Here is a 57,671-nt window from a genome sequence, read left to right as displayed (position 1 = left end):
CTATCATGCGTCAAATTGAGCAAATCGCCCTTAAAGAACGTCAAGGTGAAGTACAAGCTGAAGTCCCGACAGACATCGCTGCATTCTTATTAAATGAAAAGCGCGATAGCTTGGTTTATCTTGAGCAAGACAGTGGCACGCGTATCACTATTTTGCCACACGCGCATTTGGAATCACCAAACTTCAAGCTTCATTTCAACCGCGATGGCTTTGCTCCATCGAGCTATGAGCGTATCACTGATACTCAGCAGCAAGAGCACAGTGACCTTGGCTACAACGTTGACTGGCAGACTGCTGAAAAAGAACGTCCTGAACAGCAGCCTACTCGCCAGCCTCGTAAAACTGCAGGTGATAAGCAGAGCCGCTCAAACACGCAGTCGAATGCAGCCACGCAAACGCAGAACGATACAGTAAATCATAGCAATGATCGTCGTAATCATAAAAATACCAATGACGTGTCGCCTGCACCTGCACCGCAAGCCAATAAAACCGCTAGTGTTGCCGCTCCAATAGAGCCGCAAACCCAGAGTGTTGAAGCTACTGCTCAACCAAAAGCCGTTGCGTGGTTATCAAACCTATTTGCTCAAGCACCGCAAGCTACTACGACGCCTAGTGTCAGTAGCCGAGATGCCGCTGAAGCAATCGAAGCGCTAGTAAACACGGGCGCGCAAAGCTTAGGCTCGTTTGGACAAGTTGATAGCAATGCATTGAATAGTGCCGCTGCAACTGGCGAGCAGCCAACTCAACAAAGCAACAGCCAGAAAAACGACAGTCAACAGTCAGATAACAATGCTAATCGTCAACAGGCGCGTCGCAATGACAGCGATACTGACGACAGTAGCAATGAAGACAGAAGAAGACGTAAGCCGCGTAAGTCTAGATCTTCTAAACCGCGTCAAAGAAAAGAGACAACTGACGAGACTGCTGGCAACGTAAACAGTAGCTCAGAAAATACTGGCTCAAACAGTGTTAACTCAAACAATGCTGATGACAAATCGTCTGATACTCAAGACCAAAGACAGCAAGACAAGCGTCAGAACGATAACAGACGTACGAACGATCGCAATCGTAATAACCGCCAAGATAGCAATCAACAGAACAGCAATCGTAACGCAAGCGAGCGCAGTGATGCTGATAACGAAAACAGCTCTAAAGCAGATGAGCAAACTCGGACTAAGCGTAAATCGCATAGCCAACGCGGCTCACGCGGTAAGCTAGAGCGCGGTGAGACATTAACGGCTGACAGCGTTAAGCACAGCAAACAGCAGAACGCTAGAAACAACGATGCTGCCAATAGCAAAAATCAGCATAGCGCACGTCGCAATCAAGACCCTAACGAGGTCGTGCTACAGGTCAATGAAGCGCCAACTGAGCTAAAAGCCCCTGAAGTGGTTCATCTATCTTTAGATGATAGTAAATCCACACAGGTCAAAGCTCAGCCTAGTGAGAAGCAAAGCGCGACAAATAACGTAGCGAAAGATGAGTGTTCAAACGAAACAGCTGCTCAAAAACCTACTGATAAGCATAGTAGCAATGAGCAGAACACTGATAAGCAAAACACCAGTGCTTCGAATGCTGTTAAGAAAAGCGATAACGAAAAAAGTATGGTGGAAGCAAATGCCAATCAGGTAAATGACGATAAGCGTGCATCTACCGAACAAGCTAAGGTGCAAAACGATATACCTAAGCATGAGCAGGCTGCTGAAGAGAAAAAAGCACCTGTAGCTGTAGAGGCTCAATCGACTTCTACGAGTGACACCGAAAGTAAAGCGGAAGTTCCAACGTCAGTAACTGCTGACGTAGAGGAAGCTAAAGAAACTCAGACTCCAAAACAGCAGGAAACCAAGACTGCTGAAAATGTGAGTAAGAGTGATGAAGCTCAAAATACTCAGGCTGACAGTAATAGTGCAAGCACAAGTAATGTGAGTAACTCAGCACTTGAGCTAACCCATGAAGCACTATTTGGCACACGTTACGTGACTGCTGAGAAATTTGGGCAAGCGAGTAACGATCCACGTGTAGTACTCGCTCAGCAAGCTGCTCAAGCGGATAAGCCAGCTGCTACTAATGTGCCAGCAATACGTGGCACGGTTGGTGAGTTTATTCGTGCCACGCTACCAGAGGCGCAAACGCGCTTAGCAGAAGAAGGCATTATCAACTGCTTTATCGCGACTATTGCGTTGCATAATGAGCAAGCTCAGAGTACTGATAACAGTCCTAATGCTGCTAGCCAGAGCTTTGACTTTAGCAACTATGGCTATCAACCATTGGCTGCCGACTACCTTGCACGCTTCGAAGCGATGACCCAAGCTGTCAGTCAATTCGCAGCAGCACAAGGTAAGACAGACGTTGAGCCACGTGCTATCACTAAGCGTGCTAGCAATGATCCACGCGGACAACACCCTGATTATCAGGAACCCGCTGTATTGAGCGTACCTGCTGAACAAGTAAGTGATGCGGAACCAGCTATCGTCGAGCAAACCAATAGCGAAGTCGATGCGCATGACGTTGAAGCGACTGCCCTTGCCAATCAGGCTCAAACTGATGATGTCAGTGATGATAGTGAGCAATTGCTAGAAGTCGAGCGTGCTCAGTCAGAAGCTAAGGACGCAGAAGTCGAAATCCCTGCAGAGCAAACTGGCAATGAAGTAGAAGATGCTGCAGAAAACATAGCTGCAGAGACTGAGCAAACGACTGAATCGATAGTAGTAGAAGCTACTAAAGAGACTAGCAAAGATGACAGTCAGGCAGCTAAGTCTAAGACGACTATAGCCAGCTATAAAAACATGATCGAAAATGTGGCTGAGCAATTACTACCACAGACCGGTATGTTCAATCTGACTACGCCAAAAGTACCAAAGGCGCGCAGTCGTAAGCCTAAGACGGATCATAAGAAGCCGACGCAGGCTGAAAAGCTTGCATCTGATGATACAGACAGCGACAGCTAGTCATATAAGCTCAAACGTAAAAGCCCCAAAGCTATTCGTAGCTTTGGGGCTTTTTATTTTAATACAGTCAAACTTACTTGCTAATTCAAACGAAAGACAATAGAAAGCAGATAAGCTTAATGTGCAGAAGACGCTGTGTCGTCTTTACCACGCATTTTGCCAATAGTAGTAACAATAGCTACTACAATAGCACCAACAATTAACCCGACTAGTCCATTTAATAACGAAGCGGTCAATCCTTCAAATACCCCAGTAAGATGGGCAATATCTTCTACACTGTGATGCAAAAAGCCGATACCGTGCACGATAATACCGCCGCCCACCAAGAACATCGCAATCGTGCCCGCTATGGATAAAAACTTCATAAGCTTTGGCGCAGCTGCAAGCATAAACTCGCCAAACTTGCGCTTACTATCACCTGCTTGTGAGTTTTCAATCAAATGCAGACCCGCATCATCAATCTTTACGATGCCTGCAACTAAGCCGTAAATACCGACGGTCACGACAGCAGCCACTATCGAAAGTACGATGCCTTTTTGGACAATATCGCCACCAGCTGCTGTAATTGCGCCTAAAGAGATAACAATAATCTCAGCTGATAAGATAAAGTCTGTGCGTATGGCACCTTTGATTTTATCCTTTTCAAACGCGACCAAATCTACCGACTCATCTGCGTTGGCTTTTAAACGAGCATTTTGCTCTTCATCATGAGGCAACAACTTCGGCCAAAATTTGTGAATGACCTTTTCAGCCCCTTCATAACTCAGGTATAGCCCTCCGATCATCAATAGCGGAGTAATCAACCACGGTATAAAATAACTGATCAATAGCGCCGCTGGTACTAAAATCACCTTGTTCACGGCAGAGCCTTTGGCAACTGCCCAAATGACGGGGAGCTCACGATTTGGCTTAACCCCTGTGACCTGCTCGGCGTTGAGTGCTAAATCATCACCAACTAAGCCCGCGGTTTTTTTGGCAGCGACTTTGGTCATGACGCTCACATCATCCATTAAAACGCTGATGTCATCGAGTAAGGTTAATAAACTGGCACCTGCCATGTGTGCTCCTTAAAGCAAATTTGTTAAAGTAAGTCGTTCTCAAATAGTTTATACAACGCATTTTATATAGATTTTTATAAAAACAATGCGATTAGCCTTAGACTACAAGTTCAAGCAACTATGTTAAATAGCACAAATGTATCTTGTTTTTTGAATTTATGTTGATAGCTATTCTTTAAAGTTGGCTTCGTTGATACTTCTTGGCAGTCTTCCCTTTGCTATTATGTAGCGTAAATATGGTAATATGAAGGCTGTTATTACCTATCTTTTATTATCAATAAGTTATAAAAACTTCTTCAATGTTAGACCTTTAAAACACTGCCAAGACACATTACTATATAGAAAAGTTTATAGCGTTTTTATAACGAACTCATGATTAGGCGCGACGCCTATAGGAAACCCGTATGCCGTTCCCCACTATCAAAAATACCACCTTGCGTAATCCTCTTTCTCGTACCGTTCTATCTCGTTTTATGATGAGTGCGCTGTTAGTTGGTATCGCTGCTGGCTGCTCAAACAATGCCGCTGATGCAACCAGCAATACTAGCGTTGTAAACGCTGCCCAGACAAAAGCCACTACTAATCCCTCAGCTGGTAATGATGCAACCGTGGTGAAGGCATTACAGGCAAATCTAAAGAGTTCTGGTATCGAGGAAACTATTGTCTCGGCTGTACCGACAGATATGGATGGTATTTATTGGGTGACCGCTGAAGGTCTACCTTCTTTCTTTACTGATAAAGCTGGCAAGCATATTATTCAAGGTCAGATCATTGCTGTGGGTGATGCCGCTCCGGTTGATATCAGTGCTGCATTGGTTGCTACGACAGCACAAGAAGCGCTAAAAGCCGTCGATAAAAAAGACATGGTGATTTATCCAGCGAAAGGTGAAACCAAAGCCGTTATTTATGCCTTTACCGACGCAGACTGTGGCTACTGTCGCAAACTACATTCAGAAATGGATGATATCAATGCGCGCGGTATCGAGGTTCGTTATCTGGCATGGCCACGCAGTCAAGAGTCTGTACCAAAGATGGAAGCGATCTGGTGTAGTCAGGATCGTAAAGCTGCGATGGATCAAGCAAAAATCGGTGCCAATGTACAATCCCCTAGCTGTGCCAACCCTGTACAAGAACATATGGCTCTAGGTTCAAGACTTGGTGTACGCGGTACGCCTGCGGTGTTTACCGAAACAGGACAACAAGTAGGTGGCTACTTGCCTGCAGCAGAATTGGCACAAGTAGTAGGCGCTAACTAATAATGTAAGTTACGAACTTAGTGACTCATATTAGTAACTAATATTGGCAATCAAGCATAAATGACATATACATATGCCAAACAAGATTGAAGCTACTGCTTTTTTATAATCGTAAGCTGATATAACCTTGATGATGTTGTCTTTCTAAACTTGGCCTTTATGACATCGCTCTTTATGAGATTGTATAGACGTCACAATGCCTTGTCGGTATGATACGATAAAGCGCGATGCAAAATGAGCAACACCCTTTTTATTTGAGCTTTTTTTATTCAACTATGATGAAGTAGATGGGCAGGCAGCACTAGACAATGCGCACAGACGTTATGTTTGATGTCGCAGACTCATTTGACACTGTCACCGCTTATACTGACTTCATTATATTTAACCTCTTGAGGATACTGTGAGTAATTCCATCAAACTAGCGATACTTGGTCTAGGCACCGTCGGAACGGGCGTGATCAATCTGATCAATGACAATTTAAATGAGCTAAAACGCCGTAGCGGACGCGACATTATTATTACCGAAGTTGGTACGCGTCGTCAGCGTGATGATATTGATACCAATATCATGCAAAACAGCGATCTGATGGCAATTGCCGCAAGCGACAACGTCGATATTGTTATCGAAGTGATTGGTGGGACTACCTTAGCCAAAGACGTCATTATGCAAGCCATTAAAAACGGCAAGCATGTGGTTACGGCAAACAAGGCTCTACTCGCTGAACACGGTAATGAGATCTTTGCTTTCGCTGAAGAAAACAATGTGCACGTTGCTTATGAAGCAGCGGTAGCAGGCGGTATTCCAATTATCAAGGTAATGCGTGAAGCACTTGCCGCCAACAAAATCGACTGGCTCGCGGGTATCATCAACGGTACTGGCAACTTTATCATGACCGAAATGCGTGATAAGGGCCGTCCTTTTGCCGACGTATTAAGCGAAGCGCAAGAGTTAGGTTACGCAGAAGCAGATCCTACTTTTGATGTTGAAGGTATTGATGCCGCTCATAAATTGGCGCTACTCGCCTCTATCGCTTTCGGTATTCCGCTACAGTTTGATAAAGTCTACTGTGAAGGTATTACTGGTATTACCCTGCAAGACGTGAACTATGCCGAAGAGCTTGGCTACCGTATCAAGCATTTAGGGTTTGCAGTACGTCGCGATAGCGAAAACGATGGTGATGCAGGGGTTGAATTACGCGTACATCCAACACTTATTCCACAAGATGCGCTATTGGCGAACGTCAATGGTGTAAAAAATGCAGTACTGGTTAACTCACATCCACTTGGTCAGACGCTCTATTGCGGCGATGGGGCTGGGGCTGGTGCAACTGCTTCTGCAGTGATGGCCGATGTCATGGATTTGGTTCGTGTGCTGGGTAGCAAAGACCGCGACGACCAGAGCAACACTGGTCATCATGTCCCGCATTTAGCATTTATCCCTGACCAGCTATCAGACACACCTATATTGCGCGCTGATCAGATGGTAACTGGCTATTATTTGCGTGTACATGCTTATGATAGCCCAGGCGTATTGGCAGATATCACGCGCATCCTAAGTGATGCTGGTATCAATATCGATGCAATCTTGCAAAAGCCTGCGCATAAAGTAGGTCAAGTGCCGGTTATTATTCTGACGCTACCTGTGGTCGAGAGTCAGATGAATCTCGCTATCGAAAAAATTGAAAAGTTAGAGACCATTACTGATAAAGTAGTACGCATACGATTAGATGAGCTAGCATAAACCACATATTGAAGAAGACAGATGCTTATAATATAAGCAAAAGCTAGCCAATCGGCATCTGATTTCTTGGTAGATACTTAATCAAAACGCACAACAAGGAATAATAACGATGTCAAATGATGCAATTGTAATCCTAAACGGCGCACGTACACCAATGGGTGGCTTTCAAGGCGCACTAAAAGACATGAGTGCTACCGAGCTGGGCGCCGCCGCTATCAAAGCTGCTGTCGAACGCTCAGGTGTTAGCGCTGACAGTGTCGATGAAGTCATTATGGGTTGTATCTTGACCGCAGGTCTGGGTCAAGGCCCTGCTCGTCAAGCCATGCGCAAAGCAGGTCTACCGGATGCGACTGGTGCTGTCACGATCAATAAACTTTGTGGTTCAGGCCTAAAAGCAGTCATGCAAGCGCATGATGGTATCAAAGCGGGCAGCTTCAACGTCGCTGTTGCAGGTGGCATGGAGTCAATGACCAATGCACCGTATATCATGCCAGGTTCACGTGGCGGCTATCGTATGGGTCATAAAGAAGTCAAAGACCATATGTTCTTAGATGGCCTAGAAGATGCTGATACTGGTAAGCTTATGGGTATGTTTGCTCAAGAAATGGCCGATGAGAAAGGCTATACACGTGAGCAAATGGATGAGTTTGCTATTGAATCATTGAACCGTGCGCTGACTGCTATCAAAGACAACCATTTTAAAAATGAGATCGAGCCTGTTACGTTTGCAACGCGTAAAGGCGAGCAAACTGTTGATACCGATGAGCAACCTGCCCTTGCCAACGCTGATCGCATTCCTACTTTGCGTCCAGCATTTGCTAAAGACGGTACAATTACTGCTGCAAACGCTAGCTCAATCTCAGACGGTGCTGCAGCTGTCGTCGTTATGAAAGAATCTCAAGCGAATGCTGAAGGTCTTGATTATCAAGCTCGCATTGTTGCTACTGCCTCAAACTCACGTCACCCAAGCGAATTTACTATTGCGCCAATTGGTGCCATCGAAAAAGTATTAGCAGGTGCTGGCTGGTCAGTAGATGACGTAGATCTATGGGAAATCAATGAAGCCTTTGCGATGGTTACTATGGCTGCGATGGACGAGCTGAAACTTGACCATGCTAAAGTAAATATCGAAGGCGGTGCATGTGCTCTTGGTCATCCAGTCGGCTGTTCAGGTGCTCGTATTTTGATTACGCTTATCAACTCTCTAAAGCGCACTGGCGGCAAAAAAGGCGTCGCAACGCTATGTATCGGTGGTGGTGAAGCGGTAGCCGTAGCTATTGAACTTGCTTAAATAAAGTAGGTTTAGCTGACTTAAAGTAAGTTAGCTAACTAATACTTAGATAATTATTGTTTATTGAGAAACTGCATTGCTAATGGTAATGCGGTTTTTTTGTGTCTCTTTTCTTTCGATGAATGTTGAATATTACTCTGTGTAAAGTCTCGTTAACTTCTACCCCCTCCTATGTTATGCCACTTACAGCCTATTACACGCAATTACTGCAAGTGCACATTTTGCTACCTTGCTCATATATCTCATCAAAAATCACGGTGTTAGGATAGCTACAAGTTGATAGGGAAACTATTGATTTGGTCTACCGTTAACTGTAGTACATATGGTTTTGCTAAAAACTAATAACAACATCAACCATTACATTATAAAAAATAAACTCGCAAAAAAGGAATACAATAATGAGTCAACTAATCCGTTTAAAAGATATTCAAGCTACTCATCAAGACTTAATTGGTGATGACTATTATGACCCAACGCACAAAACTGCTTACGGTATCAATGAAGAAAAAATCGGTAAAATCGAAGGTGCCTTAGTAGAAGACACTACTGGTCGTATTCGTTACTTAATCGTAGATGCAGGCGGCTGGTTTAGTTCAAAAGAAGTACTGGTACCAGCAGGTTTAGCCCGTATCGTTGGTGATGATGTCTTCTTTGATAGCTTGACCAAAACACAAGTAGAAGCCATGGAAGTATACGATCACGATTATCAATACAGCTATAAAGAGCAGTACGAAAGAGATCGTCAAGCGTTTAACGCCGATACACTCCCTGTAGAAGATCGCGTTGATATTGCAGACCACTCTTATGATGCACCAAATACGCTAGAGCTATTAGAAGAGCGTCTGACAGTCAACAAAGACCGTATCGTTGCTGGTCTAGTAAAAGTAGGTAAGCATGTCGTTACTGAAGAGCGCAATGTCGATGTAGATCTAGAAGAAGAACATGCCAATATCCAACGTACTAGCGTAGATCGCCCAACAGATCGTCGTATTGGTGATCTCGATGCTACTGAAACAGTTGAAGTTGAGCTACAGGCCGAACGTGCTCGCGTCAGCAAAGAAACCTATGTTTCTGAAGAAGTAAATGTTGGCAAGACGACCGATCATCACACTGAAACTGTGGTTGAGACCATTCAACGCGAAGAGCTAGATGTTGATGGTGACGGCAACGTGGTTGACCGTGAAGGTAACTTAGTAGACCGTGATGGTATCACAGCAGAAGATGTACGCCGTGCTCGTGGCATGTAATATGCTAATAAGTCATAGTTTAACGACGTAAATTTCCTATATCGTCAGTTAAATATGATAGTAATAATCAGCTAAACTCATATGTTTGGCCATTAAGATCAGAGCATGTCTCTGGTCTTTTTTGTATTCATAACATGAGCGAATGGTTTATAGTATTAAATGTAGCTAGTTAATATATGTAGTTGGCATATAACGTTTTAGATTGTTGAAAACTCATCATTTTATAATTATAAAGGAACAACAATGACTACTGAAAATGGAAACAGCCTTTACCAAGATGACTTGGATAAAGAACAAAATATCTCAACGAAGCAGACGAATAATACCGTCAATGTTGGACACTTAGAGCTATTAGAAGAGCGTCCTGTAATTAACAAAGAACGCTTAGATGTGGGTAAAGTAACCGTCACCAAGCATTCACGTACTAAGACTGTTGAAGTGCCAATTGAGTTGGTAGAAGAATATATCACCATTCGTACTGATTATCATGACGCAGAAAGCCAAGATTTACTCTCTGGTAACTACGATGAAAAAGATATATTGCGCCACGTCGAGCCTTCTTTGGATAGCAAAGCTGTAGTGACCATTAATGGTAAACAAATAGAGATTGGCGATGAACCGATTGATATTGTGCTATCTCGCCAAGTGGCTACTATTACCAAAGACACCTACGCTATTCAAGACATCGAAATCAATAAGAGCACTCATGTACATACTGACAACATTCAAGTAGAGCTCAGACATGAAGAGTTAGATGTGACTGAAGAGGGTCTGTTGGCTCATGGTTCTGATACAACTCCGTTAAAATAAGCGTTGATAGTTTAACCACTACGAACTTGTATGATTTATAAAGATTATTTCACAACATGAAAAAGCAACGCTATCTTAGCGTTGCTTTTTTGATGCTTATCACTCGTTAAGTATTGAAGACCAACTATGAGGCTTCATTACACTCGAATGTATTAACATTTGACTCATCTGCACCAGCGGTACGCATAACACCAGTTTTACGAGCTTCGTGCCCTACGCGCCATTGTGTGAAGCCCTGACCACCATCAATTGCGGTCGCTACTTCAAACACTTCAGGATTACTACCTTCATTGGTCTGGTTCAACGTTACTGTACCCATATCGGTTGCGACAACAACTTGATTAGCATCTTCTTTATAAGTTGCCTCAACTTTTAGTTCAGGTGTACATAGATATGACATCTGCATCACGCCGCTGTTTACTGAAGCGGTGGTATCACCTTCTACTTCGTTAAGTGAAGCATCTTCAGTATCGACAACGACATCGCTAGGTTCAGCAGGCTCCGCTGACATTGGAACGGACTCTTCTGTATTAGCACCCTCTTCCATGCCCGACTCTGGCTCTGACTTTTGCTGACAAGCACTGACCGTCAAGGCGCCAGCCAACAAACTTGTTAAAACTACTGAGCTGCGTACTTTTTTTAAGAATTCTACACTCATGACACTCTCCCAAATAAATATGTTAAACACTATAGCGTGTCCATAAATTCACGCCTATGCTGAATTTGTAAGTAATCAATACAAAGTGTTTGTTGGTCTTAGTCTAGCAAGTTTTAAGTTTGCATAAGTTATCTAACAGATATAAAAAAGCCCCTATCTACTTAAGATAAGGGCTTTTTCAAATAAAGGCTGTCTCTAATAGCAGTTCAATACATAGCTAATAACTTGCTATGATTAAAGACTAGATTTTACCATGACACTGCTTGTACTTAAGACCTGAGCCACAAGGACACGCTGCATTACGACTGATGTTCATACCTGCATATGGGTTTGGTTCATTAGCATTACTACCGTTACCTGCTATAGCAGCACCAACGCCAGCTGCCGCAGCACCGCTGTTTAGACTACGGTTTTGTGGTTGCGGCTGAGCAGCTGAACCACTCGCATTGCTATCCAAGTTATCTACATCGTCATGCTCGAACTGCATTTGCATATGGGCAGCGTTCTCACGTTGCTGAATTTCTAATGCTTCCAGTTCTTCCTTGGTTGGGATATGTACACGTGACAAGTCTTGTACAGTCTCAGACTTAATCGCACCAAGCATCATTTGGAACAATTCAAACGACTCACGCTTGTATTCTTGCTCAGGGTTTTTCTGTGCATAACCCCGCAGATGAATCCCTTTACGTAGCTGATCCATCTGCGTTAAGTGCTCTTTCCAATGCTTATCTAGACTCTGTAGCATGAAATGACGCTCAAGCTGAGCGGCGTCTTTTTCACCCATCTGCTCACGGCGACTGTGATAACGATCTATCGCCGTTTGAACGATTTTCTCACGCAGCCCTTCTTCATCCAGACGGCGATCTTCATCTAACCAATCATTAATCGGCATCGAGATTTTGAATTCGTCTTCTAACTCATCTTCTAAGCCGTCAATATTCCACTGATCATCAATAGAGCCAGGTGGAATAAACTGATTGATCATCGCGTTATACACTTCATGATGCATCACTTCGATGGCTTCTAATAAGTCCATCTCTGCTAATAAATCATCACGCTGACCATAGATAACTTTACGCTGCTCATTGGCAACATCATCGTATTTCAATAGGTTTTTACGGGCATCAAAATCGCGACTCTCAACTTTGCCTTGTGCGTTTTCGATCGATTTAGAGACCATTTTATGTTCGATGGCTTCATCTTCTTTGAGACCCATCGCACGCATCATATTGACCACACGATCACCTGCGAAGATACGCATAAGATCATCTTCGAGCGATAAGAAAAAGCGTGACATACCAGGGTCACCTTGACGACCAGCACGACCTCGTAACTGGTTATCGATACGGCGTGACTCATGGCGCTCAGAGCCGATGATATGTAAACCACCAGCTGCTACGACTTGGTCATGTTTGACTTGCCATTGAGACTTTAGACGCTGCATCTCTTCCGGGCTCACCGCATCGATATCTTCGATAAACGACTGCCAGTTACCACCAAGGATAATATCCGTACCACGCCCCGCCATGTTGGTGGCGATCGTGACTGACTTTGGACTACCTGCCTGTGCAATAATTTCTGCTTCACGCTCATGCTGCTTGGCGTTTAGAACGTTATGCTTAACGCCTTCTTGGTCAAGCAAGTAAGACAATTCTTCACTGGCCTCAATCGTCGCGGTACCAACCAGTACTGGCGCGCCTTTGGCTTGAATTTCTTTAATTTCGCGAATGATGCCTTTGTATTTGCCTAACTTGGTTAAGAAAATCTGGTCATCCATATCGATACGAGCAATCGGCTCATGTGTTGGAATCACGATGACATCTAGATCGTAAGTAGATTTGAACTCGGCAGCTTCAGTATCAGCGGTACCCGTCATACCAGACAATTTGTCATATAGACGGAAGTAGTTCTGGAATGTGGTGGTTGCAAGCGTTTGGTTCTCTGCTTGGATCTCAACGTTTTCTTTCGCCTCGACTGCTTGATGCAAGCCTTCTGACCAGCGACGACCAGGCATGGTACGGCCTGTATTTTCATCAACGATGACCACTTCGCCTTCATCCACGATATAGTGAACGTTTTTGACAAATACGTGATGCGCACGGATGGCAGCTTGAACGTGAGCCAAAAGTGGCAAACGACTTGGGCTATATAAGCTTTCGTTTTCACCCAGCTCGCCCACTTCGATCAGGAAGCGCTCAATTTTTTCATACCCTTTTTCGCTGATCTCAATCTGGCGATTCTTTTCATCAATCCAGAAATCTTCTTCTTCATTGTTCTTGTTTGCTTCTTCGTCCTTTGAACGTATCAGCACAGGAATAATGGTATTAATGAGCGCATACATGCGTGATGAATCTTCGGCCTGTCCTGAAATAATCAGCGGCGTACGAGCTTCATCAATCAAGATTGAGTCAATCTCATCAATGATACAAAAGTTTAGCGGGCGCTGTTTTTTCTCAGCAAGACTAAACACCATGTTATCGCGCAGATAATCAAAGCCGTATTCGTTATTGGTACCATAGGTAATGTCAGCTTGATAAGCTTCGATTTTTTCTTGTGGCGGCTGCTGTGAGTAAATCACACCAACAGTCATACCCAAAAACCCAAACAACGGACGGTTTAGCTCAGCATCGCGTGCGGCCAAATAATCGTTGACCGTGACCAGATGAACCCCTTTACCGCTGATCGCATTTAGGTACATGGCCAAGGTTCCCATTAGGGTTTTACCTTCACCAGTTTTCATCTCAGCGATTTTACCTTCGTGCAAGGTGATACCACCGATCAGCTGCACGTCATAGTGACGCATGCCATTGACACGTAATGATGCTTCGCGGCAGACAGCAAACGCTTCTGGCAATAATGCATCTAAGCTTTCGCCTTTTTGATGTCTGGCTTTAAATTCTTCAGTTTTTTGTTGTAGTTGCTCATCAGACAGGGCTTGTATTTCAGCCTCTCGTGCGTTGATCTTGCTGACCACTTTACGCATGCGTTTTAATTCGCGGTCATTTTTGGTGCCAACCACACTGCCTATAATCTTTGATAACATAATTTTTTGACCTATGGAATATTCGATAATTAGTGCGCATTAGCCAAAGCTTAGCTCTCTGCCTTGTCATCACCCGACTAAGTACTACCTAATTTAGTATCGCCCAATTAAGTGTGCCGTCATTATATATGGTTATGACGCTGATGGATACAAGGGCAGCGAGTAGATATTTGCCACAGTAAAAACCTAGTAGGACGTGTTAAAATAGCGAATACCTTCTTAAATTCTTTAGCTTTTTCAGCGACTTTATTATTTTTCACATTTTGACTTTTATACGCTTGCGATCGCTACGTTTTGGCTCAAAGTTTGTCGTTAAGCCATTTATCTATAAGTAACTGGTTTATTGGTAAAGCCAAAGCTATCTATCAAACTCATACATAAGACAAATGACCCTTTAGCACCCTTATCACAAAATACTCATTACAACCTATTAAAGCACTATAAGAGACTCTGCATGACCGTAAAGCCATCTGGACAAAATCAATCGTCAAATCCTAATTCATCAGAAAAACCCTTATCAAAAAAAGAGAGCTCTGACTGCTTAAGTATAGGCAATGCCGTTTATAACCTAGCAGACCATACGCCGATGATGGTGCAATATCTAACCATGAAAGCCAACTATCCACAAGCATTGCTCTTGTACCGGATGGGTGACTTCTATGAGCTGTTCTTTGACGATGCTAAGCGAGCGGCGCAAATATTAGATATCACATTGACGCGCCGTGGTACGGATAAAGCAGGCAACACGATAGCCATGGCGGGCGTACCGTTTCATGCAGCCGATAGCTATATGGCACGCTTGATCGCGGCTGGGCAAACTGTCGTTGTATGCGAACAAATTGACGAATCGACAACTGGCAACGCTGATAATAAGTCTAATGTCCCTGCGATGGGCGACAAGCAAAAGAAAGACAAAAGCAAATCTGCTACTGGTAGCATCATGCGCCGCGAAGTGGTTAAAACGCTTACCGCAGGCACTATTACTGATGACGCATTGATTGCACCTAATCATACGCCGACTGTGATCGCCATCGATATTGCGACTATGAAAACGCAAGACAATAGCCAGACGTTACAAGCAGCCGTTAGTCAGATGGATTTGGCCGCGGGTACACTGACTACCCAGACACTAATAGCAGATAAAAACGATATCGATAATTTACGAACTCAAATGCTTACTGTATTGGCACGTTTTGCGCCTAGTGAATGCATCATTAGTGAAGCACTTATTGATGGCGTTGGCGACAGCATTGGAAGCAATGATACAGAGTGGCTACTGTGGTTACGACAAAATCTAGACTGCCCTATTATAGAAGTCGCTGCTAATGATTTTCATCGTGAGCATGCTAGTGACACGCTTTGTCAGCAGTTCGAAGTCCAGCGTCTCGATGGGTTAGGCATTCATGAGGCTCCACTTGCGCAAACCAGCTGCGCTGCGCTTGTCCACTATGCACGTCAGACTCAGCAACGCCACGTGCCTCAAGTCAACCAACTCATTGTCGAGTACAGCGATGACTACCTAATTATCGATGCCAATAGCCAACAAAACCTTGAGCTATTTACCCCTGTTAGCAGTAACGGCACTTCTTTGATATCTGTGCTTAATCACTGTCAGACTCCGATGGGTAAACGCTTACTGGTACAGCAAATGAAGCGCCCATTGCGTCAGCATTCACGTATCAATATGCGTCTAAATGCGATAACTTGTTTGCTAAACCCAAAGAGTGACTCAATTGGATCAAACCAAGATGTAAAAGATAGCTTATTGGTTACACGTTTACGAGAAATGCTGAATACCATTGGCGATATTGAGCGAATCAGCAGCCGTATCGGGCTGATGAGTGCTAAGCCGCGTGATTTGCGTAAGCTTGCTGATGGTATTGCTAGTAGCACCCAGCTTAATACTCTACTGATAAATGCCGGTATCAGCCATGAGCAGGCAGGACTACTGCCCATGCTTATGCAGCAATTGCCAGCTCAACTACCTGCTGTTCAATCCGTCGCTGAATTAATCGAGTGTACTATTGTCATTGAGCCGCCCGCCCATATTCGTGACGGTGGTATGCTAGCAGCGGGCTATGATGAGGAATTTGATCGCCTTACCCATTTGCATGACAATATCCAAGTGACATTGGACGAAATGGTAGAGCGTGCCCGTCAAGACAATCAACTACCGAGTCTAAAAGTCGGCTTTAATAAAGTTAGTGGCTTTTATTTTGAACTGCCTAAGATGCAGGCGAAGAATGCCCCTGCGCACTTTATCCGTCGACAAACGCTGAAGAGCAGCGAGCGCTTTATCACTGATGAGCTAAAGGAAGTCGAGACAGAGTATCTAAGTGCCCAGTCCTTAGCGTTGGCTCGTGAAAAGCAGCTGTATCAAGAGCTGCTCACTCAATTAAACCAACATTTAGCTGAACTACAACAGCTTAGCGCGGCTATCGCCCAACTAGATGTGCTAAGCAATTGGGCTCATCTTGCCATGACGTATAACTGGCAGCGCCCAGTTATGGGTCTACATACAAAAGACCAAAGCGAATCGGTGACCAAAAATCAAACCAACATTGATATTCGTCAAGGTCGTCACGTTGTGGTTGAAGCGGCATTGAATCAAACGAATGCGAATAGTAGGAACGGTAATTCGTTAAGTACAAACCACTTTGTCGCCAATGACTGCACATTAGGTAGTGATGAACACCCTGAAAGATTACTTCTGATTACTGGCCCTAATATGGGTGGTAAATCTACCTATATGCGCCAGACCGCGCTGATTGTACTGCTCGCGCATTGCGGCAGCTTTGTGCCAGCTAAGCATGCGCATATCGGCGATATCGACCGCATTTTTACGCGTATTGGTTCAGCTGACGACTTGGCTGGTGGCAAATCGACCTTTATGGTAGAGATGATCGAGACGGCTAATATCTTAAATCAAGCGACCCATAAATCGCTGGTATTAATGGACGAAGTCGGTCGCGGTACTGCTACCACTGATGGTCTTGCCATTGCCCATGCCTGTGTCAATCGCCTAGTCGAGATTGGCTGCCTGACATTATTTGCCACTCACTATTTTGAGCTGACCCAATTAACGAATGGTACTGGTAACCACTATGCTAATATCCGTAATGTCCATGTAGCAGCCAGTGAAGTTGATGGTCAATTATTGTTATTGCACCAAATTAAAGACGGTGCAGCAAGCTCTAGCTTTGGGCTGCATGTCGCAAAAATGGCTGGTATCCCTACTCAAGTGCTAAATGATGCTAAGCGCTACTTATTAGATAACTTAACGGCAGATAATGTAAAGTTAGATAATCTAAAAGCAGAAAATGAACAACCTATTGATGATAAAAATGACTTAGCTAAGTCAGTAAAGGATAAACGTGAACAGGTTTATAATATTGAAACAGACAAGGCAATCATAAGTATTGATGGTAAAAATCCAAGCATAGATATTATTCCAGAACAAAATCAGTTATTTAGCTTGCAAGATGAACTGCACGCCATTGATCCTGATAGCCTGACGCCCAAGCAAGCGCACGATTTACTGTATCATCTAAAGAAAATCATTAGTCATTAAAGGGAATTGTCAAAGCGTAGTAAAGGCGCTAAAATACGTTTTATTTTCCAACTATTCTATGTAGCCCTTATAGTTGATTTAATTTAAAAGAATTACACTGCAGCTGAGCGCAGAGGTATAAATAGTACTTCAGGCGAGGCTGACACAATAATTTTTTTGAAAGAGATTGACTATATCAGCCAATCCAATAACAGGTAGACCTCACTATGACCTTTGTCGTTACAGATAACTGCATTCTTTGCAAATACACCGACTGTGTAGAAGTCTGTCCTGTGGACTGCTTTTATGAAGGCCCAAACTTCCTTGTCATCGATCCTGATGAGTGTATCGACTGCGCACTATGTGAGCCTGAATGTCCAGCCAATGCGATCTTCTCAGAAGATGAAGTACCGAAAGACCAAGAGATGTTCACTCAGTTAAACGAAGAGCTGGCGCAAAAATGGCCAAACATCACTGAGATGAAAGAGCAAATGCCAGAAGCAGCGAAGTGGGATGGTGTGGAAGGTAAGATTCAGTATTTAGAGAGATAATTGTTACTCTAAGATAACTCAATATATCGAGCCAATAAAAAAACCACCTAATAGCGTTATGTTGTTAGGTGGTTTTCTTTGCTTAGAAGATAAGTATTAGACTAATCAAACACACTACAGATTAGCATTGTGGCTACAAGAATTGGGTAGATATACTGCTTCTATATTACTACTACAACTCCAAGAACCTGCACTCGTACGTAACCACTCTACTTTTTTACCCGATAGTTTCGGGTTAACTTGATTCGATACTATTGCAGTAATACTCGTTGTTACCGTCAATGGATTTGTCATCTGTGCCACACCCATATTATTAGGTAAGACTACGCCCACTTGTGAGCCTCCCACTATCAGATTAGAAGCCGATGCTCGTGGATCACACTCATGAGTGGCTAAACCAATAACAGTCCTACCTGTTTGTAAACACTCTTCCACTGTCAAACGTAATTGGCCCAATTCGTTAATTACTCGGGTGGCCTGAGTTTTTCCAATATGAATTTGGTACTGAGGAATCGCAATGGCTGCTAGAACACTGATAATAGATACAACTATCATCAGTTCAATAATTGAGAAACCATACTGACTATTAAGGTAATACTTTTTCTCTAACAACATAATAATAGCCGAATTCATAATTATAGCTTTATGAATGCACAGGCCATGCCAGTCTTGCTCTATAAATTTATAATATTTAGTATTTTACCTGATGTAAAAAATAACTCCTAACTTGAAAGGATAAAAAAAGCCAAGCATATTGCTTGACTTTTTTTACTACAATTTGAACTACATAAGCTCTAAGTGATATACGTATTAATTATACGCCTGGACAGCCAGCTGGAGCATATTTTTTAGGTGCGGTAGTCGCACATGACCATGAGCCATTAGTAGAGTCACGTGTCCATGTAATGGTCTTAGCAGTTCCACCAGTTAGATCGGCAGAAGCACTGCCACTAAATGTTCCGACAATTGTACCGTTTGTAGTTAGTGCAGTTGCGTTAGTCCCTATGTTAGCTCCAGTTGCTGCTGGTGCTGGAGTAGTTAGAGTAAGTATATTAGAAGTAGTCCAACCCAAATTACAGGCATTTTCAGCAGTTTTACCATCATTTAAACAAGTCTCATATGCTGTTTTGACAGCACCTGTTTCGCCCATTGCACGGCTAACTTGTGACTTAGCGATATAGTTCTGATACTGAGGGATAGCGATCGCAGCTAAAATACCGATAATCGCAACAACGATCATTAGTTCGATTAAGGTAAAACCTTTTTGAGCAGTGTTCATATGAACTCCTTTTGGGGTATATAAAGATAGTTGCCTGTTATTAATACAGTCGCATCTTATCTTTAGGTATATAATAAATTTCTTTCTTAGTATAACTGTTGCAGGTAGCGTGCCAAAATTATGATATTATTGTTTTTATAACTAGAAATGAGCTTTTATTCTTGAAACCAGCATTAATGAAACAATTATTGTTTAAACCATTCTAAAACTTATGACAAATGTTTCTAGTAAACTACTAAAAATTGTCATTTAACATTACAACGGTAAGTATACAGTAACTTTTACTGACGTTTTTTGTCACTACTTCATAATAGTGACGGTTTTAGTAGTCACAAAAAATGTTACTGATTCCACTCATCGCCTGTACCGCAAATACTATCTCGACACTTCACGTTCTGATAACTCAACGTCAGTGTGCCATCGTTGATGACCTGAGTATTGGCTTGAGGTGTTGCTGTAATGACCCACTCGGATGTCAGTGGATTCGGGCTAAAGGTAATAACATAGAGTGTCGGTCCCTGCCTAGGAAAGTTACCGCCTAATCCTGTAATCAATGCATTACTATAAGTGCCTTGTGCCAGCTTGCGACTTTCGAGCTGCGATGCTATGTTCTGCATTTCGCTCATAGCATCTGTGCGCTTGGTCTTTATGACATATTGCTGATAATTAGGAAAGGCGATGGCTGCGAGAATAACAATGATAGCAACGACTATCATTATCTCTACGAGTGTAAAGCCTGACTGACTGGTAGAGGCTGATAGTGATTGTTTACAATATTTGTTCATTACCACTCCTCTTGACCTGTCTCGCAGTCAGCATGGGTCTCATCGAAAGTACTCTTGCTAGTGTTTTTACAACGTAGACCTGCACTATTCATCATCATCCTACTGGCGTAAGTGGTTATACCTGAACCTTTGGGCTCGGCAATCATCTTCCATGTGCGCCCTGTAGCATTTACTGCTGTATTTACTAATGAATTAGCGGGAGTATCGCCATCGACGAGCGTAATCTTGTATCGATAATTACTGGCATCACTACCATCTGGCACATAGATAGTCTTGTTTGTTGCAGGGCTATCTGCATAACCATGAGTCACTGTATTATTAGAGCTATCTATGATTCGTGGTTGGAACCCTTGATAAGTTAACGACTTGGCTCGCCAGCGCTCTAGCTCTATCTCTAACTGTAGCATTTTTGCTTGTACGTCATTTTCAGCATTGCGCACAGCATACTGACGATAGCTTGGTATCGCTATCGCGGCCAATATAGATAGAATAATGAGTACAACTAACATTTCTATGAGCGTAAAACCATGCATATCGTTACGCACTGTCGCATGTTCTGCCTTCTTTATATGCAACTTAGTCATGTTTACTGTCTCATTATCAATGTAGGTAAAGTTATTTTTCATTATTAAATACTGATATTAAACAGTTAGAACATCACAGTTACTGTTTTTTTCGTTCATACCAAGCTTTTGGTTGCAAGGTATAGCGTTCATTGAATAAAAACTCAACAGCGGATCCATCACCATTATTTTGGGTGGCACTGTTGCTTTCACCAGGATAAAGATCTTTAATATTACTGTTATCTTTAAATCCATCTGTACCATATTTTGCACGTTTAGCAGCATCTATTCGATCGGCGATTGTTGTCGTACCAATCAGTACTTTTATATCTGTATTATCTGCGTTATAGGCACCAATAGCCAACTCCTGAATACCTTGACCTGCAGGTGTAAAGCCGCCTGTACCAGTTATTGAGGTTTCATCCATACATACGCCATAAGGTAAACAGTATAGTTGACGTTCAGAGCCGCCCATTATTTTCGCTGAACAGCTTGCTGTATTTCCGTATACTTTGTCAGGGTTATATACAGTGGTATAAAGCAAATTATTAATGACTGTACTTTCGCCCACACCTTTGTTATATCTAACGTTACTGTAACCATCAAAACGAGTTAATGGATAATACCATCCATTTTTGGTTGCTGGAACTGCTGGAGTTGTACCATTTTTAGCTACACCTATCATTGATTTTATAGCATCATTTTTTTTGCTCTCACGCGCTATATCAGTGGTAGCAGCTCCTATAGTAGGTATCGCATTGCCTAAATTTACCAGCTTAGCTTCTGTTAAGTTTGCAACAGCCTTAGTAAATCCACTGTTATACAGATCTTTATTAGTCACATCATTATCGATAATGCCATAAACGCGGTTGGCATAGTCATTGATATTACGCAATGTCGATAGAGGCGCGCTGCGATTACCTGAAATAACATTGACCATAGCAAAGAGCTTACCAGTATCTGGCCCTTTCTCTCTACGATAGAAACTTACGACTGGGCTTTCATAGAAACGGTATGCGAGTTTCTTATCTGTAGGAGCTACATCTAATATGCGTGTCACGCCTTTATTAGTGAAGCTATTTACAGCTGCAAAGCCGAACTGAGCAATGCGTGCATTCTCAAAGTCTGCACGGAATACTTGTCCACCCAAGTCGGCAGCATAGAGGTGATCCATCAGACCATCATTATCCCTATCGAGTACAGCAATGCCGCCAGTGATACTATTAATCATCGTATCTGTTTTGATGTTAACACCTGAAGTGTCTTCGCTACTAGTTGACCATATCAGCTTACCTGTTTTGGCATTAATCATATAGATAGCATTGCCTTTGGCAGGGGCACTAGTAGTGGCTACATAGCCATCAGTTTCATACTGCATGTCGTAACCACCACCGAATATAAGCACGTCTGTTGGCGCAGCATTCTTCTTAGGATCAGAGCCTTTGGTTAGGCGTATTTTTGCAGCAACTGGTTTGCTCCAAATCTGTCCTAAACGAGTAAAACCCGCTGTTGAAGAAACACCTGGAGTAGTCGAGCTAATGCCTTGTGGTGTAATCGTAAATAGCATCTTAGGTTCAGATCTTTTGGTTATATTCATTCCGTAGAATGAATCACCTCCCATACGCAGACCACCATAAGCAAACATACCCTTACCTGATGCTTGATCAACTGTTACCTTTCCTCCTGGTAAATCATAAGCGTAATCAGTTTTGACTAACCAGGGAGCATCCACACCAAAATAAGGTTGACCAATTTTAGATATTTCCTTTTTAGAGTTCTCTACTAGAGCTTCTGGTTGATTTATTAACATTTCTCTAGGAATGATAGCAAACTCTTCTTTACCTGCTTTTGCATCGACTAAATGCAAAGCTCCATCCATAGAACCAAAGAGTAGATAATCCTCTCGAGGATCGACAATACTGCCTTTATCATCTAATTTTGAACCATAAGAAACAGCTTCAGGCTTGGAATGCACAACACCACCTAACAATTTTACTTCATTGGTCGGCTTGGTTAAGCTTAAGTTATTAGTCTCAGTCGTAAGCGGGGTCGTTGGTTGTCCATCATTAGTCAGCACACCACCAAAACCTAAAAAACTCAGCAAACGACGTTGATTTAACTGACTATAAGCAACAGTATCTTTGAGTTTATCGAACCCAAATGGTTTGCCGCTACTATCAACACCAACTTTACGCAACATTGGTGCTTTATCGGTAGCCGTCGTGTAATCCTCGACATAGAGAGTACGCACACTACCCAAACCTGCACTTGGTGCTTGTAATTGAGCATATACACCGCCAGCCGCAATATTATTATTGGCCGCTTTGCCCTCTACTACAAAATTAGCAGTTTGCCATTCATCTTGTGTATTTTCATCTAGATTGCCAGCGATATCTTTATAAAGTTTATTGCTGCCTCTTCCAAACAATGTCCCTTGATCCAAATTATATTTTTTAAGATTACCTTTCCATATACTTGCTGTGGAAACAATATCAGGATCTAGCATAGGTAAATAGGCATAAGGAAGTTGATTTGCCGCTCGGTAAGGGTCCTCTGGAATAGTAATTGTACCTGAAGGTGCTGTATTAATAATCTGTACAAGGCTAGCTGAGAAGTCAACTATGCTGGCAGCAATTTCCTCAGAGTTCTCAGTATAATAGAAGCCTCCATCGCCATAAGTTTTGACTTCACCATCAGCTTTTTGCTCACCTAATTTACATAGATTACGAGTATCATCATTAACATTACCACTATCGCAATCAACGACTGCCTTTACTTCACCATTTACTGTGATGGAGCGTGTCCCTGTCAACCCAGCAAAAGCACTACCAAAGCCAACTGTCGCCGTTTTAATCGGCAATCCTTTTGAGTTGCTAGCATTATTTCGCAATAGGGCAGCATAGCTTGCCATACAGCCCCATGACCTACCGCTGGAATCCCCTTGCAAATTAGTGCAACTGTTGATTGACAATGCTGGACTTGAGCCAGATAAAGAAGTATTCATTAAACTTGTAGCTCTACTAGTGCTACTACCATTTGGCTGACCGTCCGTTAATAGATAAATACCATTACCGCTACACTCTTTATCACTTAAAGGAGATATATAACTATTATCTTTCTTAGAGGTGCTGACAGAGTCATCAAACCCACTATAGTTTCTATAAGTATAACTATAAGTATTTGTACCCATCATGTAGGCACCCGCCTCAGCGAAAGCGTGGGCAGTAGGGGTATTACCTTCTGCCCTTAAATCTATAATCTTCTCAATTAGCTTTACTCGTTGTCCAGCAGTTAGTTCAGCCGTAGGCACCAAAACCACCCCTGACCTACCGTCGCCATCATAACTATAGTTACCCATACCTACGGCATAATCATCCGGAAGCGAGCCGGTATCTTTTACACTACCGCTTTCAAGAACTTCATCCGACAATAGTTCTATAAGTGCTACTTGCAAACGCGCCATGAGGGTACGAGCAATTGTATTGCCACTACCATCTTTACAAGTAGGAAAGGTAATATTTACGTTCTTAAGGAGTGGCGCATTTTTATCTATTACTGTATTACCTTCATCGTTCCTAAATAGTCCGTCAGGCTTACTGGCATCAAGCTTTCGCTGATACACTACCAAACGAATGTCACCAGTATTACTATTGTAATTACGGCAACCACTATTACCACCCATACTCCCTGAAGTATCCAGCATCATAAAAATAGAGGCCGTACCTGGCTTAGCCGCCTTATATATCTCAAGATCACCGATAGGTTTTCTGTCACTCGTCACTGTAGCACTATTGGCAGGCACTAGACTTGTTATGGCGATTGTCACCGCTGCCGTTAGCGCTTTAATAGGCCATGTTTGTCGTTTAGACCTTTGACTCATTAACTGTTTCATGACCTATTCCTTAATATAAATGATAGCAGAGTAGCGATGACGCTATTCAATATGGCAAATAACAAAATATAGTATTTGTTAGCTAGATGGCAAGGTACACAGTAATCCTGCGCCTTCACCAAAATCGACACATTTGGTACGTAACGACTGGTTCTCAACATCGGCCATTTCATAAATGATCTTATTGGGTACACCAGCTTCTGCCATACAACCGCCAATCGTATCTGTATAGTCAGCAGCAGACGCTGTATGCAATCTACTGGTCTGCTTGAAGCAGTCTATATTACCTAGCTTAGTATTTCCGTAAGCGGGTAATACAGCTGTACTGTTGATATCGAACATAAATGCCTTGCTTGATATCAAACTACTTCCTTGCCCTATACTGTAACTACCGAATGCTTCGTTCTCTGCATTTGGTGGTGTTAGCGATACGTTCACCTGCGTCATACTAGTATTACGACTGCTAATATAATCACTTGATTCAGTAGAATCGCAATAGCCCGTACTTGTTAACGAACCATCTGGCGTTATGATTGAAGTTTTATTGACATTGAATAACTGATCACGTGGACGGAAGCAAAAGACATATTCATTCTCGACACTATAATCAGACAAGATAAAATGACCAAAAGGGCCACCACGCGATATCATAGCATCGTAAGCATCTGAATCACTGCTGCCATTAATACTTTGCTCTATATTTTGGTTAGCATTATCTGCTGACTGTAGTAGTAGTGCATTAATTTGGTCACTAGTGGCGAGTTTCAGGTCCGTGCTACTTTGCTTTACCGCAATAACGCCCCCCAATATAATCAAAACCAAGAACAATAGAACTACGATAAGTACTGCACCTTGTTGACTAGATGGTGGCACTATGGAGCGCTGATATCGCTGATAATTTGACATATCGCCTCTTTTTTATGACGTGACATTAGATTTTAGACCAGTAACAGACATGACACGAGCACTTCGCAACGTAATAGTAGATTCATAACTACGACGATAATAATTTTCATTCATACTAACAGTATTTAGCTTCTGTTCCGTTCCTAGCACCACAAACTTTCCTTTATCCTCAGTTGCTAATTCACTTTCAGGATCTTCTATTAACGGAGTAGTACTACGAACAATTACTCCAAGTTTGATAGTGGTGATTGCAGGTTTTTCTGTGAGCGTTAAATAAGTACTAGCTGGTAAATAGCTAAGCTGATTTACATCAGTAATGGTTCCTAACAATACTTTAAACTGCTCTATTGCAGGTATAATAATTTCACCATTACCAGTAAATGCTGTGACTATTACCCCTTCTTCATCAACTCGACCAGCAGAGCAAGCCAATACTAAATCAGTAGCACCACCACCTGCAGCCTTACGTATAAAATAGCGTTCAACCACCCAATCACTGCTACCTGATGCAATCTCTGTTCCTTCACAATCATATAACGATGCTGAAGTTATGTTTTTATATTGAATAGTTAATTGGTCACTTTCAATACCAACTATATTTGATAAGCCTGTCCAACCGTCACTATCAGCACTTACAGTTAAGTATTTTTCATCAGTAGCATTGCTATTACCTAAATTATTTGTAGTTAGCACAATACCACTATGAGGAGTTGTACTCGTAATATTACTTATTGGGTTCCCTAAGTTCGCTAAGCGAATATGGTCATCAACTGCTTGCAGTGCAAATATTGTAGTATCTTGTACCTCAGAGGCGCTTTGCTGCACTACACTCGTACGAGCACTAATAATATAAACTTGTATTACAGCCGCTGAAACTAGTAGGCCTAATACTAAGGAAATAATCAGCTCAATCAGAGTAAAACCTGAAGAGCTATTATTGAAATGGCTTACCTGGTTATTATTCATTAGTATGCCTCCGAGATAAGGCATTGACTGCCGATATGATAGGTACCATTTACCTTTCCACAAGCATCTACCTCTGTATCGTCTAATATTGGCTTAGTACCATTCCATGCGGTAATAATACACATTTGTTGTTGTATAGCATTCGCAGAACTTCCAGGACAGGTAGCAATACTGACAGCAATATTTTCATCAGCTGCCATCTTTTTGATCATAAGCCCATCACGAGCAGCAAGCTCATTAATAGTACAAGATTGTTTTGGTACAATTTTGCCACCTATATTGCTAGTAGTAGTAGATAAGCAATTTTCACCACTAGCTAAAATACTTACTGTTTTACTGACGGTGGTCTTAGTACCATCATTATTAGTTTTAACATATGAGATAACCACTGTATCAGTAGCCGAACTATTTATTACAGCCTGTATAGTTGGAGTTACTTTTGCTCGTTCAGCTAAGGATAACTCAGAAAACTCTGTCGAGAGTATGCTTTCAAAAGGAGGTGCGCTACTATCTTTAATATACGCCTCTGGATAGCCACGCATCACTTCAGCTAAATTGCGAATCACTGTTAAAGATTTGGTTCTAACTAAACTCTCGTCAGTGGCTGTAATTGCACGCATTTGTAGCGCACTAAAGCCCAATATCGCAATAGATAGTAGTAAAACAGCCACTAATACCTCTACTAAACCAACACCTCGTTGAAAACTTGACCCATTCATTGACAGCTACCTCCTACTTGGTCAGTAATATTAGCAACTCTACTCACTGAAATTACTCTTGGTTGCACTGAAGTATTGCTATCACAGACAGTGTAAGTGACTGTAGCAGTGACTCGTTTACTAGGTTCAAAGGTTATGGTTTCTAGTGCTGATACAATTTCACTTTCATCATTATAGTTATAGTTAGCAATAGGATTTGCTTCTGATCCTGAAATGATAATGACTTTAGGATTACTATCATTATCATAGCTTAAAGTAATGTTTTGACGACGGATAATACTTTCAGCTTTGGCTTCTTTCAGTGCATTAACTAAAGTAGCTGTTGTCGACTTCACCCGCTGATTAGCAAGTTGTGTACTAATATTTGGAGCAGCAATACTCACAATAATGGCAAGAACAGCAATGGTTACCATCAATTCAATTAAGGTAAAACCTGAGCTTACGTTCTTCAGCTTAGGTGGTAGAATGTTCAAAGATGCATTCACATCGTGTTCCTATTTAAAACTGCAATTATCTGTCTTTTACTTACGGCGTATTGAGTATGAGTATCTTATGATTTTGTCTTATCACCATGATTCTTCGCATATATTTATTTAATAACATGCAATTTTCATTCCACGATATCTAATAAATACCATCTAGAAATAACTACAGGCGCTTCCTAGCCTCCTTCACTCATATATTAATCCGCCAAAAGATAACTTAGACATTTAGTTCAGAACAACAAATTAGTATACATAACTATAATAATATAGCGTTAAGGAAATATATTAGCAATAATTAGATATTATTGACAAAGATATATTGGGTTTAGGGTTTGCTGCCATGGGCTAATACGTAAGCAGAAATTTGATAACTATTATGGCTGCTATCCGTTGCTGATTTTATTGCTGCAGGTGGAATGAACGCTTGCGCTAATGCTTGTAAGCTTGCACCTGTGGTAGATACATCATCGAATAGTAGTAAGCGTTTTGTAGGAGGCCTTTCGATTAGAGCAAAGGCGTTGTCTAAGTTACTAAGACGTTCGGCACGAGTCAGTCCCTGCTGACTAACTGTATCGTCAATGCGCTTAACGCCTTGCCATAAAGGAATTTGCCAATGTTTAGACAATTGGGCAGATAGAATACTGACAGGATCGAACCCACGTTTGACCAATCTTTGACTTGTTGTTGGCATAGCAACAATCACGCTGTTATTACGATGACAACCATGTGGACGCGGTAATTGACGTATGGTATGTAATAGTAACGGCAGTTTCGTCATATCCTCCTGATGCTTAAATGCTCGGATAGCTTGACGTATTGGATACTCGTAGTAAGTAGAGGCTTGGATAGATAGAGATATACTAGGAGCGATATCTACTTCAAAAGGTCTTGGTAACCAAGTGATATCGTTATGACAGTGAGCACAAAGTAAACCACTGCTCAAATAGCTGTTTGCTTGATTACGGATATTAGTAAGAAAAGAGTGTTTCTTTGAGGCTATCCGTGTAGGTGGCGTATCCGTTATATTATCTAGGCTAGATTGCGCTTGATGATGCAGTAGTTGAGATTGTGGTGTACTACGATAAATACGGCATAGTTGGCAGCGCATATCCATATATTCTGCCAACCACAGTCCAGTTTGATAAGGCGCTAAACGGCGCATAAACTATAATTTGTCATAACTTATAATAAATTTCACCTATATTAGAGCCTTTCTCAAATTAATGTCCCTTCCGAATTAAAGCCCTTTCCAATCGTTCAGTACGATACCGAAGCCGATAGAGGTATTTTCATGATTATAATCAATGATCGACTCACCATATCCTTGGAATAGCTGAACCATACCATTAACGTTCTCTGAGATAGGATAGATATAGTCGATTTGCGCAGCACCTTTATTGGTACCTGGATTGTAGCGCAAGGTACCGCTAATGCTCTGATCAGCCGGCAAATCATATAAGAATTTGATATCACCGTAGCCCATGTAGTCTTCGATATCTGGATTATCGTCATCGCTACTACTTTCGTTATTTACTCGAGCCCATAGGCGCGGTATGACTGAGAGTCTGCCCCACTCTGCGCCCGCCATGAGGTAAGCACGATTCCATGAACGTGATAATGGATCATCTTGTCCATTCGAGTGATGGACAGCACCTGCGCCCAACATACGCAGACGTCCACCAAAAGGCAGATCTGCTGTCACAGGTTGGGTTAAGAATATTTCAGGTTGATAATCGGTAGCACGGAATGGACGCGAGTTGTCTTCGTTATAAACTTGCCAATGTGATTCTTGAGTATAGCCAAACCATAGGTCAGCACTGGTATCAAACAAATCTTCTGCGACTTTTGTTTTTAGGGATAATTGGAATTTTAGCTCAGTCTCACGTATATCATTAGAATCAAAAGGATCTGTTTTTTGCGATGGTGTACTTGGACTTAAATTGGGATCGAAAGTATAAAATAGTGGCAACAGATACGTCGGTCGATATGGTCTGACCGTCCAAGTACCACGCTCACTATTTTTATCTAGGTCATAAGATAGACTGAGTGGCGAGAATTTTTCGATGTCTGTTTGAGTGACACCGACATTTTCTAAAATCTGTGCCTCACTATTCGTTTCAGCATCTACTTCTACGTTGCCATTTGCCTTCAATTTGCTGGCTGCTGTTTGCTGATTGGTCATTAAAATGGTGTCTGCATCTTCAACTGTCGTACCACTCATCGCCGTTTGAGACTCAGCCAATATCACTTTTGGATTACCTGAGACCGTACTTTGAAAGGTTTTTGCCAAATCAATTGGTTGTTTGGTTGAGGTATAGCTTGGCGTTTTACCTTGTTCAGCTACCTTATCAAAACAAGCTAGGCGAGCAGCACTAGACTGGACTTGCGTACATTCAGAAAACAGCTTGGCTTGCTGAGCAATAAATTCTTTGCTAATTATTTTGCTACTTTGTGTACCCACGTCAGAAGATATCGCACTATTACCAAGACCCTGTGATAGGTCAAGATCCTCGTATTCAAATGCAGCTTCGGGTGCTGGCAATTCGTTATAAGTCTGAGAGTCATCAGCAGCTTGTACTTGTATCGCGGTACAACTCAACGCAAGCGCAACTGCAATACGAAGAGGCATATGTGCATTCTGGTAAGACGGCTGTTGGTGACGCTGAGTAATGGTATGGGCAAACATAAGTGTCCTTTATCTAACTAGCATTAGCGCTAGCAGAGTATATGAGGTAATTAATATGGCCATTAGCGTTATCGCTAAAATAGAATTGACTGAGACTATCAGCTAATCGCAGATATTAGGAGCGGAAAAAATGACAATTAGTGCCCCTGCTGCATTGTTTCCTTATTGTAATGAAAATATAAGCACGATACTAGCTTTATCGATAGTTAAAATAACCGCCTATCAATATAATTACTTATATAACAAATACTTAATAAATATTCTATAGTATGAATTTAATGGCATCAAAAAAGCCAGCATACTTTCTTAGTATACTGGCCTTCTTAATATTCTTAAGAATTTTCGAAATATTACACTGGTTTCTTAAGTGTTCATTGTTAAACTTTAGTTGTTCAACGCCGATAATGTTTGCTCAAATTCTGAGCGACCAATCTCACCCACTTGCTGATTTACTAGCTGACCATCAATATAATATAGCAGCGCTGGTGGACCAAAGAGTTGGTAACGAGACAACACGGCTTTTGAGTCTGCTGTTGTTTCAGTTATGTCGAGCTTCACTAATTGCCAACCTTGCATTTGAGCTGGACGATAATGAAACAGGTTCTTGTCCATAATGCGGCACTCAATACACCACTCTGCTGTCAGATCGACAATGACATTCGGATTGGCTGCGACAATAGCATCTAGCTCTGCAAGCGTCGTGATTGTCTTATCAGTGGTGCTATCACTATTCGCTGGTTGACCAGACGTTGACTGTACCATCATCGGTGCTGCACCCAATGACGCTAATGGATGTAAGCTATCGTCATTACCCAATGCAGCGCCGACTATTAGGCAAGCGGCCCAAATACCAGCGATAAGGCTTAATGCTTGGGTCAGCATACGACCTTTGCCTAGCCAACTCCATGCCCATGTTGCCACGACCATAAACCATAACGCCCATACCATCAGCATGACTGGCGATATAAACACGCGCTCAATCAATAGCAGTGCCACAGCAAACAGTAGTAAAGCAAAGCCTTGCTTGACCCAATTCATCCACTCGCCTGCCTTTGGCATAATCTTGCCTTGGGTAGCACCGATTAGAATAAGCGGCGCTGATAAACCAAAACCTAGCATAAATAAAGCGGCAAAGCCGAGCAACGGACTACCAATGGTAGAAACCGCTAATAGTGCCCCAAATAATGGTGCAGAAACACAAGGTGACACGACTAGCGCTGATAAAAACCCAGCGAGCAAACTGCCGCCTGTACTACCAAGCTTACTGTCACCTGCTTGGCTTAAGCCTTGCATCTTTCGACTGATCGCTTGTGGTAATCGCACACTGAAAAGACCTAACATGTATAGTGCGAGAAGTATAAAAACGATAGCAAAGCTAATGAGAATGATCGGGTTCTGCAGCCAACCAATAATACCTAAAGACTCACCGAATACTGCGATAACAGCGCCCAAAATACCATAAGCAGTCGCTACCCCAATCGCGTAACTGGTGGTCAAGATGACACCGCGTTTGACCGTTGGGTTTTGTTCGCGGGCTACAATATTGGCCACAATAGGCAGCATCGGTAGGACGCAAGGCGTCAAAGCCAAGCCTAAGCCTGCTAAAAATAATAGTACTAATGCCAGCCAAGGGTGAGAGGCCAAACCAAAAGGATCGCTATCAACAAAACTATTGTTTGATGCGTTTTCGCTATTGGCCGTCTCGCCTGTTACGCTGCTATTTGCTGCAGAAATCGTATTCGTCGCCGTACTACTATCTAAAGAATCATACTCTACAGTGCTGTCATCAATGAGATCATAGTCAATAGCCCCATCGTCTGTCAGTGCTTGCGCCTCATCAGGCAAAGCATTATCAAGACCTGCTGAACCATTCTCTTCTGACGTCTCAGTAGCATTTATCGCTGAATTGGTCGAGCTCGCACTACTCTCACTATCTGCTGATACCTGCGTCGATGAAGCTGCAATATCGACAGTCGTATTAATCTTTTCAGGTGGATAGCACAGTCCTGCTTTTGCACAGCCTTGCCAGCCGACGACGATAGCGGCACTATCTATATTCTTGCCACTATTGTTCGTCAGTGTGGTGGTAGCGACCATATTTGCTTGATCAAATACCAGTACTTTGCCAAATGTCGGATCATCTATCGAATATGGTGTCTGGCTAAAGGTAAAAGGTGCAGCCGTCACGCCAGCGGGTAGCGTAAGCTTAATTTGCTTTTTATAGACGTAATGTTCAGGAGTGATATCAAAATTAACAGATAACCGCGTACCGGCTTTGACAGGGGTACTATCTGTACTTACCTGAAACGCTTGATCTACTGGCAAAAACTTTGACTTCGACGAGCTTTCACTACTACCGAAAAGGTCGCCTAACCCTGCTGCTTGTACCGTCGATGTCGCTGATAAACCTGTCAGCAATGAGCCACTAGCGATGGCAAGCGCTAAGATATGGGATTTTTTCGAATGGGTAGATACGCTAAATGATGAAGACTTTGGTGATGTCTTGATGGACATGAATGGCTACCTATTATTACCGATATTTTAATCAATCTGCTCGCTATTTATCTGCGTGTCGCAGCAATGTCTATTTTGGTTTTAACTTTTTCTGGTGGGTAGCATAGCCCAGCCGTTGCACACCCTTGCCAACCAATAATAACAGGCGCGTTTTTGGCGCCCTTACCATTACTCGTCGTCAGTGTTGTGGTTGCAATGACGCTTCTTTGCGTAAATACAGGAACCTGACCAAAGGTCGGATCATTGATTGATACTGGTGATTGATTAAAAGCGAACGGCGTGGCACTTATTCCTTTAGGGAAGCTCAACGTAAGCTTATCCTTGTAGACATAATGCCCTGGTGTAATTTCAAAACTAATCGACAACCGCGTGCCTTTGGAAGTCGCTTTGGTATTACTGACCACCTGAAAGGCTTCATCCACTGGTAAGAACTTTGATTTTGCCGAGGAGCTATTTTTAAATAAGTCATTTAACCCTGCTGCTTGTACACTGATCGATGTCATTGACAGAACCGTTACTAATGAAGTGCTTGCAACAGTTAGAACCAATTTATAAAGGTTTTTAGAAAAATATTTATTAGACTGTTGAATCGACATAGATGATTACCTTTAATTGCAGTTTGCGATGACTATTTTGCTGAGCGCATAGATATATTTATAGCACTGGCTATCAAACTTGTAATGAACAGCAGGCGATTTATCTACTGATAAAAAATATCAACCAATAAGAGAATATTGGTTGATATTTATAAATTGTTGAAAGTGCATGGATGAACGAATGTTTCATTCTACAAAGCTATATCAGTATCAGAATTTGTTCACTATACGTCTGTTATTAAGCCTTATAGCTGAGCATAAAGATCCGCATCTTGACCTTCACCACCTTGTTGACCATCAGCACCTAACGAAAATAAATCGTAAGGTCGCCCTTCACTACCTGGTGCAACATATTGCATCTCATTTTCCCAGCCATCAGTTGGATAACCACCTTTGATATACCCACCTTCAGGATAGTTTTTTGCATCAGCTGGCGGTGTCGTAAGCGCCTCTAACCCTTGAGCGGTCGTTGGATAGCGCGAATTATCAACCTTGTACATATCTAGCGCATTTGAGACAGTAGCAAGCGCCGTTTCAGTTGTTTTAACACGGGCCTTATCACTTTGACCGACTACTTTTGGTACCACTAATCCAGCAAGAATGGCTAGGATCACAATAACGACCATAATCTCGATAAGAGTGAATCCTGCTTGACCAGACTTTTTTGTCGCACTGCGCTGCATAGCTGAAGAAGCGGTCTTATGGTCATTTACAACATTCGGATGGAATTGCATATCCTGAATAGCACTTTTTGGCATCATATTTACTTGGAGTTTGTCAGTCATAGTCATCGCTTTGGTCATCACAGTTATGTAAATAGTAAAAGTGGCGTTCTATCGTGGCTCTCATCAATGATATATCAATGAGCTTTGAAACTATTGTCACTATAAACCATGGTTTTATTTTTATCCAGCGCTGCGCCCAGTTTGAATTTGCTATCTTAGCCAAAGTTAAATATTAGCTGACATCAAATGTATGACTATTAAAACGTGCTTACTATAGCGCGGTGCTGGCGTTTGCCATAGCAAAAATAGCGTTCGTTCAACAATATACAACAGTAAGCAAACCTTAAGAAAGCTAGTCCAAGGTTTAGCAAGCAAGTTAGGTGATATGAATAGAGTAAAAGAGAACTAAATAGAGGTTTTGGAGATAGGAAGCTGTCTGTATGTGAATAGCATAATGAATCATAGGCTAGCGACTGAACCTAGCCTGCTAAATCGTTCATATTAACGATAGGTAGCATAACCGCCATTACAATAATCATAACTACTACGCCCATCAACACCAGCATTAAAGGCTCAAGTAATGATAATAAGGTGCTGATAAAATTGGTTGCTTCTGCCTCCTGCATATTGGCGGCACGGCTCAGCATATTTTCAAGCTCGCCTGAGTTTTCTCCGCTTTTTATCATCTGTACCATCATCGGTGGAAAGTAAGTAGATTTCTCTAGTTGACTAGACAAGCTGGAGCCTTCTGTGACCCTATCAGCCGCAGTAATAATCGTTTTTTGGATATGTAAATTGGTCGTGACCGCAGCCCCAATATGTAATGCCTCAATCAGTGGCACCCCTGATCGTACTAGTATCGCAAGGGTACTGGCAAACCGCGCGGCATTCAGACCTTTGGACAATCTAGCTAGTATCGGCAATCTAAGCACCACGCTATCGATAGTTAATTTACCTGCTTGCGTTTGGGCAAAACGGTAGAATAAAAATGCGGTACTTGCCAATACCAATAGTATCAACCACCACCACTGAGTAATGATATTCGATAGCGTGAGAACGATTTGAGTAATTAAAGGCAGTGCTTGCTCAGACTGTTCAAAGACTTTGACAATTTTGGGCACGACGAAGCTCATCAGCCCCATAATTACCGCAATTGCCATTACCATCAGAACAATCGGATAGACCATAGCCCCTTGGATTTTCTTTTGGAGGGCAAAACGGTTTTCGGTGTAGTCTGCTAGTTGGTTGAGGATAAGATCAAGGTGACCAGATTTTTCGCCTGCAGCAATCGTAGCGATATATAACGGCGGAAAGCTAGCGGCTTGTTGCAAAGCACGTGCTAAGCTGAGTCCTTCCAAGACATGTGAGCGCACTGCAAGCATTAAGGATTTGATATGAGTTTTTGGGGATTGCTTAGCAACCGCTGCCAAGGTTTCCTCAAGTGGAATACCCGCTGCCAATAATACAGATAGCTGACGTGTCAGCAATGCCAGCTCGTATGCAGACGGTTTTTTGTAGCGGTTTTTGCTCTGACTCTGTCTGTCATTGACCGGATTGACTTCAACAGGTGTCCATTGCTTATCACGCAGCTGCTGGCGAATTTGCCGCGCAGAGTCCCCTTCTAGCAAGCCTTTTTGGACAACGCCATGGTCGTCAAGCGCTTTGAAATGATAGGCAGGCATGGCAACAGATATCCTAAGAGGCTTACAGGTAGACAGTTATAATTTATGACTTAATAGAAATTTATTAATTTGACATTCAACGCTTAGAGCAGTGGCGTTGAGTCATTACTATCAGGCATTAAACCTTGTAATAATAAGACATCCAAATGCTGCTGCTGTAGCTTTTTATCAAAGTCATTAACCTCAGCGATTAGCATTCTTTCAATACGTTTATCACTCGCAAAAACACTCAAGCGCGCACAAATAACGGCCAACTGATAAATGCGTTTTTTGCAATAACCGTCAAGACCTTGTAATAACCTAACCATATGCGGGGTTTCAAGACTGGCATAATCATAGTCAGCCACGACTTGCTGGCCAAGGGCTGTGACGCCATAAGTAATCGACAAGTGAGCACAATAATAACAGCTGAATAAATAACCAACCACATGACCGATATAATAGCCTCGATCGTAGGTAAAGCTACTCACGCCAAAGTGCCCAAGTACATAGCTGTTGAGGCTACCTTGGTCGCGAATTGGCTTGCCGTGCTTTAACTTACCGACTGTAGCAAAGCACAATGGGTTGCGACCATCTTGAGTCGTCAGCTGCCAACCGGCGGGCTGCTGTGCAGGCATATGAAGCACGATATCTGCAATAATATCATCGACCACATGCAGCTGCTGCCAGAGTCTTTCGAGCGTATCCGTATCCATCAACCCACGTTTATCAAGCTGCTGCGCAAGTAAATATTGCTGATATTCTGCGAATTGTGGCTTCAGGGTTTGTACTAAGTAAGTAGGACGCGTATTGGCAGATGCCATATATAACAGTCGAGTACGCTCATGCTGAACACGATAAAGCGCAACACGCTGCGTAGCGACATTGGTTTCTTGCGCCACAGGTTTTGCAGCTACTGTAAGACTATCGGATGACTCAGATATTACTGCTTCAGTTGCTACCGCCTCGATATCTGACAAGGTAAACATCGTCAATAATGCCGCCTTATCAGGTGTATCTACCGGCTCATTTTTCGGCGCCTCTTTGCCGACATGCGGGTTCTCTACAGCAGTGTTTTTATCAACATTACTTTCTTTTTTAGCAGTTGTAATGGTCTCTTGTTGGCCATTACTTTCTGCATTTAGCTTTGCGGTCGGTTCAGTCATAACATACCATCAGCAGCGAAAATAAACATCGTCTCGATTCTTTTATATGCCTATCGTATAAGGGCATATAACGCGCTACAAAATCAACGCTTTTGTCTCGACGACTCATCAACCCATAGTACCTGAACACAGACTCAATGTCAGCTGTCCTTAACTAAAATAGCCATAGCAAGTTACCAAAGGTCTTATAGATATGAGTGACTCAACGTTTATAAACAATATGTATTCACAAATTAAAAAAAAGCGCCAAGGACATATAAATGACCTTAGCGCTTATCGTCGAGATTCTATTTAAATAACTTAAATAAACAGCAACTAGAACTATGCAAGATTATTCTGTCGATACTGCTGACGGTATGCTTTTGGCGAGACACCATACACACGCTTAAATGCCTGACTAAAAGTCGAATCTGAGGCGTAGCCCACCATCTCGCTGATACGGCTAATACTGTTTTGCTGTAAGCGTAAATAGCGAGCCGCCAATCGTAAGCGGTAATCAATCAGATAAGTCAGTGGCGGCATACCAACAGTGTCTTTAAAACGCTGTGCAAAGCTGGAACGCGACATTCCTGCTACTTCTGCAAGTTGATGAATGGTCCAGCTTTCACTCGGTGCCCCATGCATCGCGGCTAGTGCCTTGGTCAAAAAAGGATCCTTCATGGCTTTGAGCCAGTTTTCTGTGGCTTCAGGCAAGCTTTCAATATACACGCGCAAACACTCAATCATCATGATGCTTGCCCAATGATTGATTACGGCCGTTTTGCCCATACGCTCACGCTCAGCTTCTAGTGTTAGCAGCTTTATCTCTACATCAATCACTTCAAACCGTCCGTCAGCAGCATCATTGAGCTCTGGCAATATCGGTGGCAGTACCGACAACAGAGGATTAATCATCTCTTTGTCGTATTTGCATTCGATTAGTATCAAAGATGAATTGGGGTCTCCATCGCCATCGATATCAAGTGTACGCTCGGTGCAATTACTCAATAGTTCATCAAGCGACTCAGCAACATCGCCATGGTGATTAAGTGCATAACTCACGTGCTTGTGCGCATTCGGAATCATAATCATGTCGCCAGCGCGAGCTTCCCGTAGACCATTACCGACATCAATGCAAAAACCGCCAGACATTACTAAGTAAAATAAAATGGTGTCTTTTCTAGTAATAGAATAAGACCAATTGCCAGTGCCATTTAGACGGTAATACTTAGTCTCAAATAAATGCACGTTTTGCAGCAATACACTCAGTGCGTCCATCAATCAATTCCTCAGTAATGCAGATTAATAACGATTCATCTTAAAAAAATAATACTCTTAATAACAAGTTCTGTCGGTTTGCTCTATGCCAATACTGGCTCCAATAAATAATTTTTATTAAATACAATGAATGTGATAACATTTAAGCATAATGCATCATTTAAAACGTCATGTCTATTTACTTATTAGAATTACTAAACGATAATAGAATAGACACAGTCACGCTAGGCCTCAAGGAAAACTATAGGCAATGTTGGTAAAAACTTGGGGGATTATCTAGTATTGAAGGTGCTATCAAACTCAATCTGTTTAATATTATAAAGATAATATAGAGATAAAATCGAATAGGCATAAAAAAATCGCCATCAAGGGCGAGTGCTATTACTTATATATTTTTTAGATTGAGATATGATTTTTATGTAGATACATACAGAATAAAATATGGGGCGACTGATGGGACTCGAACCCACGACAACCGAGATCACAACCCGGGGCTCTACCAACTGAGCTACAACCGCCATAACTATTGCCAAAGAATAGGCAAGATTTGCAGGCTAAATGGTGCGCCTGGCAGGATTCGAACCTGCGGCCACCTCCTTAGAAGGGAGATGCTCTATCCAGCTGAGCTACAGGCGCTCTTAGAGGACTTTTATATACTAAGCTTACTTTGCAATATATTTTACTATATCAGAAACTAAACCGTTATACATAAAAAAAAGCCTGTAAGGCTCTTAAAATAGATGGTCGGAGTGATAGGATTCGAACCTACGACCCTCTGGTCCCAAACCAGATGCGCTACCAAACTGCGCCACACTCCGAAATTCTCTATTATCACGATAGTTTGTCAATCAACTCGTTGTTGGCAATGCCGCTAACTTATTAATGTTCCTCGCTATCGAGGTGCACATATTAAGGGGTAAAGGCGATTGTGTCAACACCTATTTTCGATTAATTTCAAATAATCGCTAATTTTTTTAAAATTACGTCAATTTCACCAAAATAGTGACAATAAGGCCCTTTATCCATCAGTCATTCGCGCTGTCATTGATAACGATATTAAACTTTGTCCAAATGTGGCAGTACTTCACCGTTGAGTGTACCTGTCAAAACATCAAACGGCATTAACCATAAATGGGCATCAATTGATTCATTGTTTTTAATATCATCGCTACTGCTATCGTTACTACCATAATGAGTTTGCTGCTTGAGCGCTACTGGCTGCCTATCACTACCTAGCACCGGATAAACCAACCAGATCTGCCCCGCCAAGTAAGCTTGTGCATAGCTAGTCAATTGATAAGCGTCGCTCGCACTAATCGCAGCGGCATGTGGTAAGTACTTCCACTTAATATCGATGACATGACTGTAGTGACCTTTGGTTTTTTCTTTAGCTTTAGTTTGATGAGCTGCTGTATCACTCTGATTTTGATAATCATCAGAGGCAGTTTCAAATATCAGCAAATCAGGCCGTATAGATAAGCACGCTAGTCCTTCAGCATCGTTTAGCCAGACACTTTGGGTTTGGTAAAAAGGACGATAATTGCTACTAATCTGCTGAAATACAGATGCGATACGCTGACTTGCCCATTGCTCAAAAGCTTGATTCATATCGATCAATAAACACAATCTTAGCTGAGAGCAATTTTGTCTATTTGGATCAATACCGTTACCTGTCGTAGCTGTCGTCTGTTTCAATAACCAGTATGCCAAGTCTACTAACTGCTGCGCGGCATGCAATTTTTGCTTTTGGAGTGGCTGAACGTCTAGCTGACGCTTTGCTTGAGCATATATTAACGCTATCTGCTGCATCTCAAAGTTGTTTAGTGTAGGCACTTGCTGCCATGGCTGCAACAGTTTTGAGGAAATAAACTTGGGCAATAAAGGCATCAAGTAAACCAATGCACTCTTAATCAATCGATTGGCCAACATGTCGTGACTTAATACGCTACTTTCACAGATGAACTTATGCGGTTGCATACTATTATGACGCAGTTGCTCTTTGATAAGCAGTCGACCTTGCAGGGATGCCTGATTTTCAATCTGAGCCTGATAATGCTTGGTTGGTTGATAATCCATTAAACGCTGCAAAAACTGCTCAATCAGCCAGTCTGATATAGGCAATACTTTTAACGCTAAAGGAGTGGACTGGGGACTAAACTGACCGAAATTTTTCGTATTGGGTAGCTTACGATTGTTACGCGTATCAAGATTAATTAAATCCGATAGCATACCCTGTACCCAATGACGGGTCTGGACGATATCATTGCTCTGAGTAGACTGATTTAGCTTTGGCAATATCTCAAGCGTTATGCCACTAGGTAGGAGAATAATCCCAATATAGTGCCCAACCTTAAGCTGCCACTGTCCTCGCTTACGCTTGATAGTAAATGCTGCAAACTCTTGCACTATTAGCCAATCGAAATCAGATGCTTGCAAAAAATCATGCACGGTCAGACGTTGATGCTCAAACACGGTGATAACATTCATGGTAGCGACACTACTATTAGGGATACGAGTCTGACGACTATTTGCCCTAATAGAGTGCTCTTTGGCGTAATATGGATTATTCGTTATCACTGAACGGTCACCCTGCTAGTACAAACGCTGATAGATAGCAGCATTACTAAACTCACCTTCCCTAGCAGTCAGATCGGCATTGATAGTATAACTATTTACACTCATAGACTGACCAAGAAAAGAACCCTGCCCTGCAAACATTTGGTGTTCAGCGGAAGCATTGTTTTGGTTGCCCATCGGATTATACAAGTCGTCATTCATCAATGCTTGACTGTCCTGTACAAACTGCTTGCTTGTCGGTTGCTGCTCATCTCTAAAGATATACTGCAGCACCGTAATTTGACCACCAGCTGCTTGAGCCAATTGAGGAATAACTTGTTCAACGAGAGCTGTTTGTAATTGCTCTAATTGAGTGACGGTAAATAAAAAAGCATGTCCCAACTGCGCTTCTACTCCCAGTGTCTGCACGATACGTTTATTTAAGCCTGTTAGTAATTTGCTCAAATCTATCATAGCTGCTTCTGAACCGTCAGACAGTCCAGTGTCGGTGTCATTGCTGGCTCGAATTGTCGATAGTAAATTAGGCTGCGGTGAGCAGTCAATAAAACGAAAACGTCGGCGTAACGCCATATCAAGTGGTGCTAAAGAATGGTCTTGGGTATTCATAGTGGCATAAATATCGACATTGGCAGGCACACTAAAAGCACGCCCAGAATACGCCAAACTTACTGTCATCGCATTTGGCTTGCCCGCTCGTTTATCAGGCTCTATCAAACTGAGAAGCTCACCAAACACTCGTGACACGTTAGCACGGTTAATCTCATCAATCAGCATGGCATAACGCTGCTGAGGGTCACGGGCTGCGCGTTGGCATAGCTTCAGGAATGCTCCATCTTGCACCGCGTAACTCATTTGAGTTTGATTAGAAGGGCTGTTATTTGCTGGTGCAGCGCCACTCATGACAGGCCGTATACCTTCTACAAACTCTTCATAACCGTAGGCTTGGTGGAAGCTCACCATACTAAAACGTTGCTGAGCAATGTTTTGATTTTGATGGGCTTGGTTGTCACGCTGTGCCTGCTGAAACTCTGCTAATTGCTGCGATAAATCTTCTAGTAGCACCATACACTCAGGTAATAAATACCATGCTCCACTGTTGTCTTTATCAAAATAAGCTTGGCTAGCGCGGTTATCAAAACTGACTGTTTGAGAGTTCGTAGGGCTATGTCTGCGTAACTCTAACCAAGCTGTACTATCTAGATTTTTATCACGTGAGTTCTGAGCAGCTTTGGTCATAAAAAAAGGATGATCAATAATTTCTCGTACCTTTAACAAATCCTGTTGTTCAGTACGTAAATCTAAAAATACCAAACATAATACTTCGCGCCAGCTTAGACCTTGCAGCAGCTGTGCTAATAAATCTTCATTTTCAGTCTTGGGTAGATAGTCGGTATATTGCTTCGCGATTTGCAGTAATCTATAGGTTTTACCTGTACCAGCAACGCCCGTATAAATAATATTGGTCGGTTCATGAGCAGACATATCAGGCATAACGTTATCCAGCGGCATTAAAAACAGGTTTAAAATAGACATGCTAACATTTTGTCATTATAACGTGACTGTCTATTGGCATGGTAACTATAGTCAACCCTCTATAAATTAGATACGGTATCAGTCTCACTTAGTCTACTATTTGTAGTACTTTCACTCGGCTTCCTTTGTCCAAATGACGCTGGCATATAAGATACCTAGACTACTTTAAGTGGCGATCTAAATTGATGACATAACCTAGCAACATAGCCACGCTACTATAGTTTTGTAAGCGCAGCAGTTCATGCTAATAATAGTAGGAAGGCAATGGTTGATGTACCATAGTATTTATAGCGACTTTCATTATCTATATTTGTGTCGCTATCATAAAAAGCCATGCTAATAATGTCATTCAACTCATTTACGTTAAGGAATTTTGTATGTCAGGATTATTAAAAAAACTACCCGCCAAGTTGACCAATAAACTGCCAGCCAAAGTATCTGACAGCACAAAATCTTCAGTTGAAAAACCCAGTAGCACGCTAAAACCAATTAGCAATCAATTTACCAAACTGTTATCCGTCACCAAATATCTGCCTGCTGGTGCACGCTCAAGTATTTTATCTAAAGCCTTTGGCAAGGTCGTTCCCTATGTCGGCACGACCGGCATTTATTATGAGACGGTAGAACCAAACCAAGTCGTCGTTAGTTTAAACAACAATAAAGCCGTCCAAAACCATATCGGCTCTATTCATGCAGTCGCTATCACATTACTGGCTGAGACGGCTACTGGCTTTATTTTGGGTTTAAACTTGCCTTCTGATCGCATTCTGCTGATTAAATCTTACTCGGTAAATTTCCATCGTCCAATCAAAAAAGGTCAAATTGCTGCTATTGCAAGCTTGTCTGATGAACAGCGTTTGGATATCCTAAACACACCAAAAGGTGAGATGATTATCCCTTGTGTCATCAAAGATCGTGAATCTGATAGTGACCGCGATCCAATTGTGGTTGAGATGACGTGGGCATGGATACCAAAAGCGGAGCTAGAGGCACGCCGCCAAGGTAAAGCGTCTGAAAAAGTTGCAGAAGATGACTCTAAAACCGAGGCATCAATCGAAGAAAGCGATGCATCATCTACTCAAAATAATAGTACTGACAAGTAGTTAATAAAAATTGATAACAAACCCAATGAGGAAACAGTATGTCCAAACTTAGCACTTGCCTATCTACGCTAGCGCTAGCCACTATGTGCTCATTGGGTTTTGTTCATAGCGCTAATGCTAATACGACGACAGTTGTTAGCATTGCTAAATCTGGCCCTACTTTCTTGGGCGATGGCGGTACTTATCCTTTTTCAGAGGCTGTACGCGTGGGCAATACGTTGTATATGTCGGGACAAATTGGCTTTAAAGATGGCAAACTGGTCAAAGGCGGTATCAAAGCTGAAACCAAGCAAGTGCTCGATAACATCCATAGCACGCTATTAAAGTACGGCTACCGAAAGTCTGATATCGTTAAATGTATGGTCATGCTGACTGATATGGATGACTTTGATGACTTTAATAAGGTCTACAAGGTTGAGATGATAAAGCCTTATCCTGTACGCTCAGCTTTTGGCGTATCAGAACTGGCTGCTGGAGCAAGCGTTGAGATTGAGTGTATGGCTGCAAAATAATAGCGGCTAAAAACTCTAAAGCTTCACAATCATAAAAATTTTAAAACTAAATAACTGGCTATTCACACCAGTTGTTTTTTATTTGCTATACCAGTATCTAGTTCGCAAATTTATACCAATATTGTATCGTCCGTTAAGGCGCTTTCTTTCGTCACTCGCAGCACTTCTTCCAATGTCGTACGCCCTTCTATGACCTTACGCAAACCATCTGCACGTATCGACGGTGTTTGCTGGCGCGCATACTCTTCCAGCTCATACTCAGCCGTATTGCTATGAATCATACGGCGCAATGTATCGTCGATTGGCACGACTTCATAGATAGCAGTACGTCCTTTAAATCCTGACTGATTACATTTATCGCAGCCAACTGGCTTGGGCAAACGAATCGACTCACTTGCTATATCTTTGGCATCACTTTTCAGCGTTGACCCAATGCCAATTTCGGTAAATAGCTTGGCTTGCTCGGTATCGGCAGCCTGCCAGCTTTGACAATGTGAACATAAGGTACGCACCAAACGCTGCGCTACTACGCCAATAAGCGACGACGACAACAGAAACGGCTCAACACCCATGTCCTGTAAGCGAGTGACTGCACCGATAGCAGTGTTGGTATGCAGCGTCGATAGTACCAAATGCCCTGTCAAAGACGCCTGTACGGCAATCTCTGCTGTCTCTAAATCACGAATTTCACCAACCATCACCACATCGGGATCTTGACGCAGCATTGCACGCAAACTTTTAGCAAATGTCATATCTACTTTATTGTTAACCTGCGTCTGCCCGATACCATCAAGCTGAAACTCAATCGGATCTTCGGCGGTCAAGATATTGCGAGTTTGGTCATTGAGGTCGGTCAATGCAGAATATAGCGTCGTGGTTTTACCCGAGCCAGTCGGTCCTGTCACCAAAATAATGCCATGCGGACGATGAATTAAGCGCTTTAGCTCAGTATAGTCACTATCAGAAAGACCCAAATACGTCATATTCAAACGACCAGCTTGCTTGTCTAATAGACGCATCACCACACGCTCACCAAAGCTCGATGGTAAGGTCGATACACGCACATCGACCTCTCGCCCTGCCAATCTTAAACTGATGCGACCATCTTGCGGTACTCGCTTTTCGGCGATATCTAACTTAGCCATTACCTTAATACGCGAGACCAACAATGGAGCTAGCTGGCGTTTTGGTGTGATGATTTCTTTTAGCTCACCATCGACTCGGAAACGAACGACCAAACGCTTTTCAAAAGTCTCAATATGAATGTCTGAAGCACTTAAACGAATAGCTTCGGACAATAATGCATTGATCAAACGAATGATAGGCGCATCATCCTGTTGATCCATCAAGTCTTCAGTTTCAGGGACGCTATCTGCCAGACTATCGAGATCAGGGTGGTCTTCAAGTCCAGCAGCGATGTGCTGCGACTCTCCTGTATTGCCAGCATAAGCTGCGTTCATACGTTTTTCAAAATCATCTGCGCTAACACTTTCGTAAGTGGGTACACCGCGAATGCCTTGCTGCTGTAAAAACCGTACCGCTTCATTGATCGCTGACAACGGAGTAGCTTTGGTGAGTACCAATGTTGGCGGCAATTCAGGATCTATCGCAAGTATGGCTAAAATCTGATGGCGTTTCGCAAAGCTGTATGGCAACTGCATCATAAAGACGGCCCAATAAGTGAGGAGAAGGTAAGAAGTACGCACGCCAAGACATGATGGATGCCTTGTCCTTAACAGTTCGAATCAAAAAAGACTGCCAGTAAGGTTGCATGAGTTTGTTATAATAGCATTTTGTTTTAGACGGGTATTATTTTATGTGACTGGCGCTTTATACCTATCGCCCAGCACATATTATTACTATCAAAGTGAGCATATCATGCGATTTTTTTTCTGACAGCTTGCCATTGTCTATTACAACTTTTAGATTGCTTAGATTGCCCATCATATTTTGTCTGTCCCTTCTCCCGCTCGATATTAGGATTTTCCGTTATGTCAGAGAACGTTAGCACTACTCATCCAACACCACTTTTACAAGATACCTTTACTGTCGGTAGCCGTACCTTTTCTTCGCGTCTGTTAGTCGGTACCGGTAAATATAAAGACATGACAGAGACTGGAGAAGCCATTGCCGCTTCAGCAGCCGAAATCGTGACCGTTGCTATTCGCCGTGTCAATATTGGACAAAATAGTGATGAGCCTAACTTATTAGATGTGATTTCACCTGATAAATATACGATATTACCGAATACTGCTGGCTGCTTTGACGCCGAAACAGCCATTCGCACTTGTAAGCTTGCTCGCGAGTTATTGGGTGGGCATAATTTGGTTAAACTTGAGGTATTGGGTGATGAAAAAACCTTATACCCAAACGTTATGGAAACTTTAAAAGCCGCTAAAGTATTGATCGATGATGGCTTTGAGGTGATGGTTTATACGTCAGATGACCCTATCGTCGCACAAGAATTAGAAAGCATGGGCTGTGTCGCCATTATGCCGCTTGGCAGCTTGATTGGTTCAGGACTTGGTCTACTCAATCGTCATACACTTAGCTTAATAATCGAAAACGCTAAAGTGCCCGTATTGGTTGATGCTGGTGTCGGCACTGCGTCTGATGCTGCACTTGCAATGGAGCTTGGCTGTGATGGCGTACTGATGAACTCAGCCATTGCCAATGCACAAAACCCGGTAATGATGGCACACGCAATGAAACATGCTATGTGGGCAGGCCGCGCTGCGTTTTTGGCAGGTCGTATGCCTATGCGTAAGATGGCTACTGCCAGCTCACCACAGACTGGGTATTTCTTTCAATAAATTGAAGTATAGATGACATGTCATAATAGAGCGTGTTGAGTATTTACGTATAGTGCTGTCAGTGCTATGGTTGATTGCTTAACACGCTCTATAAAATAATAAAAAATGTTATTTGATTGAATATCTACTTATTATAATTTTCACATAACACTTATCGTCATAAAAGGATTTATTATGCGACTTCTCACAGCAGTCGACCAGTTGTTTCTACTTCTTGAGTCGCGTAAACAGCCCATGCACGTTGGTGGACTGTTTGTATTTGAATTACCAGACAATGCGGATAGCGATTTTGTCTATCAATTGGTAAAACAAATGCAAGAGTCTGATGTGCCGCCCAGCTTTCCTTTTAATCAGGTACTTGAACATTTAGCCTTTTGGAAAAAAGACAAAGATTTTGATGTTGAGCATCATTTGCATCATGTCGCGCTACCAAGTCCTGGACGCGTACGTGAACTATTGATGTACGTTTCACGAGAGCATGGACGTCTGTTGGACCGTGCCATGCCGCTGTGGGAATGTCATGTGGTTGAGGGTATTGAGCCCGAAACTGAGGGCAGCCCTGAGCGTTTTGCGTTGTACTTTAAGATTCACCATTCATTGGTAGATGGCATCGCTGCGATGCGTTTGGTACAAAAGTCGCTATCGCAATCAGCGACAGAACCCGTAACCTTGCCAGTGTGGTCGTTGATGGCGCGCCATCGCAACCATGTCAACGCTATCTTGCCAGCTGAAAGATCGGTCAAACGCATCATTAAAGAGCAAATATCTACCATCAAACCTGTATTCACAGAGCTGCTAGACAACCTTAAAAACTATAGCGATGAAGGCTATGTCGGCACTTTTGATGCACCTATGAGCATTTTGAACAAGCGCATTTCGGCATCTCGTCGTATAGCAGCACAGTCTTATGACATCAAACGCTTTAACGATATCGCAGAGAGATTGAATATCAGCAAAAATGATGTCGTACTCGCCGTCTGTTCTGGTGCCCTTCGCCGTTATCTAATCTCGATGGACGCCCTGCCGAGCAAACCATTGATTGCCTTTGTGCCGATGTCGCTACGTACAGACAAAAGTGTCTCGGGTAATCAGCTGTCATTTGTATTGGCAAATTTGGGTACCCACTTAGACAATCCTTTACGTAGAATAGAATTGATTCATCGCAGTATGAATAACGGCAAACGTCGCTTTCGCCGCATGAATCAAGCGCAGGTTATCAACTATAGTGTGATTGCCTATGCGTGGGAGGGTATCAATCTAGCGACAGGGTTATTCCCCAAAAAGCAGGCCTTTAACCTAATTATCTCCAACGTTCCTGGCTCTGAAAAGCCACTGTACTGGAACGGCGCACGTCTGCAATCGTTGTACCCCGCTTCTATTGTCTTTAATGGTCAAGCGATGAATATCACCTTAGCCAGTTATTTAGATAAGATTGAGTTTGGTATCACCGCTTGTAGCAAGGCGCTGCCTCGCGTACAAGATATGCTAATGCTGATAGAAGAAGAGTTGCAGCTGCTAGAAACTACCAGTAAGGAATTAGCATTCAAAGGCATTACCGTCGAAGATAAAGCAGGCAATAAGGGTGATGATAAAACAAAAAAGCTGACTCCATAACGGAACCAGCTTTTTTCATTCATACTCAATATAGATATTACTTGAATTTAAATCCTGAAAGCGCTAAACGTTAATACCATTAAGGTTAACGTTTAGATTGCGTCACCCCAAATTTGTACAACTGTTTGCATCAATGGCTTAAGCAATTTCACATTACAAGCAAAGATAGAGCCTGATGTCATAGAGTTGTGCGCGCCAGTATGATCAACCACCACACCACGTGCTTCAGTTACGATAAGCTCGCCCGCAGCGATGTCCCAAGGCTTGATAGACATCTCAAAATAACCGTCAAAACGACCAGCAGCAACATAGCACAAGTCAAGTGCAGCTGAACCCATACGACGTACCTGACCACCTGCCTCAGATATCTTCTGTAAGCTCTCAAAGTGCTGTTTGGCATAAGAGATAACTTCGCCATTGCGCTTACGCTCAAGCGGATGACCAGTCGTAAAGAAACCGCCATCAATGGTTTTGCGCTCGCTCACTTGCATACGGCGATTGTTCAAGCGCGCGCCTTTACCGCGGCTCGCTGAGAACATCTCATCACGAACAGGATCATAGACCACACCATGTTGGGTGACACCTTTATGCTGGACTGCGATAGATACGCAGAACTGCGGTACACCGTGGACAAAGTTCTTAGTGCCGTCTAGTGGATCGATAATCCAGCACCAGTCAGCATCTTCGCCGCGGCCTTCTTGCATACCAAACTCTTCACCCAAAAATGAATGATTAGGATAGCTGGCTTTTAGCGTCTCAATAGTGAGCTCTTCGCTAAAGCGATCAATGCGGGTAACCAGACCATCAAGTCCTTTAGACTCAATATCTAACTCGATTTTGTGGCGGTTTTGATGCGCATATAAAATCTCTTTACCAACTTTTTCAGCAGTACGCGCTGCGATGACGACCATGGGTTCCATAAATAACCTATTTGCTTGATGAATGAATATAAAAAAATAAGACTAACTTTGTGCCCACAACATGCCAAACAGCCGCCGCATCACACCACATCTATGCGATTAAAAACGTGTCTCTTATAAACGGAAACTTATAAAAGACACCCGCATTATACTAAAATTGTTCGATAAAAACGAAAAAACCGTCACGCTGACCAAGCCAGTACTTTGGCGATCATCTAAACTGCGCAAGTTGTAAAAAAGTTAGCACCTACGGCTAGTAGGCGTTTGCTCTGTTTAAGGAGCTTATATTAGTTTTGAGTAAGACCTTTTTAACGCATTAATTTTTTAAAATAATATTGTAACGTTAAAAACAATGCTTACAATAAGAGCTTTTTAAGCTGTTTAGTCACGCCCTCGACATTTAGACCACAGTCGGCCAATTGCTCTGCTTGGGAGCCATGAGCGATAAAACGATCAGGAATACCGATATTAGTAATAGCTGGACGACTTTGTTTAAAGGCAGCCGATTCATTGAGTAAATACTCATTCACTGCACTACCCGCGCCGCCCATAATCATGTGCTCTTCTAGGGTTGCTATATGAGTGACCCCTTGCGCCAGTAACGTCTCAAGCATTACCGTATCTAACGGTTTTACCCAACGCATATTGACCACCTGTATCTGGCAATCTAACGCTGCATCGTTATCTGTTAGGGTTTCTGCGGCTTGCTGAGCAGTTGCAACCATCGTACCAAAGGCCAATAATGCCAATTTGTAAGGTGCATCAGCTTTACCTAATACTGACTCGACAACTGCTTCGCCAATTTTATAAGTTTGGGCTGGCTGCTTAATATCAGCACCTGTGCCTGTACCACGCGGATAACGTACCGCCGTACAGCCTGGATACTCATAGCAAGTATTGAGCAAATGGTAGCATTCGTTCTCATCTTTTGGCGCTGCAATCACCATATTAGGCACACAACGCAAGAATCCAAAATCAAACACGCCTGCATGCGTGGCACCATCTTCACCGACTAGGCCCGCTCGATCTATGGCAAACATCACATCGAGATTCTGTAAAGCCACGTCATGAATCAGCTGATCGTACCCACGCTGCAAGAACGTTGAATAAATTGCGACAATAGGTTTGACGCCTTGAGTTGCCATTCCAGCCGCTAGTGTGACAGCATGTTGCTCAGCAATGGCCACATCAAAGAAACGCTCTGGAAAGTGACGAGCAAAGTCCGTCATCCCTGAGCCTTCTTCCATAGCAGGGGTGACAGCCAGTAGCTTATCGTCTTCAGCCGCTTTATCACATAAGAACTGGCCAAACACTTGCGAATATTTTAACGCTGGCTTTGTACTTGGTTGTTTCGTTGGCTGCTCTATGGAGTCAGCTTTAGACTCTTCATGCTCTTTATGCTCTTTATGATTTTCGACTGGCAATTTACTGATTGCATGATAGCCCACTGGATCTAATTCTGCTGGTGCAAAGCCTTTACCCTTAGTGGTATAGATATGTACCAATACTGGGCCTTTTACTTGCTTAGCCAGTGACAATACGCGCAGTAGCTCAGGAATATTATGCCCATCAAATGGACCAAAATAGGTAAAACCAATCGCTTTGAATAAGTTGTCTTCTAGCTGCGGAACATCACGCATCTCTTTGTGACGCTTGCGGCGATCGAACGCTTGCATATCAGGACGGTGACAGAGTACTGGCTCACCTGACTCAGAGATATCTACTTGATAACCTGATTCCCAAAGCATGGCTAAATGTCGTGAAAATCCACCAATAGAGCATGATATCGACATATCATTATCATTTAGGATGACTAGCAAATCAGCATCTTGCTGTACTGCGTCATTCATGGCTTCAAATGCCATGCCGCCTGTCATTGCACCATCGCCGATGATGCAAGCAACCGTTTGCTCGCGGCCTTGATAACGCAGGGCGAGACTCATACCCAGACCAGCTGAAATAGAGGTCGATGAATGACCAACGCCAAATGTATCGTAGACAGATTCTGCGCGCTCAGGAAACGCCGTCAGACCATCTTTAGACCTGATAGTACCTAGCTGCTCACGGCGACCTGTCAGTACTTTATGAGCATAAGCTTGATGACCCACGTCCCAGACGATTTGGTCTTGCGGCGTCTCTAACAAATAATGCAATACTATGGTCAGCTCAACCACGCCCAAGTTGGCACCAAAATGCCCACCGCTCTGACCAGCTGAATACAATAGAAAAAGGCGCAATTCATCAGCCAGCGTAATAAGCTTGGCAGCCGAAAGTGTGCTGAGGTCAGTGGGTGTATCAATTGCATCAAGCAATGGCGTATGAGGACGCACACGTGGTATCACAGTATAGGTCTGCTGTAAGCTCGATAACTGAGCAGCAGAATCCAGCACTGATGTAGATAGGGACTGAGACTTTGGAGAATGAGGTGACTGCTGCATAAACCGTACGATACCTACCAATCTGCTGACAAGACGTGTCTTTAAAATATAGCGGTGACTATAATCAAAAGACGTCAATAATACCTACATCATTATTGATGTAATCGACCATATAATTATTCATGCAACTTTCGTATTTGTATAGCTGCGCTACTTACGACAGTAGACACGCTAGCACAATAGGCTGCGCGTCAATACCAACGTTTTGATATCAAACTATTGATGCTTTTATACTATTGACAACTGAGGGGTGACATTATGCCCTATTATTTTGCATCAATAGCGGATGTTAGTGACGACATAGTAATGTAAGGGTAAAGACTTGTCACTGTATCCGTCAAAATAGTATGGCATAATAGCATTTTTTTTTAATTGTCGCTTTAATCATCGTGCGTCGTCTGTGAACTTTGTGTGTTTTTATAAAAAATACAATGAGCACGCTGTCTCTATGAACAGGTTATACTGGTATCATTTTAATCTTAGCAGGAAAGTTTAGGTGACATGCTCATCTCAACTAATAGTTATTTCGAACAGTAACCGTCTCAAACAGCGCTCATCTCAAACAGCAACAACATACTTTTCACCGCCACGACTTTAGGCTTATGTAGGACAGCAATGTCATATCAATTTATCACTAGTGCCAAATTACCCACTCGTCACGGCGAGTTTGATATTCATATCTTTGAAAATAGCGAAGGTCAAGAGCATGTCATGCTGACCGTTGGTCTAACTGTGGTCGATCAACAGACAGATATCATGGCTAGCCAACCCTCAGACGACATGATATTAAACCAAAAGAACGAATCGATAGCAAAGCAAGTGCCGCTCATTCGCATTCATTCTGAATGTCTGACAGGCGACGCGTTTAGCTCATTGAAATGCGACTGCGGTCCGCAGCTCAATACTGCCATGCAAGCCATCCAAGAGTCAGGTTGCGGTGCAATTTTGTATTTGCGTCAAGAAGGCCGCGGTATTGGTTTGACCAATAAGATTCGTGCGTATGCCCTCCAAGATCAGGGGCATGATACGCTGGATGCTAATCTCATGTTAGGCTTGCCTGCCGATGCGCGTATCTATGATATGTGTGGTCCGATGCTTGCCCATGTCGGTGTCGATGCCGTCAGGCTCATTACCAACAATCCAAACAAAGTCGCTTATCTAACTGAGCATGGTATTGATGTTGTCGAACGGGTGCCATTGTTGGTCGGTGTCAATGATATGAATGCGGAATATCTAGCAACCAAACGTGATCGCATGGGCCACTTGTTTGATAAAAATATCAATCTTGATATAGACGCTTCTCTCGATACAGACCTTAATACCGCCATACACCTGAATAAATAGATATCTTATGAGTATTACAAATACAAATAACGAAACAGACTTATCAACGGTGGCGTCCGTGACGACGCCAACCAATAACGACATCATGCGAGTGCGCGAATTTTTGGTTGATTTACAGGCGCGTATCTGTGAATCGCTAGAAGCACAAGAGCGTGACGGCAGCACTAATAACAACGAGTATGCGACCTTTGTTCCTGATGACTGGGAACGTCCTGAAGGCGGCGGCGGACGGTCGTGCGTATTGGCAGATGGCGAGGTCATCGAAAAAGCGGGCGTCATGTTTAGCCATATTCATGTACATAACCTCCCCGCCTCGGCGACAGCGCGTCACCCTAATATCGCTGGACGTAAAGCCCAAGCAATGGGCGTGTCACTGGTTGTCCATCCCAAAAATCCAAACGTGCCTACGAGCCATGCCAATGTGCGTTTATTCGTAGCGGAAGCGGAAGGTGAAGCACCTATTTGGTGGTTTGGTGGTGGTTTTGACTTAACGCCATTCTATCCAGTACTCGCTGATTGTGTACACTGGCATCAAGTTTGTCATGACTTGTGTGCGCCTTTTGGGGACAATATTTACGCTGATTTTAAACAGTGGTGTGATGAGTATTTTCATCTGCGCCATCGTGATGAGCAGCGCGGTATTGGTGGTCTGTTTTATGATGACGTCAGTACTGAGAGTCGCGGCTGGGACTTTGAGACTTGCTTTAACTTTATGAAAGCCGTGGGCAACGGTTATCTTGACGGTATCATGCCGATTTTTGAACAGCGTAAAAACACGCCTTATACTGAAACGCAGCGCGAGTTTCAACTCTATCGCCGTGGTCGCTATGTTGAATACAATCTGGTCTACGATCGTGGAACGCTATTTGGGCTACAGAGTAATGGACGTATCGAATCCATCCTAGTCAGTATGCCACCGCTTGCCAGTTGGCATTATCGCTTTGAGCCTGCTAAAGGAACGCCTGAATTTGAGTTGACCGATTACTATCTAAAACCGCGTGATTGGTTAGCACTGTAGTTTTCGTAAATATTGAAATACTCATATTTTTGGAAAATATTAAAAAGGTCAGCTACTATCGCTGGCCTTTTTTATTATCAGTACTATCTAAACGAGCTACTCCCACGTTGTTATCGTACAGAAATACGTTGTGCAGCTACTATACAATCATCGCAATCAACTATGAGCAGTAACAACCAAGTTAAGTTATGCTTATCTAAAATATTACGAGGATATAACAACTATATAATTCCCATCGCCCAGATAACCGTTACAATAGAAGACGTTCTTTATTAGCAACTGTGCTCAAAAGAATTTTAGGCAGTATTTTGTATAACTATATTTTACGACGAAGCGAGCGTTTGTAATCGCGCTTACTATTAGCCAAGTTTAAAGGAGTAAGTCATATGGCACAGGTTCATACCAACAAATCTTTCAAATCTCTGTTCAGCGTTACCTTGATGGCGGCTGCACTGGGGCTAACGGCCTGTAGCACTTCAACAGGATCTAACCCTGATGTGCAAGCGCGTCAAGACACCATGAAAAACTGGGGCGATGCAATGGGCGTCATGGGTGATATGGCAAAAGCACCTGACACATTTGATGCCGATGTATTTAAAGAGCAAGCGGCGTTCTTGGCAGAAGATGCCGCCAAGCCTTGGAGTCATTTTGAAGATCCAGAAGCGGTAGGTAATGCTACTGAAGCGGTTTGGTCTAATGCTGATGGCTTCAGTGCTGAAGTGGAAAACTTTCAAAAAGTCACTGCTGAGCTAAACGCCGCCGCCCAAAACGCCACTAGCATGGACGATGTTAAGCCTGCGTTTGGACAAGTTGGTGCAAGCTGTAAATCATGCCATACCGACTTTAGAGCAAAAGACGAATAAGCCTTTATACTTATAGCAAGTAGACACGTATAAAAAACCGCCATATCAATTGATGTGGCGGTTTTTTAGTTTTCTGAATAATGTGGAAATCAAAGTTTCGAAACTAATTAAATATTTCACCGAGCGCCCTACTCTGCCACTGTTTTATTCACATCCACAACGTCTTGCTGCTCGTTCATTTTATTAACGATTGCACTCACTGAAGGATCACTCAAATCAATCGTACGTATTGGGAATGGAATGTTTACGCCCGCTGCATCCAATGAGTTTTTGATACCTACAATTACTTGATGAATCGAGGCAACCTTATTGGCTTGCGTACCATCTTCGATAAACCAGCGTACCATTAGATCAATGGACGAACCACCAAAACCAGTAGCAATCACGCTTGGCGTTGCTTTCTTCGAGACGCTCTCTATCTTATCTAACGCCTTGATAATCTCAGCTTTGGCCGCTTCGATATCATCTTCATAACCGATACCAACTGCGACTTGCAGACGGCGCTGCTTATAAGCGGTATTGACGGTCAATGCTGAGGTATAGAGATCTGAATTTGGAATCACCACTTGACGGCCATCATAAGTCCTGATGGTAGTTGCGCGAATTTTGATATCTTCGACTGTTCCTTCATAGTCGCCTGAGACAATCTGATCACCGATACGAAACGGCTCTGAAATTAGCAGCAAGATACCAGAGAGTAAGTTTTGGAAGATATCCTTAAAAGCAAAACCGATAGCAACGGAACCAATACCGAGCGCGCCAATCAGCTTAGCAGGGGTGAATCCTGGCACTGCAATAACCATCGCTATCATAAAACCAATAAAGAAAATAAGCGCCCCACCTACTCGCTGAAACACTTTGACCAAGTTCTGATGCCGACTACGGCTACCTAATAATTTGTGAACGATTTTTTTGAAGACAATCGATAAGAACCAAAAAATTAGGATAACGATAATTGATGCGACAAAGTATGGGATGCGTTCAACAAAGCCAACCCATATCTCATTTGCCGAACCAAGGATGCTTTGATAGGTCAATCCATCCGTTGTCGTAGACTGCGCAGCTGTCTCAGCACTCAGTGTCGTTTCTGCCTCAGAGGTAGGCATCTGGGTGATACTCCTTTATTCTATTTATTTTTATTAGCGCACTTATCTTAATAGGTGCTGTCTTTCTGACAACTAGCCCATCAAATCGGCCTGAACAATTTCGATCCAGTAGCCGTCTACATCTTTGATAAAGGCAATGTTTTTCATGCTACCGTCTTCTGGACGCTTTTTAAATTCGACGTCATTTTTATCAAACCAAGCAACCGCTTCATCCAAGCTTGGAACGCTAAAACAAATATGACCAAAACCTTGCGGATCTTGATTGCCGTCATGATAGCTAAAATCAGCCTTGGTTTCGGTGCCGTAGTTATGCGTCAACTCCAAAATACCACGCTGACGGAAAGCAAAGATTTCTAGATCATCGCCAGTTGGCAGGTTTTCGCGCTCGCTCTCGGTCAACTTAGCCAAGAAATATAAATCGAATCCCATGTCAGGGAACTTCTTAACGGCAAGCAAGGTCATACCCAAGACGCCAGTGTAAAACTCAAGCGATTTCACTGGGTCTTTGACACGCAGCATGGTGTGGTTAAAAGTAAAACCGGTCGTCTGTGATGAGATTGGCTGAACACCATCAGTACTGACGCTGCTAGCAGGTTGGTCTATTGCGTCGTTATTGTTGTTAGATGAAGTAGACATAATTATCCTAATATAATTCAGAAAATAAAGGCAAAAACACGCAAATCACGATTGTCGTAATTTGCGTCGTTCTCTTATCATAATAAAAAATGGCGAAATAACTGATAGGGTTTTGTAAGAATATGAACAAGGTGTGTTCGTCTGTATACCCTAACTAGCTAGTTATCTAAGACTAACTAGCTATCTAAAAAACGCACTTTTCCTGTCTCAAGATCATACTCAGCACCGACTACCAATAGCTGACCACTATTGGTTAAGTCCTCTAATGCACGTGAGCCATGCTTTAGCTGACTGACTGACATACGTACGTTAGCGCGGATAGAACGATCGACCAACTCGTCTGCATCGACGTCTTGACCATTGGCAGTTGCCAGTTCGTGCAAGTTATAAACGCTTGGACGAATACGATCTACGATGGACTGCAAGTTAGGTGAATAGTTTTGTTCAGGATTAATCAGTGTCTCAACGCAAGCCGTGACAGCACCGCATTTCGAGTGTCCAAGTACCACCACCAGTTGCGTACCAAAGGCTTCGGCTGCAAACTCGATTGAACCAATCTGCGATGGTGCAACCACATTACCTGCGACTCGTATAACGAACAAATCTCCCAAACCCTGATCAAAGACAATCTCAACGGGTACTCGTGCATCCGAGCAACCCAAAATAATGGCCAATGGATTTTGATCCTTGACCAACTCTGGACGGCGCTGCATATACTCATCGGTACTGGTGAGGCTATCAACGTAGCGTGCATTACCTGCTTTTAAAAGCTCAAGTGCTTCTTGACCTGTGGTTGGACGTATATCGGTAGGCATGAGAGATCCTTTATCATCAATAATAT

General features: G+C 42.8%; 43 protein-coding genes and 3 tRNA genes (1 of these 46 only partly in view). 15 read left to right on the top strand and 31 right to left on the bottom strand.

Going from position 1 to position 57,671, the window contains the following annotated elements; genetic code table 11:
• Nucleotides 1–2,948 carry the 3' portion of an Rne/Rng family ribonuclease gene (locus QO187_RS07115; protein ID WP_371547842.1) on the top strand. 1,252 nt of this gene lie to the left of the window's left edge, so the window shows 2,948 of its 4,200 coding nt (coding positions 1,253–4,200); the start codon falls outside the window, past its left edge; it ends in the stop codon at nucleotides 2,946–2,948.
• A 116-nt stretch (nucleotides 2,949–3,064) separates the two neighbouring features.
• On the opposite strand, the gene QO187_RS07110 is transcribed toward QO187_RS07115, so the two are convergent.
• Complete coding sequence (locus QO187_RS07110; RefSeq protein WP_102090795.1) at nucleotides 3,065–4,006, bottom strand: DUF808 domain-containing protein; 942 nt, start codon at nucleotides 4,004–4,006, stop codon at nucleotides 3,065–3,067.
• Nucleotides 4,007–4,410: 404 nt separating this feature from the next.
• On the opposite strand from QO187_RS07110, the gene QO187_RS07105 reads away from it, so the two are divergent.
• The 5 genes from QO187_RS07105 (at nucleotide 4,411) to QO187_RS07085 (ending at nucleotide 10,351) form a co-directional block, all read left to right on the top strand.
• Entirely contained in the window at nucleotides 4,411–5,262 is an 852-nt protein-coding gene (locus QO187_RS07105) for a DsbC family protein (protein ID WP_102094715.1), read from the top strand.
• 400 nt (nucleotides 5,263–5,662) lie between these two features.
• Nucleotides 5,663–7,003 (top strand): homoserine dehydrogenase, encoded by a 1,341-nt coding sequence (locus tag QO187_RS07100; RefSeq protein ID WP_101205523.1) that lies wholly within the window; start codon nucleotides 5,663–5,665, stop codon nucleotides 7,001–7,003.
• A gap of 109 nt (nucleotides 7,004–7,112) precedes the next feature.
• On the top strand, nucleotides 7,113–8,294 hold the full coding sequence (locus QO187_RS07095) for a thiolase family protein (RefSeq protein WP_102094714.1): 1,182 nt from the start codon (nucleotides 7,113–7,115) through the stop codon (nucleotides 8,292–8,294).
• Between the two features lie 398 nt (nucleotides 8,295–8,692).
• A complete protein-coding gene (locus QO187_RS07090) occupies nucleotides 8,693–9,541 on the top strand; it encodes a DUF2382 domain-containing protein (RefSeq protein WP_102094713.1) in 849 nt (282 codons plus the stop codon).
• Between the two features lie 243 nt (nucleotides 9,542–9,784).
• Nucleotides 9,785–10,351, top strand: coding sequence for a YsnF/AvaK domain-containing protein (locus tag QO187_RS07085; RefSeq protein ID WP_102094712.1), 567 nt, complete (start codon nucleotides 9,785–9,787; stop codon nucleotides 10,349–10,351).
• Nucleotides 10,352–10,475: 124 nt separating this feature from the next.
• On the opposite strand, the gene QO187_RS07080 is transcribed toward QO187_RS07085, so the two are convergent.
• Together QO187_RS07080 and secA are read right to left on the bottom strand one after the other, a co-directional pair.
• Entirely contained in the window at nucleotides 10,476–11,009 is a 534-nt protein-coding gene (locus tag QO187_RS07080; RefSeq protein WP_102094711.1) for a hypothetical protein, read from the bottom strand.
• A gap of 241 nt (nucleotides 11,010–11,250) precedes the next feature.
• Nucleotides 11,251–14,052, bottom strand: coding sequence for a preprotein translocase subunit SecA (gene secA / locus QO187_RS07075; RefSeq protein ID WP_102078073.1), 2,802 nt, complete (start codon nucleotides 14,050–14,052; stop codon nucleotides 11,251–11,253).
• A gap of 454 nt (nucleotides 14,053–14,506) precedes the next feature.
• Here secA and mutS point away from each other — a divergent pair, with 454 nt between their 5' ends.
• Entirely contained in the window at nucleotides 14,507–17,623 is a 3,117-nt protein-coding gene (gene mutS / locus QO187_RS07070; protein WP_102094710.1) for a DNA mismatch repair protein MutS, read from the top strand.
• Between the two features lie 206 nt (nucleotides 17,624–17,829).
• Entirely contained in the window at nucleotides 17,830–18,153 is a 324-nt protein-coding gene (gene fdxA / locus QO187_RS07065; RefSeq protein ID WP_131656275.1) for a ferredoxin FdxA, read from the top strand.
• A 114-nt stretch (nucleotides 18,154–18,267) separates the two neighbouring features.
• Here fdxA and QO187_RS07060 read toward each other — a convergent pair whose 3' ends face one another.
• The 22 genes from QO187_RS07060 to QO187_RS06955 all read right to left on the bottom strand — a co-directional run bounded on the left by QO187_RS07060 (nucleotide 18,268) and on the right by QO187_RS06955 (nucleotide 42,463).
• Nucleotides 18,268–18,768, bottom strand: coding sequence for a pilin (locus tag QO187_RS07060; protein WP_371547848.1), 501 nt, complete (start codon nucleotides 18,766–18,768; stop codon nucleotides 18,268–18,270).
• 199 nt (nucleotides 18,769–18,967) lie between these two features.
• Nucleotides 18,968–19,432 (bottom strand): pilin, encoded by a 465-nt coding sequence (locus QO187_RS07055; RefSeq protein WP_371547838.1) that lies wholly within the window; start codon nucleotides 19,430–19,432, stop codon nucleotides 18,968–18,970.
• Nucleotides 19,433–19,773: 341 nt separating this feature from the next.
• Entirely contained in the window at nucleotides 19,774–20,217 is a 444-nt protein-coding gene (locus tag QO187_RS07050) for a type IV pilin protein (protein WP_102094705.1), read from the bottom strand.
• Nucleotides 20,217–20,801 (bottom strand): prepilin-type N-terminal cleavage/methylation domain-containing protein, encoded by a 585-nt coding sequence (locus tag QO187_RS07045; RefSeq protein WP_102094704.1) that lies wholly within the window; start codon nucleotides 20,799–20,801, stop codon nucleotides 20,217–20,219. The genes QO187_RS07050 and QO187_RS07045 overlap by 1 nt, the downstream gene beginning before the upstream one ends.
• 79 nt (nucleotides 20,802–20,880) lie before the next feature.
• The gene (locus QO187_RS07040; protein WP_102094703.1) at nucleotides 20,881–24,672 is read right to left on the bottom strand and encodes a pilus assembly protein PilY; all 3,792 of its coding nucleotides are present in this window, start codon (nucleotides 24,670–24,672) and stop codon (nucleotides 20,881–20,883) included.
• Between the two features lie 78 nt (nucleotides 24,673–24,750).
• Complete coding sequence (locus QO187_RS07035; protein WP_102094702.1) at nucleotides 24,751–25,578, bottom strand: pilus assembly protein PilX; 828 nt, start codon at nucleotides 25,576–25,578, stop codon at nucleotides 24,751–24,753.
• A 12-nt stretch (nucleotides 25,579–25,590) separates the two neighbouring features.
• Entirely contained in the window at nucleotides 25,591–26,544 is a 954-nt protein-coding gene (locus QO187_RS07030; RefSeq protein WP_185156661.1) for a PilW family protein, read from the bottom strand.
• Nucleotides 26,544–27,263 carry a hypothetical protein gene (locus QO187_RS07025; RefSeq protein WP_102094700.1) on the bottom strand — a complete coding sequence of 240 codons (720 nt, stop codon included), beginning with the start codon at nucleotides 27,261–27,263 and terminating at the stop codon, nucleotides 26,544–26,546. The genes QO187_RS07030 and QO187_RS07025 overlap by 1 nt, the downstream gene beginning before the upstream one ends.
• Nucleotides 27,260–27,748, bottom strand: a complete 489-nt coding sequence (locus QO187_RS07020; RefSeq protein WP_228153246.1) for a GspH/FimT family pseudopilin — start codon at nucleotides 27,746–27,748, stop codon at nucleotides 27,260–27,262. The genes QO187_RS07025 and QO187_RS07020 overlap by 4 nt, the downstream gene beginning before the upstream one ends.
• A 325-nt stretch (nucleotides 27,749–28,073) precedes the next feature.
• Nucleotides 28,074–28,910: a ComF family protein gene (locus tag QO187_RS07015; RefSeq protein WP_228153245.1), complete on the bottom strand. Its 837-nt coding sequence runs from the start codon at nucleotides 28,908–28,910 to the stop codon at nucleotides 28,074–28,076.
• Nucleotides 28,911–28,985: 75 nt separating this feature from the next.
• On the bottom strand, nucleotides 28,986–30,434 hold the full coding sequence (locus tag QO187_RS07010) for a phospholipase A (RefSeq protein ID WP_102094699.1): 1,449 nt from the start codon (nucleotides 30,432–30,434) through the stop codon (nucleotides 28,986–28,988).
• A gap of 384 nt (nucleotides 30,435–30,818) precedes the next feature.
• A complete protein-coding gene (dsbD, locus tag QO187_RS07005) occupies nucleotides 30,819–32,948 on the bottom strand; it encodes a protein-disulfide reductase DsbD (protein WP_371547834.1) in 2,130 nt (709 codons plus the stop codon).
• A 47-nt stretch (nucleotides 32,949–32,995) separates the two neighbouring features.
• Nucleotides 32,996–33,451 (bottom strand): protein-disulfide reductase DsbD domain-containing protein, encoded by a 456-nt coding sequence (locus QO187_RS07000; protein ID WP_228153244.1) that lies wholly within the window; start codon nucleotides 33,449–33,451, stop codon nucleotides 32,996–32,998.
• Between the two features lie 338 nt (nucleotides 33,452–33,789).
• Nucleotides 33,790–34,227, bottom strand: a complete 438-nt coding sequence (gene gspG / locus QO187_RS06995; RefSeq protein ID WP_102094728.1) for a type II secretion system major pseudopilin GspG — start codon at nucleotides 34,225–34,227, stop codon at nucleotides 33,790–33,792.
• Between the two features lie 521 nt (nucleotides 34,228–34,748).
• Nucleotides 34,749–35,951, bottom strand: coding sequence for a type II secretion system inner membrane protein GspF (gene gspF, locus QO187_RS06990; protein WP_057758190.1), 1,203 nt, complete (start codon nucleotides 35,949–35,951; stop codon nucleotides 34,749–34,751).
• Nucleotides 35,952–36,034: 83 nt separating this feature from the next.
• A complete protein-coding gene (locus QO187_RS06985; RefSeq protein WP_102094696.1) occupies nucleotides 36,035–37,096 on the bottom strand; it encodes a hypothetical protein in 1,062 nt (353 codons plus the stop codon).
• 321 nt (nucleotides 37,097–37,417) lie between these two features.
• Nucleotides 37,418–38,353, bottom strand: a complete 936-nt coding sequence (locus QO187_RS06980) for an AraC family transcriptional regulator (protein WP_102094695.1) — start codon at nucleotides 38,351–38,353, stop codon at nucleotides 37,418–37,420.
• Nucleotides 38,354–38,795: 442 nt separating this feature from the next.
• Nucleotides 38,796–38,871, bottom strand: a tRNA-His gene (locus tag QO187_RS06975).
• 41 nt (nucleotides 38,872–38,912) lie between these two features.
• Nucleotides 38,913–38,989, bottom strand: a tRNA-Arg gene (locus tag QO187_RS06970).
• A gap of 105 nt (nucleotides 38,990–39,094) precedes the next feature.
• A tRNA-Pro gene (locus QO187_RS06965) sits at nucleotides 39,095–39,171 on the bottom strand.
• A gap of 238 nt (nucleotides 39,172–39,409) precedes the next feature.
• Nucleotides 39,410–40,930, bottom strand: a complete 1,521-nt coding sequence (locus tag QO187_RS06960) for an McrC family protein (protein WP_228153243.1) — start codon at nucleotides 40,928–40,930, stop codon at nucleotides 39,410–39,412.
• A gap of 15 nt (nucleotides 40,931–40,945) precedes the next feature.
• Nucleotides 40,946–42,463, bottom strand: a complete 1,518-nt coding sequence (locus QO187_RS06955; RefSeq protein WP_228153242.1) for an McrB family protein — start codon at nucleotides 42,461–42,463, stop codon at nucleotides 40,946–40,948.
• A 377-nt stretch (nucleotides 42,464–42,840) separates the two neighbouring features.
• Here QO187_RS06955 and QO187_RS06950 point away from each other — a divergent pair, with 377 nt between their 5' ends.
• Together QO187_RS06950 and QO187_RS06945 are read left to right on the top strand one after the other, a co-directional pair.
• Nucleotides 42,841–43,566 carry a DUF4442 domain-containing protein gene (locus QO187_RS06950; protein ID WP_102094694.1) on the top strand — a complete coding sequence of 242 codons (726 nt, stop codon included), beginning with the start codon at nucleotides 42,841–42,843 and terminating at the stop codon, nucleotides 43,564–43,566.
• 38 nt (nucleotides 43,567–43,604) lie between these two features.
• Nucleotides 43,605–44,078, top strand: coding sequence for a RidA family protein (locus tag QO187_RS06945; RefSeq protein ID WP_102094693.1), 474 nt, complete (start codon nucleotides 43,605–43,607; stop codon nucleotides 44,076–44,078).
• Between the two features lie 110 nt (nucleotides 44,079–44,188).
• On the opposite strand, the gene gspE is transcribed toward QO187_RS06945, so the two are convergent.
• Nucleotides 44,189–45,742, bottom strand: coding sequence for a type II secretion system ATPase GspE (gene gspE, locus QO187_RS06940; protein ID WP_102094692.1), 1,554 nt, complete (start codon nucleotides 45,740–45,742; stop codon nucleotides 44,189–44,191).
• Between the two features lie 327 nt (nucleotides 45,743–46,069).
• On the opposite strand from gspE, the gene QO187_RS06935 reads away from it, so the two are divergent.
• Together QO187_RS06935 and QO187_RS06930 are read left to right on the top strand one after the other, a co-directional pair.
• A complete protein-coding gene (locus QO187_RS06935; protein WP_101205496.1) occupies nucleotides 46,070–46,891 on the top strand; it encodes a thiazole synthase in 822 nt (273 codons plus the stop codon).
• A gap of 174 nt (nucleotides 46,892–47,065) precedes the next feature.
• Nucleotides 47,066–48,505, top strand: coding sequence for a wax ester/triacylglycerol synthase family O-acyltransferase (locus QO187_RS06930; protein WP_102094691.1), 1,440 nt, complete (start codon nucleotides 47,066–47,068; stop codon nucleotides 48,503–48,505).
• 92 nt (nucleotides 48,506–48,597) lie between these two features.
• Here the strand turns inward: QO187_RS06930 and QO187_RS06925 are convergent, their stop codons facing one another.
• The gene (locus QO187_RS06925) at nucleotides 48,598–49,425 is read right to left on the bottom strand and encodes an inositol monophosphatase family protein (protein WP_102094690.1); all 828 of its coding nucleotides are present in this window, start codon (nucleotides 49,423–49,425) and stop codon (nucleotides 48,598–48,600) included.
• 356 nt (nucleotides 49,426–49,781) lie between these two features.
• Nucleotides 49,782–51,863, bottom strand: a complete 2,082-nt coding sequence (dxs, locus tag QO187_RS06920) for a 1-deoxy-D-xylulose-5-phosphate synthase (RefSeq protein WP_371547829.1) — start codon at nucleotides 51,861–51,863, stop codon at nucleotides 49,782–49,784.
• Between the two features lie 615 nt (nucleotides 51,864–52,478).
• Between dxs and ribA the strand changes: the two genes are divergently transcribed.
• The 3 genes from ribA (at nucleotide 52,479) to QO187_RS06905 (ending at nucleotide 55,088) form a co-directional block, all read left to right on the top strand.
• Complete coding sequence (gene ribA, locus QO187_RS06915; RefSeq protein WP_102094688.1) at nucleotides 52,479–53,207, top strand: GTP cyclohydrolase II; 729 nt, start codon at nucleotides 52,479–52,481, stop codon at nucleotides 53,205–53,207.
• A gap of 7 nt (nucleotides 53,208–53,214) precedes the next feature.
• Nucleotides 53,215–54,225, top strand: coding sequence for an oxygen-dependent coproporphyrinogen oxidase (gene hemF / locus QO187_RS06910; protein WP_102094687.1), 1,011 nt, complete (start codon nucleotides 53,215–53,217; stop codon nucleotides 54,223–54,225).
• A gap of 386 nt (nucleotides 54,226–54,611) precedes the next feature.
• A complete protein-coding gene (locus tag QO187_RS06905) occupies nucleotides 54,612–55,088 on the top strand; it encodes a cytochrome c (protein WP_102094686.1) in 477 nt (158 codons plus the stop codon).
• A 128-nt stretch (nucleotides 55,089–55,216) separates the two neighbouring features.
• Here QO187_RS06905 and QO187_RS06900 read toward each other — a convergent pair whose 3' ends face one another.
• The 3 genes from QO187_RS06900 to QO187_RS06890 form a co-directional block, all read right to left on the bottom strand.
• Nucleotides 55,217–56,194 carry a mechanosensitive ion channel family protein gene (locus QO187_RS06900; RefSeq protein WP_102094685.1) on the bottom strand — a complete coding sequence of 326 codons (978 nt, stop codon included), beginning with the start codon at nucleotides 56,192–56,194 and terminating at the stop codon, nucleotides 55,217–55,219.
• A gap of 72 nt (nucleotides 56,195–56,266) precedes the next feature.
• The gene (gene gloA / locus QO187_RS06895; protein WP_102094684.1) at nucleotides 56,267–56,830 is read right to left on the bottom strand and encodes a lactoylglutathione lyase; all 564 of its coding nucleotides are present in this window, start codon (nucleotides 56,828–56,830) and stop codon (nucleotides 56,267–56,269) included.
• Nucleotides 56,831–57,006: 176 nt separating this feature from the next.
• Entirely contained in the window at nucleotides 57,007–57,645 is a 639-nt protein-coding gene (locus QO187_RS06890; RefSeq protein ID WP_057758161.1) for a carbonic anhydrase, read from the bottom strand.
• Nucleotides 57,646–57,671: the final 26 nt, after the last annotated feature.

Origin of the sequence: Psychrobacter sp. Arc9 (genome assembly GCF_041431295.1) — a bacterium.
Classification (GTDB): Bacteria; Pseudomonadota; Gammaproteobacteria; order Pseudomonadales; family Moraxellaceae; genus Psychrobacter.
The sequence above is the reverse complement of the archived record's forward strand: the minus strand, read 5'-3'. Positions and strand labels throughout refer to the sequence as shown.

What these genes read in the sequence shown, in the direction of transcription:
- gloA (WP_102094684.1), bottom strand. Translation starts at nt 56,830, where the DNA reads ATGTCTACTTCATCTAACAACAATAACGACGCAATAGACCAACCTGCT.
- secA (WP_102078073.1), bottom strand. Translation starts at nt 14,052, where the DNA reads ATGTTATCAAAGATTATAGGCAGTGTGGTTGGCACCAAAAATGACCGC.
- QO187_RS06925 (WP_102094690.1), bottom strand. Translation starts at nt 49,425, where the DNA reads ATGGAACCCATGGTCGTCATCGCAGCGCGTACTGCTGAAAAAGTTGGT.
- QO187_RS07010 (WP_102094699.1), bottom strand. Translation starts at nt 30,434, where the DNA reads ATGTTTGCCCATACCATTACTCAGCGTCACCAACAGCCGTCTTACCAG.
- QO187_RS06905 (WP_102094686.1), top strand. Translation starts at nt 54,612, where the DNA reads ATGGCACAGGTTCATACCAACAAATCTTTCAAATCTCTGTTCAGCGTT.
- QO187_RS07030 (WP_185156661.1), bottom strand. Translation starts at nt 26,544, where the DNA reads ATGAATAATAACCAGGTAAGCCATTTCAATAATAGCTCTTCAGGTTTT.
- QO187_RS06945 (WP_102094693.1), top strand. Translation starts at nt 43,605, where the DNA reads ATGTCCAAACTTAGCACTTGCCTATCTACGCTAGCGCTAGCCACTATG.
- hemF (WP_102094687.1), top strand. Translation starts at nt 53,215, where the DNA reads ATGAGTATTACAAATACAAATAACGAAACAGACTTATCAACGGTGGCG.
- QO187_RS07110 (WP_102090795.1), bottom strand. Translation starts at nt 4,006, where the DNA reads ATGGCAGGTGCCAGTTTATTAACCTTACTCGATGACATCAGCGTTTTA.
- QO187_RS07025 (WP_102094700.1), bottom strand. Translation starts at nt 27,263, where the DNA reads ATGAATGGGTCAAGTTTTCAACGAGGTGTTGGTTTAGTAGAGGTATTA.
- mutS (WP_102094710.1), top strand. Translation starts at nt 14,507, where the DNA reads ATGACCGTAAAGCCATCTGGACAAAATCAATCGTCAAATCCTAATTCA.
- QO187_RS07045 (WP_102094704.1), bottom strand. Translation starts at nt 20,801, where the DNA reads ATGACTAAGTTGCATATAAAGAAGGCAGAACATGCGACAGTGCGTAAC.
- QO187_RS06900 (WP_102094685.1), bottom strand. Translation starts at nt 56,194, where the DNA reads ATGCCTACCTCTGAGGCAGAAACGACACTGAGTGCTGAGACAGCTGCG.
- QO187_RS06980 (WP_102094695.1), bottom strand. Translation starts at nt 38,353, where the DNA reads ATGGACGCACTGAGTGTATTGCTGCAAAACGTGCATTTATTTGAGACT.
- QO187_RS06985 (WP_102094696.1), bottom strand. Translation starts at nt 37,096, where the DNA reads ATGACTGAACCGACCGCAAAGCTAAATGCAGAAAGTAATGGCCAACAA.
- QO187_RS06955 (WP_228153242.1), bottom strand. Translation starts at nt 42,463, where the DNA reads ATGTCTATTTTAAACCTGTTTTTAATGCCGCTGGATAACGTTATGCCT.
- ribA (WP_102094688.1), top strand. Translation starts at nt 52,479, where the DNA reads ATGTCATATCAATTTATCACTAGTGCCAAATTACCCACTCGTCACGGC.
- QO187_RS07080 (WP_102094711.1), bottom strand. Translation starts at nt 11,009, where the DNA reads ATGAGTGTAGAATTCTTAAAAAAAGTACGCAGCTCAGTAGTTTTAACA.
- QO187_RS06890 (WP_057758161.1), bottom strand. Translation starts at nt 57,645, where the DNA reads ATGCCTACCGATATACGTCCAACCACAGGTCAAGAAGCACTTGAGCTT.
- gspE (WP_102094692.1), bottom strand. Translation starts at nt 45,742, where the DNA reads ATGATGCAGTTGCCATACAGCTTTGCGAAACGCCATCAGATTTTAGCC.
- QO187_RS07060 (WP_371547848.1), bottom strand. Translation starts at nt 18,768, where the DNA reads ATGTTGTTAGAGAAAAAGTATTACCTTAATAGTCAGTATGGTTTCTCA.
- QO187_RS06950 (WP_102094694.1), top strand. Translation starts at nt 42,841, where the DNA reads ATGTCAGGATTATTAAAAAAACTACCCGCCAAGTTGACCAATAAACTG.
- QO187_RS06930 (WP_102094691.1), top strand. Translation starts at nt 47,066, where the DNA reads ATGCGACTTCTCACAGCAGTCGACCAGTTGTTTCTACTTCTTGAGTCG.
- QO187_RS07040 (WP_102094703.1), bottom strand. Translation starts at nt 24,672, where the DNA reads ATGAAACAGTTAATGAGTCAAAGGTCTAAACGACAAACATGGCCTATT.
- dxs (WP_371547829.1), bottom strand. Translation starts at nt 51,863, where the DNA reads ATGCAGCAGTCACCTCATTCTCCAAAGTCTCAGTCCCTATCTACATCA.
- gspF (WP_057758190.1), bottom strand. Translation starts at nt 35,951, where the DNA reads ATGCCTGCCTATCATTTCAAAGCGCTTGACGACCATGGCGTTGTCCAA.
- QO187_RS07015 (WP_228153245.1), bottom strand. Translation starts at nt 28,910, where the DNA reads ATGCGCCGTTTAGCGCCTTATCAAACTGGACTGTGGTTGGCAGAATAT.
- QO187_RS07095 (WP_102094714.1), top strand. Translation starts at nt 7,113, where the DNA reads ATGTCAAATGATGCAATTGTAATCCTAAACGGCGCACGTACACCAATG.
- QO187_RS07085 (WP_102094712.1), top strand. Translation starts at nt 9,785, where the DNA reads ATGACTACTGAAAATGGAAACAGCCTTTACCAAGATGACTTGGATAAA.
- QO187_RS07000 (WP_228153244.1), bottom strand. Translation starts at nt 33,451, where the DNA reads ATGACATCGATCAGTGTACAAGCAGCAGGGTTAAATGACTTATTTAAA.
- QO187_RS07105 (WP_102094715.1), top strand. Translation starts at nt 4,411, where the DNA reads ATGCCGTTCCCCACTATCAAAAATACCACCTTGCGTAATCCTCTTTCT.
- fdxA (WP_131656275.1), top strand. Translation starts at nt 17,830, where the DNA reads ATGACCTTTGTCGTTACAGATAACTGCATTCTTTGCAAATACACCGAC.
- QO187_RS07055 (WP_371547838.1), bottom strand. Translation starts at nt 19,432, where the DNA reads ATGAACACTGCTCAAAAAGGTTTTACCTTAATCGAACTAATGATCGTT.
- dsbD (WP_371547834.1), bottom strand. Translation starts at nt 32,948, where the DNA reads ATGTCCATCAAGACATCACCAAAGTCTTCATCATTTAGCGTATCTACC.
- QO187_RS07050 (WP_102094705.1), bottom strand. Translation starts at nt 20,217, where the DNA reads ATGAACAAATATTGTAAACAATCACTATCAGCCTCTACCAGTCAGTCA.
- QO187_RS06935 (WP_101205496.1), top strand. Translation starts at nt 46,070, where the DNA reads ATGTCAGAGAACGTTAGCACTACTCATCCAACACCACTTTTACAAGAT.
- gspG (WP_102094728.1), bottom strand. Translation starts at nt 34,227, where the DNA reads ATGCAGCGCAGTGCGACAAAAAAGTCTGGTCAAGCAGGATTCACTCTT.
- QO187_RS07035 (WP_102094702.1), bottom strand. Translation starts at nt 25,578, where the DNA reads ATGTCAAATTATCAGCGATATCAGCGCTCCATAGTGCCACCATCTAGT.
- QO187_RS07090 (WP_102094713.1), top strand. Translation starts at nt 8,693, where the DNA reads ATGAGTCAACTAATCCGTTTAAAAGATATTCAAGCTACTCATCAAGAC.